This window comes from Pseudoalteromonas sp. NCIMB 1079 (genome assembly GCF_040567695.1).
In the GTDB taxonomy this organism is placed as follows: Bacteria; Pseudomonadota; Gammaproteobacteria; order Enterobacterales; family Alteromonadaceae; genus Pseudoalteromonas; species Pseudoalteromonas distincta.
The window spans coordinates 2,479,872-2,537,542 of sequence record NZ_JBEWZA010000001.1 but is presented as its reverse complement, the minus strand read 5'-3'; the positions used below and the strand labels follow the sequence as shown (position 1 = coordinate 2,537,542).

The following is a 57,671-nucleotide window of genomic DNA, read 5'->3' as shown; positions in this document are numbered from 1 at the left end:
GTTCTGGTGCGCTGGCGTAGGCAGACTTATCGGTTTTACAAATCTCAAGAAATTCAGCGATACTGTATTCTTCTTCCTGTGCCGCTTCGTATCGTGCTTGGTAATGCTCAAAAATCGTCATAATAACCTCCGAAACCCGCTGTAAAAAGGTGCTTACCTTTTAAAGTCTAGTCACGAATGTGTATTTTTGTGCAATAAAATTAAAAATTTAAGTGAAAAAAGATCATGTTACTAAAAGCGTTTTATTAAATGATGAGACGCTTAGGTGTGATAAACAAGAAACAAAAAAAGACGCCTAAGCGTCTTTTTTACATTAGCGTTTAAAGGCTAATTAAGCGAAGTTAGCGTTCGCGAATTCCCAGTTAACAAGCGACCAAAAACCTTTAAGGTAATCTGGACGAACGTTACGGTAATCGATGTAGTAAGCGTGTTCCCATAAATCCACTGTAAGGATTGGAGTAACGCCATCATCAGTTAATGGTGTAGCAGCGTTAGATGTATTAACGATGTCTAGTGAACCATCAGCAAGCTTAACTAACCACGTCCAGCTTGAACCAAAGTTATTTACTGCTTTGTCATTTAATGCATCTTTAAACGCATCAAAAGAACCCCATTTAGCGTTGATTGCATCAGCAACTGCGCCAGTAGGCTCGCCGCCGCCGTTTGGAGATAAGCTGTTCCAGTAAAAAGTATGGTTCCAGATTTGTGCTGCGTTGTTAAATACGCCGCCTTCTGATGAACATACGATCTCTTCTAGAGATTTGTTTTCAAACTCAGTACCAGGGATTAAACCATTAAGCTTAACCACGTATGTGTTGTGGTGTTTGCCATGGTGAAACTCTAGCGTTTCTTTTGAAATATGTGGCTCAAGTGCGTCGATTGCATATGGTAGTGACGGTAGTTCAAATGCCATTTTTTTATCTCCATCTTCTTTGGTTGATAGTCCATTTGGTAATACGTAATGCCTGTTGAAACAGAGCAGTTACCTATACCAAGCGGTAATATAGTGTTACTATAATTGTTGAGTATTTTACTCAAGTTTAAGCAAACAGCAATGCTATTGCGAAAGACTATTTCAATTGCGGCTTTATTTGCCCATTTTAAGTTATATATTTGTGGTCACGATGAGTTATTTTCAAGACCTAAATATATTTAGCTATCGTTACTTTGAGGTTGTAGATGGAAACCATTGATAAAATTAAACAGCAAATTTCAGAAAATCCAATAATCCTTTTCATGAAAGGGTCACCAAAATTACCAAATTGTGGTTTTTCTTCACAAGCATCGCAAGCGTTAATGTCATGTGGTGAACCATTTGCATACGTTGATATTTTACTTAATCCAGACATTCGTGCTGAGCTTCCAGCATACGCAAATTGGCCAACATTCCCACAACTTTGGGTAGATGGCGAATTAGTTGGTGGTTGTGACATTATTATCGAAATGTTTCAACGCGGTGAATTACAACCACTGATTGCAGAAACAGCTGCAAAGCATAAACCTGCAGACGCTGAATAAGTGTTTAGGCTAAAAAAAGCTGCAATTTGCAGCTTTTTTATGTCTATAAATAATTTACGGTTGTTGCTTATACGCTAAAAGTAAGGAGTGATAAGGCAGCTTTACTAGGCTTTTACTTAGCTTTCAAGGCCACAAACTTCAGAGCGCGATTGAATCGCCCCTAAATTGGATAGGCTTTCAGCCTTAAAGTTAAACAACTCTCAAGGTAAACTTACAAAAACACTGATCCCGCCGACGTCCCGATTGTGTAGACTAATTTGCCCATGATGAGCTTCAACAATTTCTCGACACAGTGCCAACCCTAATCCACTTCCTGCCACCTTGGTAGAATAAAAAGGGATAAGCGCACTGGCCATAACCGTTTCACTCATACCTTTTCCTTGATCGCTCACATTAATATGAGTGCCGAGGCTATCTTGTGTTATTTTTAAACTAATATGCTCTGCTAGCGACTCTGATTCATGTGCGTTTTTCAACAGATTAATGAGTAATTGCTCTATTTGGGTTTGATCGGCTCGTGTGGTGATTTCTTTTTGAAGGTCGCAATTAAATTGCCATTGGCTTTGTAATTGATCGAGTAATGAATGCCAATCAACCGTTGTTATTTTAGGTGGTGGTAGTTTAGCAAACTTACCATAGCCTTGAACGAACTCGTTTAAATGCTTTATCCGCTCTTCAATGGTAGTGAAAACGCGTTGTAAACGAGGTTCATCCACTTTCTGCGTTAACAGCTGTGCACTATGTAACATGGATGACATAGGACCTAGTGAGTTATTGAGTTCATGGCTAATGATCCGAATAACCTTTTTCCAAACTTCAACTTCTTGGCGGCTCAATTCGCGGGTCAATTGTTTAAATACAAACAACCTGTGGTGCTGGTTGTTAAGCAATAAGCGACCCATTGAAAGATGCCATGTTTGCGGTTCTTGTTCTGCTTTATCGAGAATAAATAAACCATCTACGCCTTTATTAACGGCATTAATTATTTGCTGTGGAGCTTTAGATAATAATAATGAGATTTTTTCGCCTTCAAGGGCTGTACTTGCATTAAAAAAATCCCTCGCACTATGATTACTATAAACAATAAAATCATTATCATTCACCAATAATACAGCTTGAGGGGAATTTTGTAATACCTTATCAAGCATCAACTCTCGTTGGTAAACCCATTGTTTTTCTTGTCTTAATTGCTTTGCAGTTTGGTTATAAAGCTGGCACAAATGACCTAATTCATCATTATGGCTATAGGCCAGTAACGCAGCAACAATTTTACCACTGGCGGCAATGTCTCGAATGAGCGCTTTAACATGTACTTTTGCAATCTGTACTTTTGAGCGGCTAATAGAGCTTTTAGCGCTATGACTCGTTAAAAAAATATAAGCAACTGTAGAGACCACAATGAAAACAATCGCAGTGATTATCGCGTATTTTTTATAGCTTATAGGTGCCTTTACTTGTACGTCTTGTGCGCAGGTATCTTTAATCATTTAATTCCCCCTACATTGCTTTTATGTATTTTTCGCACAGCAGTAATAAAGTTGCTGTGCAAATGGCGGCAATAGGAGAGAGTAAAAATAAGCTTAGAGTAAACATGGTAATTCCAATTAGCGATTATATGTAAAGCTATACGATTAATATGCCAACTATTATCGCATTGATATTAAAGTGCTTTTTATTTTTTTTCTTGAAAATGATGTCCGCATCGGACACCGCTTTAAATAAAAATTCACTATTAATGTACAAAAAAGGACATGAACTTTCATAACTATACTAATGAGCAGCAATAATCGGGAGTGTTAAGCCATTAAAGTAATGAAATAGCATAAAACTATCTAAATGTTAACTGAATAGCCCTTCATGTGTTGAATACTTATTCACTTTTGCTTGCCTTTACGTTTACGTAAGCTGCATCTTTAGGTGCTTGTGTTTTTTACAATATGTTAAACTTGACACTAGTGTCATGAAAAAATAGTGGTTAAAATAACGCTAAATGTTAAAAATAATGATAAAAAGAAATCTTGCTATGAAGTGAGAAATATTCAAGAATGTGAATATGTATTCAAAGTGATATTGACTCTATTTAAGATAGAGGCTAGTTTTGTCCGTCTGTTAGCAAATCGTCGAGCAGTTCATCCACGCTAACAGTGCAGCAAGGGGAGGGGTCTATGTTATACGACTCAAAGTTAGAAAAAGAAAATTGTGGCTTTGGCTTAATAGCCCAAGTTAATGGTCAAGCTAGTCATAGGCTTATTCGTACTGCTATTACGGGGCTTGATCGCATGCAGCACCGTGGCGGTATATCTGCCGATGGTAAAACAGGTGATGGCTGTGGTTTATTATTACAAAAACCAGATAGCTTTTTCCGTGCAATTGCCAGTGAACATAATTGGCACTTAGGCAAAAACTACGCAGTGGGTATGATATTTTTAAATTCAGACCCTGTTTTAGCACAAGCTGCAAAACAAATACTTAGCGAAGAATTAGAAAAAGAAACGCTAAATATTTTAGGTTGGCGTGTTGTACCAACCGACCCATCTATGTTGGGTCCTATTGCTGTACAGCAATTACCAGGTTTTGAACAAATTTTTGTTAGCGCGCCAGAAGGTTGGCGTTCTAAAGACTTAGAGCGTCGCTTATATGTAGCACGCCGCCGCGCTGAAAAGCGCATTGTTGATGATGAAGCTTTCTATATCGCAAGTCTATCTGGTTTGGTAACTATCTATAAAGGCTTAATGATGCCTGCGGATTTACCTAATTTTTACCTAGATTTAGCTGATATTCGTATGACGAGTGCGATTTGTGTTTTCCATCAGCGCTTTTCTACTAATACTCAGCCGCGTTGGCCTTTAGCTCAACCTTTCCGCTATTTAGCACACAATGGTGAAATTAATACTATTGAAGGTAACCGCCAGTGGGCACGCGCACGTTCTTATAAGTTTGCGTCACCGCTTATTCCTGACTTACAAAGCGCAGCGCCGTTTGTAAACGAAACCGGTTCTGATTCATCAAGCCTAGATAATATGCTTGAGCTATTTTTAGCTGGCGGCATGGATTTATTCCGCGCTATGCGTATGCTCGTTCCGCCTGCATGGCAGAAAAACCGTGCAATGGACGACGATTTACGTGCATTTTACGACTTTAACTCTATGCATATGGAACCATGGGATGGCCCGGCAGGTATTGTTATGTCGGATGGTCGTTTTGCGGCGTGTAACCTTGACCGTAATGGACTTCGCCCAGCACGTTATGTAATTACACAAGATGGTTTTATTACGCTTGCATCAGAAGTGGGTATTTGGGATTACACTGCCGATGAAGTGGTTGAAAAAGGCCGTGTTGGTCCAGGTGAATTATTAGTTATTGATACTAAACTTGGCAAAATCTGGCACTCGGATGAAATCGATCAGGATTTAAAATCTCGCCATCCTTACAAGTCATGGCTTGAAGAAAACGTTAAACGTTTAGTTCCATTTGAAGATCTTACTGAGCAAGACGCTGGTAATCGCTCATTTGATGACGAAACGCTAGCTAAATATCAAAAAATGTTTGGTTATACCAACGAAGAGCTTGATAGCGTTATTCGTGTAATGGGTGAAAACGGCCAAGAAGCGACAGGCTCAATGGGTGATGACACGCCATTTGCTGTGCTTAGTGAAGGGCATCGTTCACTTTATGATTACTTCCGCCAAAAATTTGCGCAAGTAACAAACCCACCTATCGATCCACTACGTGAAAACCATGTAATGTCGCTTGCAACCTGTATTGGTAGTGAGCAAAACGTATTTAACGAAACAACAGGCCACGCTAAGCGCCTACAGTTTGATACACCAATTTTAATGTACGCAGATATGCAGCAGCTATTAAATGCTGATGAAGCGCACTACAGCTACTGTAAAATTGATATTACCTACACAGTTGAAGAGGGTTTAGAAAACGCGGTTACGCGTATCTGTGACCAAGCACAAGAAAAAGCAGCTGCGGGCTGTATCATGCTTATTTTAACTGACCGTAACTTTGATGAAATAAATTTACCAATTCCAGCTGCTATGGCTGTAGGTGCGGTACAAAAACGCTTAGTTGATAACAACTTGCGCTGTGAATCAAACATTATCATTGAAACTGGCAGCGTGCGAGATGCGCACCAGTTTGCTGTGCTATTAGGTTTTGGTGCTACGGCAATTTATCCATACCTTGCATATGAATCGTTAGTTGCGATGAGCGACAGCAAAATTATTGATAAGTCGTATTGCGAAGTGACCCTTGCTTATCGTAAAGCCATTAATAAAGGCTTATACAAAATTATGTCTAAAATGGGCATAAGTACGGTTGCGTCTTATCGTTGTTCAATGTTGTTTGAAGCGGTGGGATTATCTGATGCGATTATTGAAATGTGCTTTAAAGGCGTTGCAAGTCGTATACAAGGTGCATGCTTTACCGACTTTGATGACGATCAGCAAAGTTTGCACAAACTTGCTTTAAGTAAGCGTAAATTATTAAGCCACGGTGGTTTATTTAAGTACGTTCACGGTGGTGAGTATCATGCTTATAATCCAGATGTTATTCAAACACTGCAAAAAGCGGTTCGCTCAGGTGATTATAAAGACTACAGTGCATACGCTGATTTAGTAAATAATCGTCCTATTGCGACTTTGCGCGATATGTTAGCGCTTAAATTACCAGAGCAAGGTATAAGCATTGATGAAGTAGAGTCTGCAGAAAACCTATACAAGCGTTTTGACTCAGCAGCAATGAGTATTGGTGCGCTATCACCAGAAGCGCATGAAGCGCTAGCAATTGCAATGAACCGCTTAGGTGGCTGTTCAAACTCTGGTGAAGGCGGTGAAGATAAACTGCGTTATGGTACAGAGAAAAACTCGCGTATTAAGCAAGTCGCTTCAGGTCGATTTGGTGTAACGCCTCATTACTTACGTAGTGCTGACGTTATTCAAATTAAAGTAGCGCAAGGTGCAAAACCAGGGGAAGGCGGGCAATTGCCGGGTGAAAAAGTAACGCCGTATATTGCTAAGCTTCGTTATTCGGTACCGGGTGTTACATTAATTTCGCCACCACCGCATCACGATATTTACTCAATTGAAGATTTAGCACAGCTAATTTTCGATTTAAAACAAGTAAACCCTAAAGCACTTATTTCTGTAAAACTTGTTTCAGAGCCAGGTGTGGGAACCATTGCAACAGGTGTTGCTAAAGCATATGCCGATTTAATTACTATTTCTGGCTACGATGGCGGTACAGGCGCAAGCCCACTTACTTCTGTTAAATATGCGGGTAGCCCATGGGAGCTTGGACTTGCTGAAACACAGCAAGCACTAGTTGAAAATGGCCTTCGTCATCGCATTCGCCTGCAAACAGATGGTGGCTTAAAAACAGGTTTAGATATTATTAAAGCGGCAATTTTAGGTGCTGAAAGCTTTGGCTTTGGTACTGGTCCAATGGTTGCCCTTGGGTGTAAATACTTACGTATTTGTCACTTAAATAACTGTGCGACCGGTGTTGCAACACAAGACGAAACACTTCGTCAAAAGCATTATCACGGCTTACCAGAAATGGCGATGAACTACTTTAAGTTTATAGCGCAAGAAGCGCGTGAAATTATGGCTAGCCTAGGCGTTGCAAATTTAACTGACTTAATTGGCCGTTTAGATTTATTAGAAGAAATTGAAGGCAAAACTGCAAAGCAGAAGAAAATTGATTTATCGTCTGTTATTGCTCAGCCGAACAACCCAACTGGCGAAACGCTTTATTGTAGTGCGCCTAACAGTTCGCATTACCTAGGTAAGTTAAACGAAAGTTTATTAGCTAAAGCGCAAGAGGCAATCGATACGTCAAGCGGTATCTCGCTTGTGAGTCGTATTTGTAATACTGACCGCTCTGTAGGTGCAATGCTTTCGGGTTATATTGCTGATAAACACGGTAATCAAGGTATGGCGGCAGACCCTGTAGCAATTGAATTACACGGTACGGCGGGTCAATCGTTTGGTGTTTGGAATGCCGGTGGTCTTGAAATGACATTGGTTGGCGATGCTAACGATTACGTAGGTAAAGGCATGGCTGGTGGTAAGTTAGTGATTCGTCCACCTCTTGGCTCATCTTTTGAAAGCCATAAAGCAACCATTGCCGGAAACACATGTTTGTACGGCGCTACAGGCGGAAAACTGTTTGCAGCGGGTTGTGCCGGTGAGCGCTTTGCAGTTCGTAACTCAGGTGTGCAAGCGGTTGTTGAAGGTGTAGGTGACAACGGTTGTGAATACATGACCGGTGGCGTTGTGTGTGTACTTGGTAATGTAGGTGTTAACTTTGGCGCGGGTATGACCGGTGGTTTTGCTTATATTTTAGATGAGCGAAATGATTTTGAAAAACGCATTAATCCAGAGCTTGTAGAAATAGTAACACTAGACGAATTAACGTCGCATCAAGAACATTTACGCGGCTTAATTGCTGAGCATTTAGAGCTTACGGGTTCGTGCAGAGCAGAAAGCATTTTAGCTAACTTTGAACTGTACTTACCGATGTTCAAATTAGTAAAACCAAAATCAAGCGACGTAAAAAGTTTACTCGGGCATCGCGCTCGCAGTAGTGCCGAACTACGTGTTCAGGCGCAATAAGGGGGCAGTATGAGCGAAAATGTATATCAATTTATAGACGTGCAGCGTGTAGACCCACGCAAAAAACCAATCTCGTCACGTAAAAAATCTTTCGTAGAAATTTACGAACCCTTTTCAGAGAATCAGGTTAACTCACAAGCTGATCGTTGTTTAGATTGTGGTAACCCGTATTGTGAGTGGAAGTGCCCAGTACATAACTACATTCCACAATGGTTAAAGTTAATACGCACAGGTCGTATTATAGAGGCAGCAGAGCTTTCTCATCGTACAAATAGCTTACCAGAGGTTTGTGGGCGTGTTTGCCCACAAGACCGTTTGTGTGAAGGTTCGTGTACATTAGATGAAGAGTTTGGTGCGGTTACAATTGGTAATATTGAAAAATACATTACCGATGAGGCATTTAAAATGGGCTGGAAGCCTGATATGTCTTATGTAACTTGGACCGACAAAAAAGTAGCTATTATAGGTGCAGGCCCAGCTGGTTTAGGGTGTGCTGATATTTTAGTTCGTAACGGCGTAAAACCAGTAGTGTTTGATCGTCACCCAGAAATTGGCGGACTACTCACGTTTGGTATTCCTTCTTTTAAACTTGAAAAAGAAGTGATGCAAAAGCGCCGTGAAATTTTCACTGAAATGGGCGTGGAGTTTAAGTTAAATGTTGAAGTAGGTGTTGATATTACGCTTGATCAAATTTTAGCTGATTACGACGCCGTATTTTTAGGAGTTGGTACGTATCAAAGTATGCGTGCAGGTCTTGAAAATGAAGATGCACCAGGTGTTCACGATGCACTCCCGTTTTTGATTGGTAACACTAACCGTGTAATGGGCTATGACGAGACTAAGCAGCCGTGTATTGATATGGCTAACCAAAAAGTCGTTGTACTTGGTGGTGGTGATACAGCGATGGACTGTGTGCGTACGTCTATTCGTCAAAATGCTGCAAAAGTAACGTGTGCTTATCGTCGTGATAAAGAAAATATGCCTGGTTCTAAACGTGAAGTTAAAAACGCCAAAGAAGAAGGCGTTATATTTACCTATAACGTTCAGCCTAAAGGCATTGTATTGAACGATAAAGGTAAAGTAACTGGCGTTAGAATGGTTAAAACTAAATTAGGCGAACCTGACGCAAATGGCAGAAGTCGTGCTGAAGAAGTACCTGGTTCAGAGCATGTGATAGAAGCTGACCAAGTTATTATGGCATTTGGTTTCCAGCCTCACAAAATGGATTGGTTAGAAAAATACGATGTAGAAACAAACCACTGGGGCGGCATTAATGCACCAGAACAGGGGGAATTTACACATCAAACAACGAACCCTAAAATATTTGCTGGTGGCGATATTGTGCGTGGTTCAGATTTAGTGGTAACCGCTATTTTTGAAGGACGTAATGCTGCAGAAGGTATTATGGATTACTTAAAAGTTTAGTTGTTCGTATTAATAAAATAAATAAGAAGCAAGCCAACTGGCTAATGCCGATCATTTAAGAATTAGTTAATAGCACTTGAACGATCTTCTGGGTATGTAAGAATCCGAATTCTTTTGTAGAATTCGGATTTTTTTATGCAACTTTCTAATGCTCTCGATATTATTAACAACATCAAACCTAATGACGTTGAAACACTCGCAGACTTACTCCCTTTATCTCTTATTGAAGAAGCCTATGCACTGACCGAAACCGTTACACTACGAAAAAGAAAGCTAACCCTAGAATCGATGGCTTGGTTGTTGATCGGGATGGTTATTTATAATGACAAATCGATGGCCGATGTCGTTAATATGCTCGACATTGTTGACCGCGATGGTAAGCCATTTGTTGCGCCAAGTGCTTTAACTCAGCGTCGTAAAAACCTAGGTGAAGCCGCCATGAAAGCCTTATTTGAATGCACCCAAAGGCATTGGAATAATGACGCTAATCATCCTCATTGGAATGGGCTTACCTTGCTTGGTGTCGATGGTGTCGATGGTGTCGTTTGGCGTACGGATGACTCACCCCAAAACAATGAAGCCTTTACAAAACCGACTAATACACAATACCCACAGGTCAGAATGGTGTGTCAAATGGAGCTAAGCAGCCACCTAATCACGGGGAGTGCTTTTGATGATTACAAGGTCAATGAAATGGTGCTGGCTGAAAAGCTTATAGAAACCACACCCGATAACAGTCTCACTTTATTCGACAAAGGTTTCTATTCTTTAGGGCTTTTACATAAATGGCAAACAACTGGCAGTGAACGCCATTGGCTAATCTCCCTGAAAAAAAATGTGCAATATGAAGTTATTCAAACATTAGGGCGTAATGATAAATTAGTCCAACTTAGCAGCAACCCAAGAGCAAGAAAGATGTGGCCAACGCTGCCTAACACCTTAATCGCGAGGTTAGTGACTCGAAAAATAAAGGGGAAATCATATAGTGTGATGACATCTATGACAGATCCGATGCGATATCTATCAGCCGATATAGGTGATTTGTACAGTCAACGCTGGGAGATAGAGCTTGGTTATCGGGAACAAAAGCAATATATGCTGGGCAATCGATTAACATTAAGAAGTCGCTTACCAGCGCTTGTAAAGCAAGAGCTGTGGGGAGTGTTGCTTACTTATAATATGGTGCGATATCAGATGGTAAAAATGTGCCACACATTAAAAGGTGATTATTTACCGTACCAACTGAGTTTCAATGGTAGTTTAGCTCAAATAATGAGGTTGCTTGTTGGATTACCTTATTCAACACCTGGAGCCATACCACGTCAATTAAAATACTTTTATGCGATGGCAGAAAGCCTAATTCTAGAGCCTCGAAGGGATCGAGGTTTTCCTCGTGCAGTCAAGCCAAGACCACAGCGGTACGCTAGAAATAAAAAAGCCGCTCACCTTAAGTGAACGGCATTAAAGCCAACTGGCTTGCTTTTTTTATTGTTTTATTCGAATGTAATGTCAACGTAGTTAGCCACAAACGGTATTATATTAATATCACCTGTAGCGTCAAAGACTTCGGCACTTTTACCAAATTGTTTTTGTTGCGCTAGGCGGAATTGTTCCTCTAGATACCGGTTTCTTGCAGTCGCTTGCGCTAATTTTTCAGCGTGCTCTGCCAGCAGCTTTTTAAGCAAAGCCGGATCGTCTGGAAGGCAGTTAACATCAATATTCATCCTTCTATTTTATAATGCTTTTTACCGTAAACTAGCTTAATGCGATGGTTAATATTGATCCCGCGACGATCTAAATAATGCTAGCGTTTTCGATGTTGATTTGTTGATGCCCTATGACATCATACCCAGATAATAACCAGTGTAATTGTTGCTCGGTTAAGTTTAGGGTGTCGGCGCTGAGGTTTTTCGGCCATTTAAATTTGTGCTTATCGAGGCGTTTATACCACAGGGCAAAGCCTGTGTTATCCCAATACAATATCTTCAGCTTATCTCGGCTTTTATTACAAAAAACAAACACGGCACCGGATAGCACTGACAGTTCGAGTTCACTTTCAACAATGGCCGCTAAGCCATTAATGGATTTTCTGAAGTCGACAAACTGATTGCAAAGGTACACGTCGGGCACATCAATAAACATGTTCATGCTTGCAGCGCCTTTATTAAATTAGCCACCCATGTAGGCTCAGATGAGGTTGGTATAGTTAAATGAGTTTCACCATGAGATAACGTGATTGAGGCATTCACTTTATGGGAAATGGCTTTGTTTTGCACTTTCACCAATTTAGGTGCTTTTGCAGCGTCTTGTAACTTAGACCGATATTTATAAAAATTTGAAGTGGGTAACATGTTTTCTTTACAAAATGCGACAATAGATAAGCCGCTGGTTTGTTGCTGCTCAATCAATTTTTGCCAGTCATTAAGGGTTCTTTTTTGCATAATACCTCCAGTAGAAACTGACGGTATTTTCAATTAATTAAATCCACTCTGCTAGGTGTCGTTGCTCGGACGCTCACGAAATAGTCGGGCTTTTTTACGTCTGCAGAAAAGTGAAATGCGCGCAATTAACACACACTCACATCAACCCCCATCACGTAGGTCGACGAGCGTAGCGGCTCCCGACACAAAGATAGTGTAGCATTTCACTGTGGCTCTCCACAGTTGTGGGCATTACGACATTCTACTGCGTAGCGCGCAGGCTACAAATTGTAGAGAGCCCGAGTAAAAATAGTCGGGCTTTTTTTACGTCTGTAGAAAAATGAAATATGCGCAATTAATGTATACCTACAGCAATGCCCATCTCGTAGGTCGGGCGAGCGCAGTGACTCCGGACGTTAATTTAATCTTTTTTACTTTCTATAAAAGCTAATTACTCTCATTTCCTTAGATAACAAATTTAATTTTGCTTTGTTACTGTCTTTGATTTAGGATCAAATCAGTTTAAAACCAAGAACTAACAGCCTGTGTATAGATTATTAATTAGCGCCATATCCATTTTATTTTGTTTTTCTGTGTCGGCAGTTGAAGTAACTGATCTATATCAAGATATTTTAAAAGTAGATGACAAAACACGAGATACTCGCTTAACTGCGAGTCGTAAAGCTTTGCTTAATGTTTTAGTTAAAGTAAGCGGTGATGAAACTGCGGATCAAAATAAATTAGCACAGCAACGTACTAAAGATATTTCTGATTATATGCTTAAGTTTGAATATGACGAGAGAGCAAATGGACAATTGAAACTCGTTGTTAAATTTGAAGCTCGAAAGATCAACGCGCTAATCAAAGAGTTAAACTTACCTTTATGGGGAGTACAACGTCCATTAGTCGCAATATGGTTAGGTATTGAAGACAATTGGCGCAGAGAATTGGTAACACAAGAAAGTTACCCGCAGTTAGAGCAGTTAATTTATGACAAAGCAGGGCGTCGTGGTTTACCTGTCGTTGTTCCATTACTTGATTTACAAGATCGACGTCTAGTAGGTGTTCCTGAGGTGTGGGGTAACTTTTCAGAACCAGTAGAAGAGGCCTCTAGACGCTACAGCGCTGAGCGAAGTATTACAGCTAGAATGTATAAAGAAGCAGATAGCGAAAATTGGATTTTAGATTGGCGTTTTACTAATGATGATCAATTTGATTCAAATCGATTAACTGGTGATAAACAGCAAATAGTGAGCCAGATGATTGACACCTTAGCGCGAGGCCTTGCAAGCGAGTATGCAATTGATCCAAATGCTTATTATGAACAAGCAACTGCTACGCTCACGCTAAAGGGTACACAAAGTTTTGTTGATATAGAATTAGCGAAACGAAGGTTATTGAGCCTGAGTGTTGTTACGCAAGTCAAAATTGTTCGTAAAACACCGGAATTTGTTGAATTTAAACTAAACCATACTGGTAACTTGAGTGATCTTAAAAAAGGGTTAGGGCTAGACTCTTCATTTAAAGATTATGAGGATCCACGCGCATTTTATCATGTTGTTGATAAAAATAGCTTAGAGTATCAATGGGTAACACCATAATGCTAATGTCTGAGCCGATGCAAATGGCACTACCGGTTACTTTACCGGATGACGAAACATTTGCATCGTATTTTGGGGGAGAAGACTCTTTGGAGGTTAATCACCTAAAAGATAGCTTTTCCAAATTAGCAAAAACGTTTCAGTATACATACCTATGTGGTTTAGGTGATTCGGGCAAGTCTCACCTTTTATATGCAACCTGCATAAAAGCACAAGAGCGTGGCTTATCTAATATGCTGCTGTCTATGCGCGAAGTAATTGACTTTGGACCTATGGTATTAGACGGTTTAGAGGCGCTTGATGTTCTATGTATTGATGATGTGCATTTAGTTGCAGGGAATGATGCGTGGGAAAAAGCACTATTTAACTTTTTTAACCGGTTTAACGAACCCGGTAAAATGCTAGTAGTAACTGCTGATTTACTTCCTAGCATGCTCAATATATCTCTGCCTGATTTAGAGTCTCGTTTAACGTGGGGAACAACCTTTCAAATTCGTTCTATGAGTGATGACGATAAAGCACAAGCACTTGTTAAGCGCGCTCACATGCGCGGCCTTGAATTAAGTGACGAGTGTGCACGCTTTTTATTAACTCGTTTAAGCCGTGATATGCGAGCTTTATTAGATGTACTCGACAAATTAGATCATGCATCTATGGCTGCACAGCGAAAATTAACTATTCCTTTTATAAAATCAACGTTAAAGCTGTAGTAGGTCTAGAATCTAGACCCTGCTTTCAGTTATCATAAGCTATTATCAGAGCGTGTTTACCTTTCCTGATTGGAATTTGTTTAACTTAAGGGTGCTTTAATCGCGTCGTGAGGACATTAGCATAGTTTTTATATGCAAAACCCGAACAACAAAGAGAGTAGCCACAAGATAAACACTTTGAACAACACGTGTTTGGTCTTTATTTAGCGTTATTGCATGACTTATGTAGAAACTACAGCCCAATGCCTAACCCTATTTATTTGCCAATCACACAGTTGAAAGCAATCTTGAAAGGCCAACACGCTCTTAAGCAATCACCTTCTGTGAAAGATCAGGTATCGAATGAACTTAGAAAACATATTAGCGCAAGCACTTGAGGCGGTAGCCAGTGCCAGTGAAATAGCGCAGTTAGAAGATATCAGGGTTAATTACCTTGGTAAAAAAGGCGAAATCACTAGCTTACTTAAAACGTTAGGTAAAATAGCACCTGAAGAACGTAAAGAAGCAGGCCAAGTTATAAACCAAGCCAAACAGGATGTACAAGCTGCTATTAACGAAAAGCGTGAATTGCTTGCAAGTAAAGCACTTGAAGAAAAGCTAGCTGCTGAAACTATAGATGTAACTCTACCAGGGCGTGTTATGCCTACTGGCGGTTTACACCCTGTTACGCGCACTATTGAGCGTATAGAAAGCTTTTTTGGTGAGTTAGGTTTCGAAGTTAAATCTGGTCCAGAAATCGAAGACGATTTTCATAACTTTGATGCGCTAAATATCCCTGAGCATCATCCAGCACGTGCTGATCACGATACCTTTTATTTCAATCCTAAATTAGTACTACGCACACAAACCAGTGGCGTGCAAATTCGTACTATGGAAACTGAGCAGCCACCACTGCGCATTATTTCACCTGGACGTGTATACCGTAATGATTACGACCAAACACATACACCAATGTTCCACCAGGTTGAAGGTTTAATGGTTGATACCGATGTTAGCTTTACTGAGTTAAAAGGTATTTTGCATGATTTTTTACGTAACTTCTTTGAAGAAGATATGGAAATTCGTTTCCGTCCTTCATTCTTCCCGTTTACAGAACCTTCGGCTGAAGTAGATGTTATGGGTAAAGACGGTAAGTGGTTAGAAGTACTAGGCTGCGGCATGGTACATCCAAATGTACTTAAGTCTGTGGGCATTGACCCAGAAAAATACACCGGCTTTGCCTTTGGCATGGGTGTAGAGCGTTTAACTATGTTGCGCTATGGCGTAAACGATTTGCGTGCATTTTTCGAAAATGACTTAAAATTCCTGAACCAGTTCCGTTAAGAGTGAAACAATAAAATGAAATTTAGTGAAAAGTGGTTAAGAGAGTGGGTTAATCCTGCTATTGATACGCAAGCTCTTTCGGAACAGCTTTCAATGGCTGGTCTAGAAGTTGATGGTGTTGAGCCTGCTGCTGCCAAATTTAATGGCGTAGTTGTTGGTGAAGTTGTTGAATGTGGGCAACACCCTGATGCAGATAAACTTCGTGTTACCAAAATTAACGTAGGTGGCGATGAGCTACTTGATATCGTGTGTGGTGCACCAAATTGTCGTTTAGGTATTAAAGTTGCTGTTGCAACTGTGGGCGCTGTACTTCCTGGTGACTTTAAAATTAAAAAAGCCAAACTACGCGGCCAACCTTCAAACGGAATGCTATGTGCTTTTGTTGAGCTAGGTATTAGCGAAGAAGGCGACGGCATTATGGAATTGCCAAGCGATGCACCAGTAGGCACTGATTTACGTGACTACCTAGGTCTTGATGACAATATTATTGATGTTGATTTAACACCAAACCGTGGTGACTGCTTAGGTATAAAAGGCCTTGCTCGTGAAGTAGGTGTTTTAAATAGCATTGACGTAAATGTATTAGATATCCCAGCGGTTACGCCAACAATTGATGACAAAGTATCAATTGAGCTAGTTAACGAAGATGCATGTCCTCGTTACCTTGGCCGTGTGATAAAAGGCATTAACCTTGATGCAGAAACACCGCTTTGGATGGTTGAAAAGCTACGTCGCAGTGGCGTGCGTTCAATCGACCCAGTAGTTGATGTTACTAATTATGTATTACTTGAACTTGGTCACCCAATGCACGCGTTTGATTTAAATGCGATTGAAGGTGGTATTAAAGTTCGTAGTGCAAACGCAGGTGAAGAACTTGTTTTATTAGATGGTAATACCGCTAAATTAAACGACACAACACTTGTGATAGCCGATCATAATAAAGCACTTGCAATTGCAGGTATTTTTGGTGGGGAGCAATCAGGTGTTACAGATAAAACATCTGATATATTACTTGAAAGCGCATTTTTTAATCCTGTAGCAATTGCAGGGCAAGCACGTAGCTACGGTTTACACACTGATGCTTCACACCGTTATGAACGCGGTGTTGATTTTGCTCTGCAACACGATGCAATGGAACGTGCGACAGCACTTCTTATTGAAATAGTAGGCGGTCAAGCAGGTCCTGTTGTCGAAGCTGTCGCAGCTGACAAACTACTAAAAGTGACTGAAGTACGTCTTCGTCGTGCACGTTTAGACCGTGTTATTGGCCATCATATTGAAGATGCTAAAGTAACCGATATTCTTACGCGTTTAGGACTTGATGTAAAAGTAGAAAATGATAGCTGGAGTGCTGATGTACCAAGCTACCGTTTTGATATTCGCATTGAAGAAGACTTAATTGAAGAAGTAGCACGTGTTTACGGTTACAACAGCATTCCTAATGTTGCGCCAACAGCAAAACTTAAAATGACGACACATAACGAAGCAATGATTGCGCTTAGCAAGTTCCGCAATGCGTTAGTGACTCGTGGTTACCAAGAAGCAATTACATACAGTTTTGTAGACCCTAAGGCACAAGCTATTTTGCATCCAGAATGTAAAGCAATGGTATTACCGCACCCTATTTCAATTGAAATGTCGGCAATGCGCGTAAGTTTAATGCCGGGTTTATTAGCGTCTGTAGCGTATAACCAAAATCGCCAACAACCTCGTATTCGTTTATTCGAACATGGTCTTAAATTTATAAGCGACGAAAGTGCAGAAAACGGTGTTTACCAAGTACCGGTTATTGGCGGTGTTATAACAGGCCTTGTAAATGGCGAACATTGGGTTGAAGAAAAACGCAATGTTGATTTTTACGACCTAAAAGGTGATGTTGAAGCCTTACTTGCAATTACCAATGACATCACTCGCTTTGAAATTAAAGCCGAGCAATCAGATGGACTCCATCCTGGTCAATCAGCAGTAATATACGTTGATGGCAAAAAGGTTGGTTTTTTTGGTGCTTTACATCCTCAAGCTCAAAAGTCGTTAGATATCAACAACGCAACTTTTGTTTTTGAAATTGAAATGTCAGCAATAGAAAAAAGAAATTTACCGCAAGCCGAAGGGGTGTCTAAATTCCCTTCAAATCGCCGCGACATCGCGATTTTAGTGGCAGACAGCGTTAAATCTGGCGACATTTTAAGCGTGATCGAAAAAGTTGGCGGAAATCAATTGGTTGACCTAAACTTATTCGATGTGTATAAGGGCAAAGGTATTGAGCCAAATTATAAGAGTTTGGCGATTGCTCTAACACTGCAAGCGGTTGATAGAACACTCGAAGAGAAAGATATCAATCTAGTAGTTGATAACGTGGTGGCCGAATTGGCCGAACAGTTTAATGCATCGTTGAGGGACTAGATATGGCGCTTACTAAAGCCGACATAGCTGAACACCTATTTGAAAAGCTCGGGATCAATAAAAAAGATGCCAAAGATTTAGTTGAAGCGTTTTTTGAAGAAATCCGCTCAGCGCTAGAAAAAGGCGAGCAGGTTAAGCTCTCTGGATTTGGTAACTTTGATCTTCGAGACAAAAAAGAAAGACCAGGCCGCAACCCGAAAACAGGCGAAGATATTCCTATTTCGGCACGTCGCGTGGTGACTTTTCGACCAGGTCAAAAGCTTAAAACCCGCGTAGAAGTGGGCACAAGCAAAGCAAAATAAAAAAAGGCAGCGTAAGCTGCCTTTTTATTTGTCTGAATAACCTAGTTATTAAATTATACCAACCTGCATAAATCTTTGATCAATTTGACGAATTAAATTGCACTGTTACGTCGTTAAAAATTTTTATTTAGAACAACTAGATACAAAAATTTTGCCTAGTTCTAGCGTAATTTCCTTAACATTAAATAGACCCCATACATAAGCCGATTGGTATTAGGTTATTTTTGCGGTTATAAATTAAAACTCTCGAGGAGATACAAAATCACCTGCCATTATTTGCTGAAATGTTTGCTCTGCAAGTACATCTAGGCTATCTAAGCTTTTACCATTTGCGACTAATTTCTGCTCAATTTCAAACACATCAATATTTTCAATCCCCGACATTTGCGCTACTTTAGAAAATATATATGCGTGCTTAAACTTATCATGTTTATAAAAAAGACTAATAAGCGATGTATACACTTCTGGATTCGGTATGTTGTCTTTTTTATTGAGCTCTAGAGTTTTATAAAGTAAATCAATGGTTTTTTCATCATCAAATTTAATATAGTACGATGCTAAAAAAAATTGCATTTCGGCACTTTGCGTTACACTTTTATCATTTTCTATAGCCAATAATTTAGTCAACGCACTTTGGTTGTTATTTCGTGACCATTGGTAGTAGAGCAAACCTGGATGGTTTGTATTTTGGGTATCTTGATATAACCGAGTCATTTCTTTAATACTCGTTAATTGACCATCAATACGTGACGTTTTTTTAGCTTTTAACTTAATATGTTCAATTTTAGCGGCCAAAGTTATGCATTGGTTATAAGATTCAAAGTCCTTGAGTAATTGGTATTTATTTTCATCAGTAGGGTCTTTGTATTCTATGTAGCGTTTGATAATTACATCAGAACGCTCATCCTTGCAGTGACTGTCTTTGTTTAAGTCGCTACAAAAGCCAGGTGTTTCTTTGCACACTTGTGCGAGTGTTAACGGCTCTTCACACCCTGCCAATGTTAGCAAACCCAATAGTACACTTGCTTTTTTAAGCATTCCTTAACCCCAAATGAATATTTACTTTGTTATTCTAACGCAATCATTTAACGCCTAACAGTAGAGAATAACTTCAGTTTAAATTAGAATAGCCCTGCCTGAAGTGCATTACTCTCAAAATATAGTGCATTTTTAAAGGCTATCCGTTCAAAATGATAAACTTAGGTAAATAAAATGACCTCATCTCACGAGTTAGAATACACAAATAGTTGGCAAGAGCGCCAAGATTACGCAGAAAGCATGCAACCAATTATTGGTAAGCTTTACCGTAATCGTGGTATCGAAATCGCTGTATATGGCCGTCCTCTCGTAAATGCCAGTACTATCGATATTATCAAATCTCACAAAACCGTTGCTCAGTTTGAAGGCACTAAATTACGTTTGCGCGAAAGCTTCCCATTTTTAGAAGCTATCAGCAAAATGGAATTAAACTCAGCACGTATTGATATTGGTAAGCTTGCATATAGTTATTTGTTCACTGAAGCCCCAAAAGGTCGTTCAGTAGAAGAGTTTGTAAAAGATGAACTTGCAGAAATAACAGACTCACCAGCGAAAGAGCCACGCGATGTAGTATTGTATGGTTTTGGTCGTATTGGTCGTTTATTAGCGCGTTTATTAATTGAAAAATCAGGTCCATATTCAGATTTACGTTTGCGCGCTATTGTTGTGCGTGGTGGTAAAGATGGGGATCTTGAAAAGCGTGCAAGCTTACTGCGTCGTGATTCAATTCACGGTCCATTCAATGGCTCAATCACGATTGATAAAGAACGCAATGCAATTAAAGCTAACGGTAGCTACATTCAAGTTATTTACGCTAACTCTCCTAGCGAAATTGATTACAGTCAATACGGTATCGACAATGCATTAATTGTTGATAACACAGGTATTTGGAAAGACGAAGCGGGCCTTGGCCAGCATCTAGAGTGTAAGGGAGCTGCAAAAGTATTATTAACAGCTCCTGCAAAAGGCAATATCAAAAACATCGTATATGGTGTTAATAACAAAGATATATTACCTGAAGATAAAATTGTTTGTGCAGCAAGCTGTACAACTAATGCAATTACACCAACGCTTAAAGCATTAAACGATAAGTTTGGTATCAATAATGGCCATGTTGAAACTGTACACTCGTACACGAACGATCAAAACCTTATTGATAACTACCACAAAGCAGAGCGCCGTGGCCGTGCCGCAGCACTTAATATGGTAATTACTGAAACAGGTGCTGCAAAAGCGGTTTCAAAAGCATTACCAGAGCTTGAAGGCAAGTTAACAGGTAACGCAATCCGCGTACCTACACCTAATGTGTCGCTAGCTATTTTAAATCTTAACTTAGCAACAAGCACATCAGTTGAAGAGCTAAACGCATTTTTACGCGATACAGCACTTCATTCAGACTTACGTGATCAAATTGATTACACTGCATCAACGGAAATTGTATCTACCGATTTAGTAGGTAGCCGTTACGCAGGTGTTGTTGATTCACAAGCAACAATTGTTGAAGATAACCGTATTGTTTTATATGTATGGTACGACAATGAGTTTGGTTACAGCTGCCAAGTAGTACGTTGTATGCGCGATATGGCCGAAGTGTCATTCCCAAGCTTACCTCGCTAATTTATTTGCAGTGACTTAAAAGCCAGCATGTTGCTGGCTTTTTTGGTCGTGTTTTATTTTTAAAGCGTATGCCTTGTGATAGGCTTTAATTAAGAAAGTGCACATTCGTTTTACTATTTATAAAATAATGTCAGTTCTGTGAATTAATAAGCAGATAAACTTATTCAACCTAAAGGTTTTTTCATGAAAATCAGCAGCAATTTCGACAGTGGTAATATCAAAGTTATTGAAGCCACCGATCCTTTAAATATTCAATTAGAAATTAATAAAGATCACCAGTCTGAATTTTATCAGTGGTTTCACTTTCGTCTTGAAACAACACCTTACCAATTGCATAAGTTAAATATTAATGAGCTTGATAAATCAGCTTACCCAGATGGTTGGGAAGGGTATCAAGCCGTTGCATCATATGACCGCCAAACATGGTTTCGTGTACCATCAAGCTATGAAAATGGCACATTAAGCTTTGAAATTGAACCAGAGTGCGGCAGCGTATATTTTGCTTACTTTGCGCCATACAGTTACGACCGCCATTTAGATTTATTATCTTGGGCACAAAGCCAAGGCGCTTGCCAATTAATAACGCTTGGTGAAACACTCGATGGCCGCGATATGAGTGTGCTTAAAATTGGTGAGCCAAGTGAAGACAAGAAAACCATTTGGATCACAGCACGTCAACACCCAGGTGAAACAATGGCGCAGTGGTATGTTGAAGGTCTACTGCACAAACTTCTTGATGACGAAGACCCACATGCAGCTGCGCTCTTATCAAAAGCAGTATTTTACGTTGTGCCAAATATGAATCCAGACGGCAGCGCACGCGGACATCTTCGTACTAACGCTAAAGGTGTTAACTTAAACCGTGAATGGCAAACACCAAGCATGGAAAATAGCCCTGAGGTTTACTTAGTGCTTAATAAAATGCGCGAAGCTGGCTTAGATATGCACCTAGACATACACGGCGATGAAGCTATCCCATATAACTTTGTGGCAGGCAGTGAAGGTATTCCAAGTTACGATGAACGCTTAAAAGGCTTAGAAGATAGCTTTAAAGCTGCGCTTTTAACTATTACACCAGAGTTTCAAGATGAGCATGGCTATCCAAAAGATGAGCCAGGTCAAGCTAACCTTACGGTAGGTTCATCAGCTACGGCTGAAGAATTCAAAGCATTAACGTACACAATTGAAATGCCATTTAAAGACAACAACGATTTACCTGATCCAGATTATGGCTGGTCAGATCGTCGTTCGTATCAATTTGGTCAAGATACATTAGCGGCTATTGTTAATGTTGTTGATGATTTAAGATAAAACGCTTATCTAAATGGGTATCAATAGTTTTGATACCCTTTTTGCTTTTAATAAAACCCTTTGTATAAAAAATAATCATGTAGCAGCTTTATTCTTAAAACGTTTTCAACGCTTCTTCGCTGCGTATCATCACCGTATCGGTACAAATCAATCTACTTTCATTTAAATACTACGGATGTAGTGCCTTTCGCCAAGTGTGTAATTATATATTTTGAAAATTAAGTGTTAACAAAGTTAGGTTACTTAAGTTAAGATTAATTAAATCATGAGTCGGGACGGGTGAGGTAAAACCTTATTTCGTAAAGCTTATGTAGCGAAGTAGCTAAAGCAGAGTCTCGTAATTAAAAATAATAAATATAACTATAGAGGATATCCATGGAAGCTTTTGTAAGTGCTGTTAATGATGTTGTTTGGAGTAATGCACTCATCTATTTATGCCTAGGCGCAGGCTTGTTTTATTCAGTATTAACTCGATTTGCTCAAGTTAGACATTTTAAAGAAATGTGTAAGTTATTATTTAGCCCTAACACGTCTGATAAAGGTATCTCATCTTTTCAAGCCCTTGCAGTCTCGTTATCTGGACGAGTAGGTGTTGGTAATATCGCAGGCGTTGCAGCGGCTATTGGTTTTGGCGGGCCAGGCGCAATTTTTTGGATGTGGGTTGTTGCTTTTTTAGGCGCAAGTACCGCATTCGCAGAGTCTACTTTAGGCCAAATTTATAAAACAGAAGAAAACGGGCAATATCGTGGTGGCCCAGCGTATTATTTTGACCGTTGTTTAGGGCAAAAATGGCTAGCTGTTTTATTTGCTGTTTCGGCAATTATTGCCTGTGGTGTTTTTCTACCCGGTGTACAAGCAAATGCGGTAGGTAATGCGTTTACCCAAGTGTTTGGCAATGGCAACATGGTTTCTACTAGCTTTGGTGATGTAGGTAGCTTTAAATTAGTCGCTTTAGCAATCATCCTTATTGTTTTAGCGTTTATTATTTTCGGCGGTATAAAACGTATTGCGAACTTTACGCAAATAGTAGTGCCATTTATGGCACTGGGTTACATCGTACTCGCACTAATCGTGGTATTTTTAAATTTAGATAAAGTGGGCGATATATTTTATTTAATTATTAATGATGCATTTACTGCGCAGGCAGGTTTTGGTGCTGCTATTGGTTGGGGCGTTAAACGTGGTATATATTCAAATGAAGCTGGCCAAGGTACTGGGCCTCATGCAGCAGCTGCAGCAGAAGTTGATCATCCAGCTCAACAGGGTTTAGTCCAGGCTTTTTCTGTTTATGTTGATACCCTCTTTGTATGTACTGCAACAGCATTAATGATTTTAATAACGCAGCAATACAACATTGTGGGTGAACTACCAGCAGGGCAATTTATTGTACAAAATGTAGATGCAGCGACTGAAGTAGGATCAGCAGCCTTTACTCAAATGGCTTTATTTAGTGTATTTGGCAGCTTCGGACAAGCATTTGTCGGCATTGCATTATTCTTCTTTGCCTTTACCACAATACTTGCTTATTACTTTATTGCAGAGACAAACATTGCTTACTTAAATCGTTACTTTAAAGGCAATATCCCGCTTGTCCTTGTGAAATTTGTGATTATGTTCATGGTTGCATACGGTATGGTTAATAATTCAGGTTATATCTGGACTATTGGAGATATTGGCGTTGGCTTAATGGCTTGGATTAACATATTGGGTATTTTAGCTATTTTCTTTGTAGCTAAGCCAGCTTTGTTATGTTTGAGCGATTATGAGGAACAGAAGAAAAAAGGCGGAAAAATCACATTTGATCCAGTTAAATTAGGGATTAAAAACGCCTCGTTTTGGGAAAAGCGTCTAGAGAAACAGTCAAAAGACGCTGAGTAACTAAACTTAGTGGGCAACTTATAAAATTATAGCCCCTAAATCAGTTGTTGGTTTGAATTCAAAAAAGACAACGAGAAATAAAACAAGTACAATAAAGGCGCCGAAAGGCGCTTTTTTTATGCGTAGTATGGAGAGAAGTATGGCGATTATTCGTTGCCCAAAATGTGCAAAATCAATTTCAGATAAACATAAGCAATGTCCTCATTGCGAAAGCAACATTGCAGAGCTAAACGACGAGCAAGTTTTACAGCTTCAGCGCGAACAGCGAATTAAAAAAAAGCAGATGTTTATAAATCACTCCTTTTTGGCGCTTATCTTATTTTTAGGTGGTTTTTTCTGTTTGTACTTTTTACAACCGCAAGAAGAAACACTTCAGTGGTATGCTTACACTGCTGCAATAGGCATAGGCTGTATCTGGTACCTTATAAATCGTATTATTTTAGTGACTCTAAAAAAGAAAAAATGACATGAATATTGACAATCTTGTACAAAATATTACTCCCGAATTATTCGAACGCTTACAATACGGTGCTTCTACTGGCAAGTGGCCAGACGGTACCGTTTTATCAGATGAACAAAAGCAACAAACAGTGCAGTTGGTTATGTTGTATCAAGCAAAGGTGGCTCAATCAAACGAGCAATTTACGATTGGTGCTAATGGTGAAATGATCCAAAAGACAAAAGCTCAACTACAAAAAGAATTCAAATCAGACAACGAAATAGCTAGGTTTAGTGAACATGATCTTTAAGCACCTTTTTACACCTAAGTGGAAACACCCAAAGCAACAAGTACGTCTTGATGCTATCGAAAAATTAGACATTGAACGTGATGCAACCATATTAAACACGTTAGCACTTGAAGATAGCTCAGCTGAAATTCGCCGTAAAGCGCTGCAAAAGGTAAATAATTTGCCGCTATGGTGGAAAGCGTATAAACAAGATCAAGCATTAAAAGATATAGCAGAGCTGCAAATATCTAATGCTGTTTTAAATAGCGAAAGTACACTAACAGCGCAAATCAAAAGTGAATACATAGAGCGTTTTGCACCTGTTAAAACACTCGAAAAGTTAGCATTTGCAGAAAAAGAACTGCAAGTACGCGTTAAATTATTAAAACGTTTAGCAAATCCAAAATTAGTAGAAAAAGCATTTAAAGAAGGTGGCGAAGAGCTACAAACTCAGTTAGTTGAACTTGTTATTACCCATCAACTAATTAAGCCATTAGTAAAACATGCCAAAGGTGATGCAAAAACAGCACTTGAAACGCATATTGAAAATGAGCGTTTAGCAATTGAAATGCCACTTCAGGTTGAAAGTGCAACACGTGTTATTTTAGCTAAGTTAAATGCTTTACGTGAAAAAACAGATTTTGGTGTTGTAAATTCACAAGCCGGCGAATTAATGGCCCAGTGGCAAGCACTTGAGCTTAAATGGTTAAGTGATGAACGTGTAAAGCTTCTTGATGAAAAATACACTTCGATTACCACTAAGTTAGATGCACACATTGAACAGCTAAAAGCGGTACATGACAAAGAGCAGCAGCAATTAGCGCAACAACAGCGTCAATTATTAGCACTTGCAACACTTGAAGCTTTAGGTGAAGAAATTGAAAATGCTTTACAGCTTGGTCTTGAAACTCCAGAGCAAATTCAACAAGATTGGCTTGATGCAAAAGTAGCGCAAGCTAAGCAAGCTATTAGCGAAACAGAACTTGCTAATAATGCACAATCAAAACTCGCTGTAAGCAAGTTAGAAAAACTATTTACTCAAGTTGCTAAATTACCCGAGCTAACAACGGCTATTAAAGAGTACAAACTCGCTTTTGCAGCATTATGCGAAATTAAGCCAGCAGAAGATTTAGCACAATACGATGCAACTCTAACTGAATTTAATAATGGCTTTAAAGCAGCGCGTAATCATTTGAATATTTTAGATGGCGCACTGCAAAGTACCTTTAAAACACAGTTAAATGGGCATAAAAAGCAATTTTTAGCACCAATGAATGAGCTAGTTAAGCCACTTGAAAAAAACCAAAGCCAAGCAAAGCGCAAAGCTCGTGATGTTAAGCGCCTAATTGAAGAAGGTCGTTTTAATGTTGCTTTTGGCGTGTTTAAAGGCTTTGAAGAGTTATTTAATACACTTACTGAGCAATATCAGCAGCCACTTGTGAACATAAAAGCAGACCTTGAAGCGCAACTTGCAGATGCGAAAGATTGGCAAAAATACGCAGCAGCACCAAAGCGTAAAGCTTTATTAGAAGAAGTAAGTGCATTAGTAAGCGAAGAGTGTACAGACCCACAACAACGCGCAGAGCAAGTAAAAGCGCTACGTAAACGCTGGAATGAGTTAGGTCGTTTAGATACAGATGAAGAAAAGCTACAAGGTGTGCAGTTTGATGAACAAATCGAGTTGTTATTTGCGCCTTGCCGTAGTTACTTCGCAGAGCAAGAAGTGCAACGCGAAGCATCAAAAGCACAACGTGAAAGTATTATTAACGACATGCATGCGCTCCATTTTCAGCCTACTGCTGAGGATGACTTTGATTGGAAGCAATATGAAAGCCAATACAATCGTTTAAATAAAGCGTGGCGCAGTGTGGGTAAAGTTGACCCTAAAACATACCGTACACTAAACGATCGTTATAAAAATGAGCAACAACAAGTACTGGCTTTATTAAACGCATTTCATAAAAGTAATGCAGCACTTAAAAATGAACTAGTAGAAAAAGCGCAGCAATTATCACAAAGCGATGATTTAGCCGCTGCTTGCCAAGAGTTGAAGCAAATGCAGCAGCAATGGCAAACCATTGGCTTTGCTGGTTTAAAAGCTGAAAATGCGTTATGGCAAAAGTTTCGTCAGTATAACGATGAAACATTTACTAAGCGTAGTAGTGAGTTTGAGCAGCAAAAACTCGAGCAAAACGAGTCAGATAAACAAGCAATTGCAGAACTTGCTGAGCTTGAAGCAGCACTTAGTGATGTTAATCAAAGAGCGCAGTTGCACGACCTAGAAACAAAAGTGAAAGGGTACACGCAATTTAGATCGTTAGCGCCAAAGGTTACTAAGCTACTAGCTGCTATTGAAGATAAACTTGCATTGCTTACAAGTAAATCTGAGCAAGCTAATTTAGATGCATTAATTACTGCACTTGAAAACAATGAAGCGTTACCAAGTCAGTATCAAGCACCGCTTAAAACAACATTAAGTAAAGAGCAACTTATTACTCGCATGGAAATACTAGCGAACGTAAGTTCAACCGATAAGTCACTTAGAATGGCAGAACAAGTAGCCATGCTAGATGACAAACATCGTGGCGATCATGCTGATTTAAACTATTATTTAAAACAGTTATTAGCGCTCAGTGACGGTTCAGTTGAACCTGACACACTAACGCGACTTAAAGCGACACTTGCAGCTTAATAAAACCAGCATAATATGTGCTGGTTACTATTTTACTAAGCCGCTTTAATAGCGGCTTTTTTATGTATCACTAATTCATAAACAAAAGGGTTCTCATGAGAATTTTAGTTATTATTGCAGCGTTATTTTTAACTGCCTGTAATACCACGCAAGGCATATCAGTATATTCATTTACCAACTCTGAGGTTGAATCTGTACTGGGTAAGCAATTACCAAAGTTAAGTGAAAAAGTAAGCTTAATGGGTTTACCCGTTCAGTTTGATGTAAACGACTTAAGTGTCAACATTGGACCTGATAACCGCGATGTTGTTGTGCTTGGTGCCGATTCTAGCGCTGAAATTAATGCATTCGCACTTAAATACCCTGTGCGTTTAAAGCTGCAAATTGAAGGTAGCCCATTTTACGACAGTGAGAAAAAAGCAGTGTTTTTACGTAATATTAAATTACTTGATTCGAGTGTAGATGCCGGCGGTTTTAAAGGTAATTTAGGTGCGCTTGATAGCCAAGCAATGGATGTTATTAATGCTTTTTTAGCGGTAAACCCAGTTTATACATTAAACATGGATGACCCTAAAATGATGCTACTTAGTAAACTTCCACTTGATATGAAAGTGGTTGAAGGCGCAATTAAGCTAGTACCTCGTCTATAAGTAGATCTACCTACTTACAATATACGTATTGATTAGCCTGACTTTCAGGCTAATTAGGTTTTAATATTATGGCGGCTCCTCGAACTGTTCCCACTTCTCGGCTTTCCCGTTTTGCAAAATTAGGCTCACTTGCCACAGGTGTTGCTACCAATATGTTAGTTGATGGTGCTAAGAGCGCGCTAACCGGTAAAGGTTGGGACAATAAAAGTTTGCTACTACAACCTAAAAATATTGAAAAGCTAGCCACACAGCTATCTCATTTACGTGGTGCGGCAATGAAGCTTGGGCAATTACTTTCAATGGATGCCGGTGATTTACTTAGTCCTGAATTGGCTCAGTTACTTGCTTTACTGCGCTCGGACGCGAATCCAATGCCTCATAAGCAGCTTGTTGAGGTGTTAAAAGAGCAATGGGGGGATGAGTGGCTAGCGCGCTTTTCTCATATTGAGTTAAGGCCTTTTGCAGCGGCTTCTATAGGGCAAGTTCATTTAGCTTATAGAGAAAATGGCGATCAGCTTGCTGTTAAAATTCAATATCCTGGTATTGCAAAAAGTGTAGTAAGTGATGTAGATAACGTTATTTCTTTATTAACGATTTCTCGGTTATTGCCAAAAGATCTTAATATTAAACCACTTATTAGTGAGGCTAAAGCGCAGTTATTAGCCGAGGCTGATTATAAGCGGGAGGCTCAGTACTTAATACGTTATAAAAACGCACTAGCAAGTAATCCCCACTTTAAAGTGCCTAACGTATATCCAGAGCACAGTACACAACAAGTACTTACTATGGAATATATAAAAGCAGAGCCCATTGAGAGCATTACAGAGCTACCTGATAGTCAAAAAAGCTTTGTTGCAGAGCAACTTATTGATTTGTTTTTTAAAGAAATGTTTGAATTTAAATTAATTCAAACCGACCCTAACTTTGCCAACTTTCATTATCAGCTTGATACACAAAAAATTGTCTTATTTGATTTTGGTGCAACGCGAGAAATATCAACCGAGCTTAGCCGCACTTATTTAGCTTTATTTAAAGCGGGTAGTGAAAACAACAGAGAAGGTGTGCTTAGAGCGGCTTCACACATTGGTTATTTTAAAAATGACTTAGTTGATGAGTATAAAAATAACGTCATTGATTTATTCTTAATGGCGTGCGAGCCACTGAGAGCAGAGGGAGAATTTGATTTTAAAAATAGCGAACTAGCGCTCAAAATTAAAAATGCAGGGCTTGCTCTTAGTGCGCAATCTCAGCAATGGCATACACCGCCCGTTGATGCGCTATTTATTCACCGAAAACTTGCAGGACTTTACTTAATAGCCGCAAGGCTAGGTGCAAAAATAGATGTAAAAACGCTATTTCAGCACTATTTATAGCGTTTTAATTTACACGTAAGTGCATTTTAAGTAATGAGTGCACTTAATGTATAAAATTGCCATAATGCTCGCGATATTTCGCGAGGTGCATTTATGATAAAACAATTTTTAAACGATCCTAAATTATTGTTAAACGCAGTAGGTGAGGGCATATACGGTTTTGACCTGTCGGGTAATGCGGTGTTTGTTAATCCTGCCGCTGAGCGCATGACAGGCTGGCGAGCAGACGAGTTATTAGGTAAAAAAATACACCAATATCATCACCATACTCATGCTGATGGCACACCTTATCCCGCTGATGAATGCCAAATATATTGCACCATGTTTGACGGAAAACGTCGTGAAGTTAAAAATGAAGTTTTTTGGCGTAAAGACGGTAGCTCATTTGCAGTGGAATACACCTCAACACCTGTTTATAAAAATGATGAGTTAATTGGTGCTGTAGCGGTATTTCGCGATATATCACTGCAACAACAAACACAAAATGCTTTGCAAGAGGCACTTGAGCAAGTAAATCATTTAAGTGAGCAGCTCAAAGATGAAAACAACTACTTAATTGCAGAACTTAACGAAGATTGGCAAGACTCAGGGCTAGTTGGACAAAGTCATATATTTCAAACCATGTTAGATCAAATAAAACTGGTAAGTGAAACCGACAGCACAGTGCTTATACTTGGCGAAAATGGCACGGGTAAAGAATTAGTAGCTCGTAATTTGTATCGACTAAGCAAGCGTAGCGAACAAGCCTTTATAAAAGTAAATTGCGCCGCATTTACCCCAAGTTTGCTAGAATCGGAACTTTTTGGCCATGAAAAAGGCGCGTTTACAGGTGCCAATGAACGCCGTAAAGGGCGTTTTGAACTTGCTGATAAAGGCACCTTGTTTTTAGATGAAATAGCAGAGCTTCCACTTGAGGCGCAAAGTAAATTACTGAGAGTCCTGCAAGAACAAGAGTTTGAACGTGTGGGTGGCAGCAATACGCTAAAAGTAAATATTAGAGTGATTGCAGCGACTAACCGCGACCTGTGGGAAATGGTACAAAAAGGCACGTTTAGAATTGATTTGTATTATCGGCTTAATGTATTTCCTATAAAAGTACCCGCCCTTAAAGATCGAAAAGAAGATATTCCTTATTTATGCGCTAATTTAATTGCGCAGATAAATAAACGACTGGGTAAACACTTAAAAGGGCTAAGTAAAAAAGCAATTACACAGCTGCAAGCCTACAATTGGCCAGGCAATATTAGAGAGCTGCAAAATGTACTTGAACGCGAAGCTATTTTATCTAATCAGGCTGTACTTCAGCTAAGTCAGCCTTTACAAGCGGGTGGTGAAGTAGTTATTAACCCTTCACTTACGCTTGATGAGGCCCAAAAGCAGCATATAACCTCTGTTCTCGCGTTATCGCACTGGCAAATATCGGGTGATAAAGGGGCAGCAGTTAAATTGGGCTTACCTGAGAGTACACTACGCTCAAAAATGCGAAAGTTAGGGATTGCTAAAAATTCGTGATATATCGCGCAGCGCGTTTAATATCGCGAATTTTATTTTACTTCGTTGAAATAAAATGTTTAATATCAATGATGTAAGTAAAGTTTCAGCTTGGTCTGAAAGTTGCAAATACTTGCATAATACCCGTCATTATGAAGCAAGTACTATGAAGTTTGATATTAAAGAAGAAGACATGATCATTAAGCCCTATAACACCGAAGGGCCAATTTATATCCGCGAGCAAAAAGGATTTTTTCAGCGCATACGCCGTAATTTAGGTTGGCTGTTAATGCTAACTTTTATTGCAATACCGTGGATCCAATATAACGGACAACAAGCTGTGCTGCTTGATGTGGCAACGCAAACTTTTACTATTTTTGGTCTAACACTCCTTCCTCAAGATTTTATGATTTTAGCCCTACTATTTATGGTGGGGGCTTTTGCATTATTTTTTGTAACTAACTGGCTTGGTCGGGTTTGGTGTGGTTATACGTGCCCGCAAACTATATGGATGCTCATGTTTTCGTGGGTAGAGCAACGCATAGAAGGCACTCGAAATCAGCGAATTAAATTAGATAAATCACAGTGGACGCTAAGCACTTGGCGTAAAAAAATAACTAAGCACAGTGCATGGATTGTTATTTCAGTTTTAACCGCCACCTCGTTTATGGCGTATTTTATTCCAGCAAAAAGTTTGTATATGGAAATGCTTACGTTTGAGTGGTCAGGTATAACGAGCTTTTGGGTGTTTTTATTTGCTTTTTGCACCTACGGTAATGCTGGGTTTTTACGCGAGAAAATGTGCACAATTGCTTGCCCTTATTCTCGTTTTCAGGCTGTTATGTTTGATAAAGATACGTTGCTTGTTACATATGATAACGAGCGAGGTGAAAGCCGAGGACCACGTAAACGCAAAGCTGATCCAAAAGAGCTTAACTTAGGTGACTGTGTAGACTGTAACTTGTGTGTAGAGGTATGCCCTGCAGGAATAGACATTCGAAATGGATTGCAATATGAATGTATAAACTGTGGCTTATGTATTGATGCCTGCGACGATACCATGGAAAAATTTGGTTACGAAAAAGGCTTAATTAAATACGCGAGTGAAAAACAAATGGAAGGTAAAAAAACCAATCCATTTAGGTTAAAACTAGTAGGATACGGCGCATTAACGGCTTTGTTAATCATTTCTATGTTTGCATGGATGCTGCAACGTACACCAATAGAAGCCTCAGTACTACGCGATAGGAATGCGCTTTATAGAGTGAACTACGAGGGCCTTGTAGAAAACCCTTATACACTTACAATTATTAATAAAACGCAGCAAGCACTGCATTACAGTATTGCCATAGAGGGCTTGCCAGAAGCAACACTCTCAAGTCCAAGTTCTACACTTATACAGCCAGGAGCAATGAAAAGAGTCCCCGTTACTGTAACAGCCGATGGTTACAATATTGCGCACAAAGTGAGTAAGTTACAATTTATAGTATCAGCGCAAGAAGATGCCAGCATTACTATAACCAAAGACAGCCAATTTTATAAAAATTAGTACAGTATATAAGCTCTATATAAACAACGACTTGAGCTTTACTTAGCTCAAGTCGTTGTTTAATTCATTTGAAATAAAATTCTTTGCCGATTCTAGATTATCAAAAAGACAATCTTTGAAAGAAACGTCTCTTTTGGCGTTTTGCATTATTCGTTGCATTTGGCTTATAGCAATAGGTGATGTAAGCACAAACGCGCTAATTAAACAGTTATTCTGCTGCATGCTGTGGCTTATGGCTATCTTGCTCGGCCTGTGGGGTTGCTGCTACAACGTTTGATGAGTCACTTATATAACCCCATTTCTCGCCTTTAAATGATTGAATGGTTTCAAAAAGCGCTGTTTTAAAATTACTTAAAAGCTCAAGTTCTAGGTTTCCGCTAAATTGTGCAATAACTATATTATTTTCAAGCGATAAATTAACGTGTCCGTTTTTATTTTTGTATTCCATTAATACCTCCTAAATTAGCTTTTTATCTAAATTTAGTTTAGCAGCCAAGAGGGTAGAAGCGGCTGCAAACTTATTAAAGTGCTTTAATATAGTTAAGGGCGCTTTTAATAACGGCTACTTGTGCCAAAATACATTCTTCATCGGTGGCTGTTGGGCTATCTGGGTACACTTCTGTAGTAGTTACATAGGGTGCATCAGTAAAGCCCATACATAAACCTAAATCGCGTGCTGCATAGTTAATCACGCCAAATTGCTCTTGAGGTACGCCTATTAGCTGGTTATTTTCATCGCTCGGTGCAATATGAGTTACCTTTGCAACGCTTTCTATAATGACTTTTTGAAACTCCGGCTCAGGCTTTTTGGTATCTGCAACTAAATAAAACCCGTCAGGTATGTTCCAGTTAGTATTTGTAGTGCCTTCACGCGCAGCGAGTGCGGGTCTAAATTCACTGTTATCGCTATCTGTTGTTTCGTGTAAATCAATATGAGCGATTAAGTCAGTACCTAATGATTTTACAAACGCCATAATAGCGGCTGATTCTTGAGCTGGGCTGCCTTCGTAAAATGAGCGATTAGGATCAATAGCGTCTGGGTTCCAGCGGTTTATAGTCTCATATCCCCAAGGGCTAATGCAGGGGGCAACAATAATATTAAACTGTTCGCAATATTGCATAGCCGATGTTTTAGCAAACCTAAGTGCGCCATGTACGCCACTGGTTTCGTAGCCATGTACACCACCGGTGATTAAAACAGTTGGTTTATTAGCATTAAAGTTAGGCGTTTTTAATATATATAATGGGTAAGTGCCAGCGGTGTAATTAAGCTCGCCGTATTGCTCTATATCTAAGGTGCTTTTAAGGTCATTAATTAGCGTTACGACTTCGTTTTGGTAACTGCGTTTAATGTTTTGGCGTGCTAACCACTGGGCTTTATCGTTGTTATTCCATTTTTTGCCTGGTGTGCCAATAGGGTATGTGCTGTTAGTCATAATAAACCTTTATATCAATTGTTATTAGCTTTCCTATAAATAAGGAGGGCAATTACAATTGGTAGAGTTACTTAATAAAGGCGTAGCTTAACGCTGAGTAAATTAGCGTGCAAATTAAAACGTTAAAGTCATATTTTTAATAGCGCGTGATTGCTGGGCTTTAATATAACTTTGGTTTGCGAACTCACCCGAAATACTACCTAGTCGTTCACGCTTTACACTAACGGTTAAACTACACGTTTTACTTTGATCTACTTGCGAGCTGCTAAACATATCTAAGCTTTGCAAATCTATTTCAAGGCGCGAAGTACTAAGCTCACAAAGCATTGATTGTAAAAGTGTTTCATTATTATTGTTAGTGCAGCTACTGCTAAGTTCTACTTGGCTAGTACTATTGGGATCAGTGCCATCTAACTGAACTGTAAGGGGACTATTAATACTAAAAGTTTGGTTGTTACTCGGGGTTAAAATAATAAAATTTAAAGGTAGCTCCACACTTGAATTCGCATTTATGCCATCGTCTCGTTTAAATTTTATATCAAACTGTTGATTATCGTCAGTGGCATTTATATACGCTTGGTAATCAACGTCTAAAAAGTCGGTATCTTTTGTAAGTACAATAGCAGTGTTATTAACAACAGCTTGTAATGAGTCGCTATCGCTTAAAACAATGTTTGAGCCATTAGCATCTCCCGCATTTAGCTCTGCGTTAACACGCGTGCGGTTACCGTCAGAAACCAGCTCAAAGCCTGCCCAAATTCCTTTTGTTTTTACTAAATTCGATTCTGTTTCTGTTGTACAGGCGCATAATAATAAAATTAAAGCAGTTGTGGTAATGCACTTTTTAAGCATGTTAGCTCCTTTTAACCACTGAATTAGCTATAAGTAATTGTTTAATTGCGGATATACCTAGTAAATATATTAAGTGTATTTGTGCATTGTTACACAACACGCTATTTGTAAATGTTTAAAATTGTTAATGGTTGTGAGTAAAATGATAATATTAAGTTTTAAAAGTCAGCCTGCTAAGAGGTTGCTTTATAAATGACTACTATTTAGCGTTAAATGTAATATAAAAGAGTATGTTACAATCAAGTCAAAGCATATCTTCATATTGAGTATTATGGCGCAGTATAATGCTACTCCAAGTTGGCTAGGCCGTTTTTTTACCCGTATTAAACACGTAACTTTTGAACAAGAGCACCTTGTTGTGCATTTTAGACGTGCTCCTGCACGAACATTTTTAATTAAAGACTTTTATAATTACTCAACACTTAAAAACCGTTTATTTAGTGCCAAAATTAATTTGTGCGACAGCAGCAATACATCAATTAGCTTTTTAAACAAAGCACAAGCTAATACTTTAAATACTGCCATTAATACGCAGTTTTCGGCCATGCTTGAGCAAAAGGTAAATAACGCCAAAACTTTGCTAAAGCGTTATGCTTTAGATGAGTTTTTACGTGATAGTTCCATGAATACACTTAATAACGAGGTATTTTTACTTGCTAAACAGTACGCTAAAAGTGCAAATACATGGCAACAACACTTATCGTCAAGTAGTCTTAAATTTTTAAATATACTGAGCACCACACCCAATTCCCTTGATGCTATTGCACAGTTGCGCCATAAATATGAAAAAAAACAACTAATACTTAAAAATGATTTTTTTAATCAAGTAGAGTCAAATCCATTAACAACAGAACAGCGTTTAGCAGTAATACGCGATAACGACAAAAACTTAGTATTAGCGGCAGCAGGCACAGGTAAAACATCTGTGATGGTAGCAAAGTCGCTAGATTTAATAGCGTGTGATATTGCAAAGCCCGAGCAAATTTTGGTGCTGGCCTATAATAAAACAGCAGCTAATGAGCTTAAAGAGCGCTTTATTAAACGCGCAACACATGCAAAATTACATACCAAAGCACCCACTATTTTAACGTTTCATGCGCTTGGGCTTAAACTATTACAAAGCGCTAAAAAGCCAATCGAATTGTCAAAATTTGCAACAGACCCAGTTCAATTAAATAGTTGGTTAACTGGATGGGTAAGTAAAAAAATACAAACTGAACCACAGTTTTTAAAAGCATTTATAGATTTACTCCATGAGCCGATTGATATATTTAGCTTTAAAGATAAGACACAGTACGAGCGATACGTACGCGATAACGAATACCGTAGTCTTGCGGGTCATAAGGTAAAAAGTTACCAGGAAGTGTTAATTTCAAACTGGCTACATTTGAATTGCGTACCGCACAGTTATGAGGTGAATTATCACTTTAATCAAGGCGCAGAGCTAAGTGGGCAATATAAGCCAGACTTTTATATACCTCAATACGATATTTACTTAGAGCACTTTGGTATTGATAGGCAAGGGAATACACGTGCCGATATTGATAAAAAACACTATAACGAGCAAATTGCATTTAAGCGTAAATTACATAAACAAAATGGCACCACCTTACTCGAAACCTTCCATTACAATTGGGTAGAAGGAAAGCTTGAGCAAACTCTCGCAAAGCAATTAAAGCAGCATAATGTTGAATTAACACCTTTAAGTAACGACGAAATATTTCATACTTTAAACAACTCAGGGCAGTTACAGCAAGGGATTGATAAGTACATAAAATGCTTACAAGCTATTCGAGTGGAGCAGCTAAGTAATAAGCAAATAGCACAGCGCATTAAGCAAAGTGGTATTAAAAACTATCAACAATATGCAAACTTGTTAGTGCAAATTCATGACGCTTATATAAATGAACTAAACACGCAAAATGCCATTGATTTTGACGACATGATTATTCAAGCAACAAAGGCAGTAGTAAGCGGAGATTTTAATATTGTGTGGAGCCACATTTTAGTTGATGAATTTCAAGATATATCAAGCGCGCGTATGGCTTTTTTAAATGCCATATTAAAACATGGTAACGGAATACGCTTTACAGCCGTAGGTGACGACTGGCAGGCAATTTACCGGTTTTCGGGTGGTAATTTAGCGCTTACCACACGCTTTAATGAATTAGTGGGCAGCCACTCACTTACCATGTTGCAAAAAACATTTAGATATAACAATAGTATTAGTGATGTAGCAGGGCGTTTTGTAATGCAAAACCCTGAGCAATATAAAAAGCAGATCAGCACACATACACAAGTAACTACACCACAAGTCATTTTATTAGACGATTTATACCAAGGTACTAAATCGGTAGAAATAAAAGTACAGCAGAGCATAAGCACTATTAAAAAAAACGATGCATCAGCGAGCATTGCCATCCTTAGTCGATATAGGTACATGTTAAATAGCGTGCAGCGGCATTTAAAAGGGAAAAAGCATACAAACCCTCTTTATTTTTGGACATTGCATAGCGCTAAGGGGCTTGAAGCCGATTACTGTATTATTATTGGTTTTGAACAAGGTAAATTAGGGTTTCCTAGCGATAATCAAAATAACGTGCTGGTGGAGTCGTTATTACCAGAGCAAGATGAATTCACTCACTCAGAAGAAAGGCGTTTGCTTTATGTAGGTATTACGCGCGCAAAACATAAAGCGTATTTAATTGCAGACCCTTATGCATGCTCAGCGTTTGTAAAAGAACTAGTAAATGACGATTATCCTATTCAAATCGGCTCCACGTTGTTTAATAAGTCGCAACTAAAGCAAAGAGAGTGTAATACGTGCAGCGACGGATTAATTGTGCCAAAAACGGGTCAGTATGGTGATTATTATAGCTGTACTAATACGCAGATTTGCGAAACTAAACTACGAGTGTGTAAAAGCTGTAGTAGCCCATCAGTTGATAAAAGCACGTATTCACAATGTGTGAATACAGAGTGTAAAACGCAGCATCCAATTTGTGAAAAGTGTGGTCGCGAAATGCGTAAACGTAAATCTAAGCACGGTGAATTTTTAGGATGCAGTGGTTTCGCGCTTAAAGAGGATAACTGTAAAAACACTCGAAAAATGAATGTTTAACGGCTAACGAGCAGGTATACACCTGTCTATTTTATAGAACAATGTAAATAGAAATTATATTCATTTGATTGATTTTAACAAGTTATCAATGTCTAATAGAAGAATGAGCTTTAACTGTTGTTTATTATGCATTTTTTCAATAGGTTCTTTTTATTAAACGATCACTATTCAGCCCCTGATCAGGTTGCTAATTGGCGAGTAAGTGCACTGCGCATTATTCTATCATTAGTAATGGTGTTATGTTTTGCTGTGGTGTGCCACACGTACGCAAGCGCTATTGAGTTTAACTTAATTTATATTGTTGTATTAACAAGCAGTTTTTTTGCGACTGTATGCGGTTTGCTTATAGCAAGTAAGCGTTTTTATCACTTCAGCGCTCATGTACTTTTAATAGCCATTGTAGCTGCTAGCGTGTCAATGAACTTATTTTTAACAGACCTAGAGCTTGCTAAAGTGGGCTCTATGTATATGTATTCCTGCCCAATAATCGCACTTATGCTCCTTGGTTATAGAACAGCCCTTGCTTATGGCGTATTAAATATTGTACCGTTTTATATGATTATCAATAACGTTGATGTATCGGGCTTAACTGGCATTGCTCAACAACTTCCCGATGCCAGCTTATACATTACAGGGCTTATATTCTTATTTTTTAACATTTGTATTCCCCTTGCTGTGGCACGCACAATTGTGGCTGCTAAGCGTTTAAACAAAACAATGATAAGCGCTAATACACACCTTAAAGATAAAAATGAGCTTTATCGAAGCTTGTTCACCGAATCAAATAAAGCCAAAATTATTGTTGACGAAAACCTTGTCATTACTGATTTTAATCAACACGCTATTGATATGTTTGGTATAAAAAAAGAATTAAAAGAAGAATGCGTTAACCTTTCTCATTTATTTCCTACTTTAGTTTTTGACGCCCCTAATGCTCAAAATAAAATTGTGAAGTACAAAAAAAGCTATTTTAAAGCCTGCTACCAGCAAATAACAATGAGTACAAACTACCGTGTATACGACTTTTACGATTGCACGCAAGAGCAGCTCATTAAACAAAACTTATCGATGATGGAACAAGAAAATAAACGTTTACGCTTTAGAGACTCGCAAACAAAACTCCCCAATAGAGAATGGTTTGAGCTGCAATGCAACAGATTAACAAGCAAATACCAAAAAGGTTTTTTTATCGTTGTTACCCAAAGTGCAAATAGTGAATACTTAAATTTAAAGCTCACTAAAGCCGACTCTCAAGCATTACTTATTAACGCGTATAAGCGTTTAAAGGCGATGGCAGATGGGCCGTTGTTGTGTGCCCATATAGGAGTAGGAAAGCTTGCTTTTATAATTGGCGCAAACTCGCAAAACGAGCTTGAAGATAAGCTATTAATGCAAATAAAAAATACATTAGATAAAACTTATAATGTGTTTGGCACTAAGTGTCAGCAATCATTTTTATTTGGTTTTGCAAAGTATCCTGATCACGGAAAAAACAGCACAACAGTACTTAGTAATGCGTGCGAAGCACTTAAAGTTGCAAACTGTAATATGCCTCTAAGTGGTTATAACGAAAAGCAATCACAAGCTTTTATCGAAAAATACGAAATTTCGATGTTATTAGACGAAGCGCTTCAGCAGGGCGATTTGTCGGTACACTATCAACCTAAAGTAGATGCAACGGGTAAATGTATAGGGCTTGAAGCTTTAGCGCGTTGGAACAGTCCTATACTAGGTAATGTGTCGCCAGTGGTATTTATTCCTATTGCTGAAGAATACAGAATGGTCAGTAGGTTAACCGATCTGATTATTCAAAAAGTCTGCGCTCAAATTGCCAATTGGACTAAGGCGGGTTTACCGAGTGTGCCGGTGGCAATAAATATATCTCTAATTGATTTTAGCCAAACCGATTTTATGTCAAAACTGGTTAAATACCTTGCCGACTTCAACGTAAAGCCACCTCAAATAGAGTTAGAACTGACTGAAACCTCTCTTGAGGCAAACCAAGCGCATTCGCTAAAGCTTATGCAAACACTGCAATCGTGGGGTTTTACTATTTCGGTTGATGATTTTGGAGTGGGGTATTCTAATATTGCACGCCTTGCCGATTACCCTATTAACAAACTTAAGTTAGATCGCTCATTAATCAGTCAAGTAACAAGTTCTACGCGTCAAAAAAGTTTAGTTAAAGCGGTGCACGTTATGTGTGAAGAGCTTGATATTAAGTGTATAGCCGAAGGAGTAGAAACCCAAGAGCAAGTAGCAATAATGGCGCAAATGGGGTGTAAAGAATTTCAGGGCTTTTACTTTGCGAAACCAATGTCAGCCGAAAATTTTGCAGAGCATGTTAGCCGCCATGGCTTAGTGTTTAACCCCAAAGAGATGACGGCTCAACTTTAAATGTATAGCAGGTATTTTATTACCTAGTTACAGAGCTGTTGGGCGTTTATAGTTATTTCGCACTGATGAATAACTCCTGCTCCCCAATGCTGTATATCTGATTGAGCAGTACAGCCTGCATCTTCAATTAAAGCCGTATTGGCATCACATAAAAGTAGCACTGCGTTATCATCTTGTACGTTTACAATAAGCGTGTATTCCCCAAAAGGTGCAAGTTTGCTTAAATCGTTATTAACAGCGGCTTTTAATAACTCATCAGTTGTTGAATAGGATGTTTCACTAAATTTTAGTGTGCCATCAACGGCTGTAGCAATATCTTTTAATTGTGAGGCTAAGTCGGCCATCACTTCTGGATTGTTTTTTTTAGGAGTGTAGCAACCGCTAAGTAATACTATGAGGCTTATATAAAGTAAGTGTTTCATTTTATTTGCTCCATACCGTCATCGTGTTGTGTTCATCGTAGCCTGTATCTAGGTTCCAATTTTTAATTGCACTGTAATCAGTATCTAAAAATACGGCATTGGCAATAATGGTTATGTAGTGCTGAATGTTACTAACGGCAAAGTCAAAAATATCGTTGTAATGCATAGGCTCGTGCGGCGTTTTTAGATGTTCAATAAAAGTGGGGTCTACTTCGTTTGGGCGAGGATAAAACAAGCCTAAATCAGCAGCAACATGGCGTGCACAGGCAAATAATCGATAGCTTTCTTCAACATTATTTACTACAAGCTGAAAACCGTTATGCCATGAATTAAAGTTAGGAGCGTGTTGTGCTGCGTAGCTTGGGTGAACCGTTAATAAAGCATGTCGCCAAATTTTTGCAATATCGGTATCAAAATTATCGTCTTTGTTAGTACAAGATCCAATATTTTGTTGCACGCGGTCAGCATAACCTAACTCACCTAAGTTTAAACGTTGCCAAATAAACGCGTCTTGATTCATTTCGCAGGTACGGTGCGCCGTTTGGTTTTGCGCGTAAGGGCCTACTTTTAATTCAACAACCGGATGCACTGTTATATCTGCAGCAACATGGCCATATAACCGCATAACCAGGCAAAACACTTTTCAAATGCTTCACCTTCAAGTGTTTTACAGTATTCAATCATTGCTTTAAGTAAATCGCCTGTGTGCTCATAGTGCATTAGGTCGGCCCACGCATTTTGGCTAGGCTGCGCTACAGCTAAGTAAGGATAATCGGGGGCTACACAGCCTAGTTCAAGGTATGCTTGGCGTTGGCTTAAAATAAGCTTTGCTTTTTTAGGCATATCCATTTTAGCGAGTGACTTGGTTTGCGTTGCAATATTAACGGCAGTGATGTGCGCAAAAGCACCTGGCATTGTCATATCCTTATGATTTATTAATAAGGGTACAGATTAACATTGAGAGGGGGCTAAATAAAGCCAACTAAATGCAAGTATAGCGGGGTAAACACCTATTAAATTAGCTGCTCAACTAATTGGCCATTCTCGTATAATTTAGCATGTTGACGCTTATGTTCTTCAAATAGGTAAGCTCTTAGTTGCTCTTGACCGCTATGGATTTGCGTTATTTTAGCGGCTATACCTTGCGTGCTTTGCCTTACGGGTTCTATTTCCATCGAAATACATTGTTTGTTAGGCAAAATAAATTCCATGTGCTGCGATTTATTTAAATGGTTACCTTTTCTGAGGGGTTTTAAAAACATCCCCGTGTTTGATATTGATTCAATTTTAAACCCTTGGCTTTTAATATTTAGCTCACTCCAGCGCCAACTACGCAGTGTGCCTTGTGTGTCTATTACTTCGGGGGCGTTTAAAATAGGTTTGATTATACCGGCGCTATCAATTTTTAAGTCCAACGGAAACCATAACTGATAGTGTGCAACTTCTGCGAGCAGGGTTAAATTAGCGCTACTAAGTAAGTGAGCAATATTGGCTGGTACTGAACTTTGTAACGTTAAAACGTGACTGTTGTAGGCATGTGACTTTTTATTAGGCTTAAATAACTCAGCAAAAAAATTTATCTCTTCATTAGAAAAGTCCATATTTCACCCCAGTTACATAAAATAATTCACGACCGTAATTTAAACAATGAGATTGGTCAATAAATGCCCCGTTTAAATTTGTTTAGATAATATTTACAAAGATAGAGGGGTAAACTAAACAATGTATTTAAATGCAGTGTTTAATCCTATCGTTTTTCAGAGAATTGAATTATTTAACATTTATAAAAATATATTTAGGCGCAAGTGGCTAGCTGTTAAACTACAGCACATTAGTTTTATTATTTATATTAGAGTTTACATTATGATATGTGCATTTTTACGTGATCAACAGCCGAAGTTACTGGGTATGGTAGTGGCATTGGTCGGTGCAGGATTTTCAATAAATGCAGTGGCTCAAGAGCAAAGCCAAACTTTAATTTTAGTGGGATCAGAGCTTACTACCTGTACTAGCGCCAAGCTTAATAATTGCCAAAAAGAGGCTGTTATTGATGGTAAGTCACATAATTTATATACACTTAGCAGCTCTCAAATAAAAAATATCGCGCAGCATTGGCCTACTAATAATGTTGAGGCAAAAACGGCTGTATTAAAAACACTTAAAACCATACAAAGTAAATCGTTAAATAGCTTATCAAAAACAGATTTACTCTGGCAGTGGCGCGATATAAATAATCAGCAATTAGAAAGTCTAACTCAGCAAGAGTACAACTTTGTATTTGATATGCTAGAAGTACCGCTACTTAATAAAAACGGTGAGCGTTTAAAAGAGCAAGTAAATACCGATTTTAATAATGAGGTTGCGACTAATAATATTTTACAATTTGTGTCGGGCAGTTTAAAAGTTAATAACGCAAAACCAACCATGCTTGCTATTACGGCTTCGAGCCGCGACCCTTATGAGTCGGCAGATGTAGCGCAAAGTCTTTTGGCACAATTAAATATAAACACTCAATGGTTAGCACTAACGCCAGCGCTTGCTAAAGCAATTACGAGTAACTCGTGCGATGAATTACCAGCGCTTAGAAATACATTAATGAATGTGTATAACCGTGAAGTGATTTATCCCGATCGCACAAAGGCCGAATACGCTTTATGTAAAAATGGCACTAATGCACTTGTATCACTTATTAAAAATAATACCGGTGTGATGTTTAATAGCGGTAATGCAGCATTAACTCATAAGGTATTATTTGATCAAAACAATAACCCATACCCGTGGACGCAAGCATTGCAAACTCGCCCAGTAATTGTAGGTGAAGGAGCGGGCGCAGCAATCCAAAGTAAAGTGACGAGCATGCTTACAAATACGACAAGCCTTGAGGCACTTCGTAAAAGTGGAAATAACACTAATGCTGGTGGGCTGGGCAGTTTTAACTTTGGTGTACTAGATACTCAATTTAGCGAACAAAACCGTACATTTAGGCTTGCAGCAGCGCTAAATAAAAACGAAGTGAAAAATACTAAAACAGAGATTCAACATGGTTTTGGTATTGATGAAAATACAGCCTTAGTTGTTATTAAATCGCCAGAAGGTAGCTTAATAACCGTAATAGGCAAAAGTGGTGTAGTGCATTTGGCTAACCAAGGTAAAGCCCAACCTGAGAGTAAGAGCTATAGCTATTCGTACTGGCCTACAAGCAGTGTAATTGAAATTACCAATAACACGTTTACCTTAAGTGCACGCACAATAGATGAAGCGTTACCCGCTATAAAAATACCTCCACTGCCAGTGCAGCGTTTTGGCTCAATCTTAACAAATTCAAAACTGCGTTCACTTACTCAAGCTATGTGTTTAAGCCAAGAGCAAAGTGCGGTAGCCCAACAAGACGAGTTTATAATTAGCCTTACAGCAACGAGTGACACACAGTATCATCGCATCAATGCAAAAGAGTTTGGTTGTGCGCTAAGCAATTTAGAGTTAGCTATAAAGTCGATTTAGTGACTAACCTGAGCCAAGGGTTTAAGTTTTTGGCTCTTCTCTATAAAATAGCCACCATAATGATTTAAAAGCCTTACTAAAAGAGTGTTAAAATGAATAAAGAAAATGATGTAATTTCTAGTCTAGCCGAATTAGAAAGCTTTTTATTAAATGTAGAAAACGGCGGTCTTGGCCTTAAAGGTGTTTCGGGCGTTGGTATGGCAACAAACAATAGTGATGGTAGTCGTTTTGTAGCCGTGTTTGACGACCAACAAAAGCTGCTTTTAGCGCGCAGTATTACAGAAGATGTATTCCAAACAGGGCAAGATATGGTACGTAATGGTGTAGGGCGCAAGCACTAGTACTTTAATAAAAAAGCGCTTAGAGCGCTTTTTTATTTTAATTTCAATAAATTGAAATCAAATGCCTTCATATAGATTCCACAAAGGCCACTTCAAGTTAATAACAATTAAATACAACCCCCCTCAAAAACCACAAAACTAGCCAGCTAAACTCAGTTTTATTAAGTGCGCTTAGATAAATAAGATAGTGCTACGGATAAATTGTAGAATCAAAACAGATGAATTTTGGCTATATTTTGAAGAGAAGTTTAACTTATTGATATAGGTTTAGTTAATTGGTCGGTATGGAGAGATTCGAACTCTCGACCCCTGCCACCCCATGACAGTGCGCTACCAAGCTGCGCCACATACCGACGTTGTATGCAATAGTACGTGTATTTTTTTAAAAATCAATAAGCGATTGTTTGTTTGGGTGTTTATTATGCAAGAGACCTAAAAAGGCACTCTTGCGGTGTATTAATTGGCTAGTCTTTATATAACCACTTTTTGATCGAGTCATACATCTCATCGCGTATTAATAACTGAGCTTTTTTGTTAGGGTGTAAACTATCGTTTTGCATTAATTCAGGTTGGCCGGCAATGTTTAGCATAAAAAAGTTCATTAAATGCGCATTTGTCTCTTCGCTAACGCGCGAAAAAGTGTCAGTAAACATTTTACTGTAACGCGGGCCGTAATTAGGGGGAATGTAAACCTCCATTAAGGCGGTCATCGCATTAGCTGCTTGGCTTTTTTGAATAAGAGACGTTAAGTTAGTTTGCATTTTTTTAACTGGGAAACCACGTAAACCGTCATTAGCACCTAGCTCAATAAGTACATGAGTGGGTTCGTATTGCTCAAGCAATGCATCTAAACGGCGTAGGGCTCCACCAGATGTTTCGCCACTAATACTGGCGTTGATAAGTTCAATGTCGGCTTGTTCGTCATCGTATTTATCTTGTAACAATTTTACCCAGCCTTCTTCTTGTTGAAGTCCGTAGGCTGCGCTTAAACTGTCACCGAGTATTAAAATCGTGTTGTCGGCTGCTGCGCTCAGCGGTTTGATAACTAAAAATAAAATGAATACTAAACGAAGGATTGAATGAGTCATATGTCAGCGCTTTCTCAATTAAATATAATTCAGGTTAATGGTTTGTCTAAAGTAGTCTCTACCTTTGAAGGTGAGCTGCCCATCCTCAGCGACATCAGCTTTAATGTCAAGCATGGCGAGTCTGTTGCTATAGTTGGCACGTCGGGCTCTGGTAAATCAACGTTACTCAGTTTATTAGCGGGGCTGGATACCGCCAGCAGCGGAGAAGTGTTTTTAGATGGCGAGCCATTACACAATTTAGATGAAGAAGAGCGTGCTGCACTGCGCGCGGCTAAAATTGGATTTGTGTTTCAATCGTTTATGTTAGTACAAAGCTTAACTGCACTAGAAAACGTTATGCTACCAGCAGAGCTTGCTGGTGAAAGTGATGCGAAAGAGCAAGCAATTGCTTTGCTTGAAAAAGTAGGCTTGAGCCATCGAATTGATCATTATCCGTCGCAACTCTCTGGCGGTGAACAGCAACGTGTTGCTATTGCGCGAGCATTTATTGGTACACCTAAAATACTATTTGCTGATGAGCCTTCGGCTAATTTAGACAGCAAAAACGGTAAAATGATTGAATCCTTATTATTTGATTTAAACACGCAACACGGCACTACGCTTATTTTAGTGACTCATGATGAAGGGCTTGCACAAAAATGTGAGCACATTATTCAAATAGAAGCGGGTTTACTGGTAAAAAGCCAAGTAGAGGACGTTGCTAATGTGGGTTAAGTTAGCGCTTAAATTATTTTCACGAGAATTTCGCCGTGGTGAGCTCACGGTTATAAGCGCAGCTATCGCTCTTGCTGTGTTAACCGTGCTTACATTGTCGATGGTTACTGAGCGAATAGGGCAAAGTATTGCGCAAAAAAGCAGTGCTTTTATTGCAGCAGACCGTGTACTTGCCAGCGATCATGTTCTGGACACCGCTTTTATTACTCAAGCACAGAGCCAAAATTTAAAAACAGCGCAAATGGTGTATTTCGACACTATGTTGTTTGCCGATGATGAAATGCAGTTTAGCTCAGTAAAAGCGGCATCTAATGCGTACCCGCTAAAAGGGCAGTTAAAAGTTAAAGATACCCTAACCGGTGAAACTAAAGTTGCTAATAGCGGACCAACGCCGGGTAATGTGTGGCTAAGTGAATCGGTATTTTACAGTTTAAATATTGATATAGGCGCGCAAGTAGAGCTTGGCGCTGCATTATTTAATGTTTCAAAAGTTATTGTAGAAGAGCCAGACGCGCCATTTAATGTATTTTCAAGCAGCCGTCGTGTGCTTATTAATATTGACGATGTGGCAAAAACCGAAGTTGTGCAGCCAGGTAGTCGTGTTTATTACCGCCAACTTTATGCAGGTAGTGAGGCCGACATAAATAGCTTTTACGAGTGGCTTAAACCACAAATGAAAGAAAACCAACAATGGTATGGCGTTAAAGACCGCCAATCACCCATTTCAAACAGTTTAAACCGCGCAGAGAGCTTTTTATTACTTGCCGGCCTATTAGGTATTATTTTGGCTGCAGTGGCTATAGCTGTTTCAGCAAAACGTTATTGTGAACGCCAATACGACCCAGTAGCGATGATGAAAACGCTCGGCGGTAGCCGCTCAATGATCCGCAAAATATACATGCTTCATTTATTGCTTGTATGTGCAATGGCGGTAAGTATAGGGCTGTTAATTGGTTATGGTTTGCAAGAAATAGCAACAAGTTACTTATCAAAAAGTATGGGCACAGAGTTACCCTTAGGTGGCTTTAAACCTTGGCTGGTGGCTATAAGCACCGGCGTAATTTGTGCTGTTATGTTTTCTATTAAACCATTATTTGATTTATTTGATATTCCACCGCTTAGAGTTCTGCGCCGTAACTTAGGCGACAAGTTGGCAGTAAGTCGTGTGCATTTAGGTATGAGTGCGCTAACCGTGTTTTTATTAATGTGGTTATTTAGTAACAACATAAAAATAACGCTTATTTTGTTTATATCAACACTTGCGCTAATTGGTGTGCTGTTTTTAGTATCTAAATTAATATTTGGTGGTGGTCGAAAACTAGGATTAAAGCCAGGTAATAGTTGGTCGCTTGCAATTGCATCTATTCAAAAGCGTGCCAATGTGAACGCGGTACAGTTAATTAGTTTTTCGTTAGCGATTAAATTACTGCTGTTTTTAGTGGTACTTAAAAACGACATGATATCTGATTGGCAGTCGCAACTTCCAAGCGACGCGCCTAATGCGTTTTTAGTTAATATTACGCAAAATGAGCTTGAGCCAATTAATGAATATTTAGCTCAAAAAGACATTCAGGTATCAGAGTTTTATCCAACTATTCGTGGGCGCGTAAATGCGGTGAACGGCGAGTTGGTAGTCCGTTCTGTATCGCTGCAAGACAACGAGAAAAAAGACGAAGAAGCACGTGCAGGTATTGGTCGTGAGCTAAATCTAACATGGCTTAAAAATGTGCCTGATCAAAATGAAGTAACACAAGGCACGTGGTTTGGTGAAAATGCGATGGCTGAAGCCTCAGTAGAAGAGTCGATGCTTGAGCGTTTAGATGTTGAGATAGGCGATACGCTTACATTTTTAATTGGTTCGCAGTCGTTCGACGCTAAAATCACCAGTGTGCGCAAAGTAAATTGGGCCACGCTTAAACCTAACTTTTTTATTATTTTAAGTCCTGATGTACTTGCAGATTTTCCGGCGACGTATATTTCGTCGGTACGTATAAATCCAGATCAAAAACGTGACTTTAGCCAGTTATTACGTACTTACCCTACTATTACAGCGATTGATATTGATAACTTTGTTAAGCAAATACAAACAACTATTTCGCAAGTATCGCTCGCCATTGGCTTTGTACTTGCAATTGTTGTGCTGTGTGGCGCGCTTGTACTTATATCGCAAGTGCAAGCTAGTTTAGGTGAGCGTATGCAAGAAATTGTAATACTTAGAACGCTTGGCGCTAAAAGCCGATTAATTAAAAACGCGACCCTGTATGAGTTTTTATTACTAGGCGGTTTAGCTGGCTTAGTTGCCGCATTTTTTAGTGATATAGCGCTTTTAATTGTGCAGCAACAAATGTTTGATTTAGCAGGTAAGTTACATCCGCATATATGGATTATTGGTCCGGTAGCTGGCGGTGTATTTGTGGCTGGTTTAGGCTATTTAATGATTGCCCGAACACTTAAACAAAATACCCAAGGATTAGTGCGTGCCCTAGGGTAAGCTTAAACTAACATGTTCCTGTAAATGCCCACCTAGTACGTGGGCATTTTTGTTTTTCTTTGTACTGGTAATTTATACAGTGCTCTGGCATTATTAGCGTAATTTAAAAATAATAACAATGGAGCGCTGTTTGGCCATCATTTTAGGGATCGATCCTGGTTCACGTTTGACCGGATATGGTGTTGTTGCCCATCAAGGTTCTAAATTTACATACTTAGGCAGTGGCTGTATTAAGTTAGCCGATCATCCTTTTCCGGTTAGGCTTAAAATGATCTACCAAGGCATTACACAGCTTATTGAGCAGTTTTCGCCAGAAACCTTTGCCATTGAAAAAGTATTTATGGCGCACAACCCCGATTCAGCTTTAAAACTAGGCCAAGCTAGAGGCGCTGCGATAGTTGGCGCTGCGATGGCCGACTTACCCGTATTTGAATACTCAGCTAGGCAAATTAAGCAAGCAGTAGTAGGCAACGGTGGCGCAGATAAAACACAAGTGCAACACATGGTAAAAAATATTTTAAAACTACCCGGTACGCCACAGGCCGATGCAGCTGATGCACTCGCTATTGCGATTTGCCACGCCCACTCAGAACAAAATTTAATTAAACTAGCGGGCAGCGCAAGCAAAACCGTTAGAGGACGTTTAAGGAAATAATTATGATAGGCCGCTTAAATGGTATTTTAGTCGAAAAACAGCCACCAGAAATATTACTCGAAGTAAGTGGTGTAGGTTACGAAGTACAAATGCCGATGACCTGTTTTTACGATTTACCAAAAATTGGTGAAAATGCGATTGTTTACACTCACTTTGTAGTGCGTGAAGATGCTCAACTATTATTTGGTTTTAATAATAAAGTTGAACGTGCCTTGTTTAGAGAGCTATTAAAAGCAAATGGCGTAGGGCCAAAACTTGGCTTAGCTATTTTATCGGGCATGTCGGCAAAACAATTTGTAAGTTGTGTAAATAACGAAGACTCAACATCGCTTGTTAAATTACCCGGTGTAGGTAAAAAAACAGCCGAGCGTTTAGTACTCGAAATGAAAGACAGACTAAAAGATTGGGGTAATGATTTATTTACGCCATTTAGCGACAGCGCAGTAATAGAGCCAATGAGCGATGCGACAATTGCTAATAATGCAGCGGATGATGCCGTATCGGCACTGCTTGCATTAGGTTATAAATTGCCACAAGCTCAAAAAGCAGTAAAATCGATAAGTAAACCCGATATGTCTACTGAGGTTCTTATTAGAGAATCTTTAAAATCTATGTTGTGAGTAACCCATGATTGAAGCGGATCGCTTAATTGATGCGACTGAAAAAACAAATGAAGACTCTATAGATCGTGCAATAAGACCAAAACTTTTAGCCGACTACAGAGGCCAGCCTCATGTTAAGCAGCAAATGGAAATTTTTATTGAAGCTGCCCGAACCCGTGGTGAAGCGCTTGATCATTTATTAATATTTGGCCCACCTGGGCTTGGTAAAACCACGCTTGCAAATATTGTAGCCAATGAGTTACACGTAAGTATTAAAACAACATCAGGCCCTGTACTTGAAAAAGCAGGCGATTTAGCTGCTCTACTTACTAATTTAGAAGAGGGCGATGTACTGTTTATCGATGAAATACACAGGCTAAGCCCGCAAGTTGAAGAAATACTGTATCCCGCAATGGAAGACTACCAGCTTGATATAATGATTGGTGAAGGCCCAGCTGCGCGTTCTATTAAATTAGACTTACCTGCATTTACACTCATTGGTGCAACCACACGAGCAGGCTCGCTTACATCGCCACTGCGTGACCGTTTTGGAATTGTGCAGCGATTAGAGTTTTATTCTGTAGAAGATTTATCGCACATAGTAGGGCGTTCAGCACATTATCTTGGTTTAGAAATGTGTGACGATGGTGCTACCGAAATCGCGCAGCGCTCGCGCGGCACACCACGTATTGCAAACCGCTTATTGCGCCGTGTACGCGATTACTCTCAAGTAAAATCTGACGGCACAGTAAACGCCGATGTAGCTAAGCAAGCCCTTGATATGATTGACGTAGATAAAAGTGGTTTTGATTATATGGACCGCAAATATTTACTCGCCATAATCGAAAAATTTATGGGCGGACCAGTAGGGCTCGACAATGTAGCGGCTGCTATTGGTGAAGAGCGCGAAACAATAGAAGATGTAATAGAGCCATTTTTAATCCAGCAAGGATTTATTCAGCGTACACCACGTGGGCGCATAGTGTCTGACAGTGCATACCATCACTTTGGTTTACTTCCTAAAAAAGACTAGCCTATATACTTTACTTGCTGCGTTTTATTGCGCAGCAGGTAATTGTCTCAGTATCCCTTTGTTTCAAATTATTATACTCAAAACCTCAACACTCTGTTGCAAATGTTATTTCAAAATACTAATACGCTTTATAGTTAACTGTTAATTCACAGGGCGTTAAGACTCGCGAAGCTATCCTGCGTACCATTCAAACTAGTAAGCGAATTACTTATTGTAAATTAGGTAGGGCAATTATTAGTTTATAAATAAAATATGTAGCGCACTAAATTGCAGGCAAAAAAAAGCCCGCAAAAAATGCGGGCAAACAACAAGTTGAAGGAAGTAATCCAGGGGAACTACGTTTTACTAAATTTGGTTTTATCCAGAAAGAGTAAAACAATGTAATACGATAAAATACCCTATTACTAAGAACTTGGCTTAATGAAACTATCTCATTCAGTGCGCTAGCTCGGTATGGGAGAATAATACGTAAGTTTACTTTTTTGTTCAAACTAGAAAATTTGTATTTTCAGATTAGAAAAACTAATTTAGTGAATTTTATTGTTGTTTGAATCTTGTGCGTTAATTAATCGTTAAATTTATAAGTTTATGAAATTTATAACTTAAGTAATTTATTTCGTTATAGCTCGGTATTAGTTTTACTATTACGTACAGGTGAGGCTTATAGGTTTTGAGTGTTTATGCTCTTATTTTGAATAAACGGCGCATTTTATGACGTTTCATGTATATATTTACGCATATTTATAGTTAGCGAGTTTGTTTAAAAGTTTAAATAAAATACTGAGGCAAAGGGAAATGCCAACTAAAGCTGTTTTTTAACGTTTTTTGTTGCCTATTCATAGCAATACCGTTGTCAGCTTGAAATGGACTAGATACACTAGATGCAACTTTTGGCCGTGTAAGCGGTCATATTTACACAAATTAACCAATTTGCCGTATTTTGAAATTATTTAGGAGTTTAACGTGGGATCAGGGCTTAATTTTTTAGATCTAATTTTAGAAGCAAGTTTGCTTGTTCAATTAGTAATGTTAGGGCTAGTTGCCATGTCTGTAATGTCGTGGACAATTATATTTCAACGTAAAAAAGCAATATCGGATGCGCTAATAAATGCTAAGAAATTTGAGCAAAAGTTTTGGTCGGGTATTGATTTAAGCAAATTATATAACGAGATATCGTCACGCAGCGGTCAGTCTCAAGGCATTGAAGCTTTGTTTACTTCGGGCTTTAAAGAGTTTGCTCGTCATAAAAAGAATACATTTCAAAGTGCGAGTATTGTTATGGAAGGAACGCACCGCTCTATGCGTGTTGCGCTTTCTCGTGAAATTGAAAAAATGGAATCGAGTCTATCGTTTTTAGCAACAGTAGGTTCTATAAGTCCGTACATCGGTTTGTTTGGTACAGTGTGGGGTATAATGAATGCCTTTATTGCACTAGGTGAAGTTAAGCAAGCTACATTACAAATGGTAGCACCTGGTATTGCAGAGGCACTTATTGCCACTGCTATGGGTTTATTTGCGGCGATCCCTGCTGTTATTGCTTATAACCGTTTTTCAAACAGTGTTGAAAAGCTTGAGTCTCACTATATTAACTTTATGGAAGAGTTTGCTAATATTTTACACCGTCAAGCAGCTACACAAATAGAGGCACAAGCGAATGTATCAGCGTAAAAAGCGCCGTCCGGTCGCAGAGATTAATGTAGTACCTTACATTGATGTAATGTTGGTACTACTTATAATATTTATGGCTACAGCACCGCTTATTACGCATGGTGTAAAAGTTGATTTACCCAAAATGGAAGAGTCTGATTTAGTTGATACTAAAGATACTCCGCCTATTATTGCCTCAATAGATGCACAAGGTAAATATTACGTGAGTGTAGGTACTGATCCTGAAGAGCCTATGGAAGCACTTGATGTAGCTGCGGTTATAAAATTACAGTTAATGAAAAACCCTGACGTGCCAGTCATGATTAAAGGCTCGGGTAAGGTGTCGTATCAAGAAGTATTATTACTAATGGATTTTTTGAAAAATGCAGGCGTACCATCAGTAGGATTAATGACTGAATCCTTTGAGGGGAAGTAGCTGTATGAATAGTTCAGTAGTAAAATCAATAGTACTTCATTTAGGGATTGGTGGATTTTTGTATGCTTCTGCAAATATTCATCCGCCAACACCTAAAGTAATGGAAGTAACGCTTAATTCGGCTATACCTACGCCAGATAAAGCAGTATCAGCCGTTACAGTTGATCAAAAACAAGTTGAGCAAAAAATTGCTGAACTTCAAAAGAAAGAAAAAGATAAAAAAAGTGCTGAAGATAAACGCATCCGTGATTTAGAACGCAGAGCGGCCAATGCACGCAAACAACGCGAATCAGAAGCACGTAATATTAAAAAGTTAGAGCAACAGCGAAAGGCGAAAGAGAAAGAAAAAGCGCAAGCCGAAGCAGAAGCTAAAAAAGCACGTGCCATTGAGCAAAAAGAGCGTGCTAAAGCTAAGCAAGCCGAAAAGCAAAAGCAAGAAGCTGAAAACGCAGCAAAAGCAGCAGCTGACAAACGCAAAGCTGAAGAAGAAGCGCTTAAAAAAGCAGAGGCTGAGCGCAAAAAGCGTGAAGAGGAAGCAAAAGAGCGTGCTGCTGAGGCCGAACGTAAACGCCAGCAAGCAATGCAAGAGCAAATGTTACAAGAGCAACTTGCCAAAGAGCAGGCTGCCCGTAGTAAAATACGTCAGCAACAAGTGGTGAGCGAAGTGGATAAGTACCGTGCATTAATTATGGCGCGTATTCAGCAAAACTTACTGATTGATGAAAAAATGAAAAACCAACAGTGCCGAGTTAATATTCGTTTGGGCTTTAATGGTTTAGTAACGCAAGTTAAATCATTAGGTGGAGACAAGCTAGTATGTGAAGCTGCATTAAGAGCAGTGCGCATGGCTGACACATTACCGGTATCTAAAGATAAAGACGTATTCGAAAAACTTAAGAATATTAATTTAACAATCAAGCCAGAATTTTAAAGGAATGATATGTTCAACAAAATAAAAATAGCCTGTTTAGTTTTACTGTTTGGGTTTACGGGTGTTGCCAATGCAGCGCTTGAAATTGTAATAACAGAAGGTGTAGACGGTGCAAGGCCTATAGCCATTGTACCTTTTAAATACCAAGGTGTTGGTCCAATCCCTGAAAAGCTAAGTGGTGTTATTGCTGCCGATTTAATGCGCAGTGGTAAGTTTAAACCTGTTGATGTGGCGCAAATGCCGCAACAGCCAAGTAAAGATGGCGAAATTGATTATGCGTCTTGGGTTAATAAAGGTGTTGAAGCTGTTCTTGTTGGTGAGGTTGAACAACAAACTGATGGGCGTTATTTAGTCCGTTATGAATTAGTTGATGTGATTCGTGGCCAAATTACTGGTGGCAATACGCAAATGATGAGTAACGGTAAGTTAGTTAAAAGCCAAGATCATATTTTAGAAGCGCGTGAAAGTGTTATTGGCGAGAGTGGTTTTCGTCGTTATTCACACCGCATTAGTGATGTAATTTATGAAAAGCTAACGGGTGAAAAGGGCGCGTTTTTAACTAAAATTGCATATGTAATAGTACGTGATAACGATCTTAAACCTTATCAGTTAGTTGTTGCCGATTACGATGGTTTTAACGAACAGGTGTTACTTCGTTCAAAAGAACCATTAATGTCGCCAGCATGGTCACCAAATGGTACTAAATTAGCGTATGTAACGTTTGAAAACCGTCAAAGCCAAATTTACATTCAAGATATATACACAGGTAAGCGTGAAATAATAGCAAGCTACCGTGGTATTAATGGTGCACCGCAGTTTTCGCCAGATGGTAAAAAGCTATTATTAGTGCTTTCTAAGGATAAGACGGGTGCGACAGAAGTTTACATGCTTGACCTTGCTACACGTAAAGAAACACGCTTAACAAATCATCGTAGCATAGATACTGAGCCATCTTGGCACCCTAATGGCCAAGATATTGTGTTTACATCTGAAAGGGGTGGTAATGCTCAGATTTATAAGTTAAATTTAAAAACAGGTAGGTCACAACGACTCACCTTTGATGGTGATATGAACCTTGCTGGTTCTATAACACCAGATGGAAAAGAATTAGTGATGGTTAACCGTACCAACGGGCAGTACCATCTTGCTAAGAAAGAGCTGGCTACAGGCGCGTTTCAAGTATTAACGAGAACACGCCTAGATGAATCACCGAGCATAGCGCCAAATGGTTCGATGATTATATACAGCACGCTCCATAATAATAAACAGGTACTTGCGCTAGTATCGATGGACGGCCGCTTTAAAGCACGGTTACCTGTGCTAGACGGACAAGTAAAGGCGCCAGCTTGGTCGCCATACTTACAGTAATATTACTGGTTTACTCAAAATAGGAATCTACTCAATGCAACTTAACAAAATACTTAAAGGCCTGCTAATTGCTGTGCCAGTAATGACATTAGCAGCTTGTAGCTCATCTTCTGATATTGATGAAGGTGCTGCAAACCAATCAAATCAAGGCGTTGTTGAGCAATCAACTAACACTGATACAGTTGAAGTAGCTACAATCTCTCCTGAGCAACAAGCAGAAGAGCAACTTCGTCAAAAGTACGAAGCACTTCGTCAAGAGCAAGTAATTTACTTTGACTTTGATAAAGCTACTGTTGAAGGTAAGTACGCTGATTTACTTCGTGCACATGCTGAGTTTTTAGTTCAAAACCCATCAGTTAAAGTACTAATTGAAGGCCACGCAGATGAGCGCGGTACTCCAGAGTACAACATTGCACTAGGTGAGCACCGTGGCCAAGCAGTTGAAAAATACCTATTAAGCTTAGGTGTTTCAGCTAGCCAAATGTCAGTGGTAAGCTACGGTGAAGAGAAGCCAATGGTTAAATCTCGCACTGAATCAGCTTTCGCTAAAAACCGCCGTGCGGTACTAGTTTACTAAGATAAGAGATATTATGAAGCCGAAAATTATTTTGGCAGCCATGATATTGAGCGGGAGCACCCAGTTAATGGCTGCTCCCGCTCCTGTTTCAGAAGCTGCAAATTCACAATCAAGTATTGAGAAGCGATTAGCGTCGCTTGAGAATATGATGCAGTCGCGTAACTTTTTACAAGTAGAGTTACAGCAACAACTTAACTTGTTACAAGACGAAGTAAGTCAAATTCGCGGTGTAACTGAAGAGCAAAGCTACAAACTTGAAAAAGTACTGCAGCGTCAGCGTGAGTTGTATCAAGAAATTGAAAACCGCGTGAGCCAGGCTTATACACAGCCAACAGCAGCTCCAGTAGCCGAACAGGCGCAGCCAAACGATGCACAGAGCTACAGCAGTGACTTATCTGAAAATGAAGCGTACGAGCGTGCTGTTGCGTTAATAATGAAAGATAAACGTTATGATCAAGCGATTCCTGAATTTCAAACGTTTTTAACTACCTATCCAAACTCTGTATATGCGTCTAACGCGCATTATTGGTTAGGGCAGTTGCTTACTATTAAAAATGATGGCGTAAAAGCGGTAGAGCATTTTAAAGTGGTTGTTAACGAATTTCCAAATTCTAATAAACGCCCCGATGCAATGCTAAAGTTAGGCACACTTTTACAAGATCAAGGTTCAGCGGCGCAAGCACAAAAAATATTGAGCGATCTTATCAATCAATATCCAAGTACTACCGCTGCAAAACTAGCAACTGATCGTTTGGGAAACTAAAGTTCACTAGCGATTAAATTTCTAGTTAAGGCGAGCAAACTACATGGAAACTCCCGAAGAATCTTGGATTTGCATGTAGTTTGAGCACAAACGGTTTAATTTTGTGCATCTAGACATAAAAACTTAAAAAAAGAGACAATTTCGGTTGCACTCATTTTATAAATAAGTATTATAAGCGCCCGCAGCAAACGAATGGTTACCCCACTCGAAATGCGACAAAAAGAGAGGGTTATTAGCTCAGTTGGTAGAGCAGTTGACTTTTAATCAATTGGTCGATGGTTCAAATCCATCATAACCCACCATTCTTTGAATGGTCTTTTATCGGCGGATTTACGTACAATACTAAGTTGTTATAAAACGCAACGTCAGAGCGGGTCATTAGCTCAGTTGGTAGAGCAGTTGACTTTTAATCAATTGGTCGATGGTTCAAATCCATCATGACCCACCATTCTTTATTCCTCGTGAATACGGTTTGGCATCAATCGGCGGATTTACGTAAGCTTTAACTTAGTAATAAGTTAGCATCTGGAATGGGTTATTAGCTCAGTTGGTAGAGCAGTTGACTTTTAATCAATTGGTCGATGGTTCAAATCCATCATAACCCACCATTCTTTATTCCTTGTGAATAATGACTGGTTCCAATC

General features: G+C 39.2%; 49 protein-coding genes and 4 tRNA genes (1 of these 53 only partly in view). 37 read left to right on the top strand and 16 right to left on the bottom strand.

Annotation, left to right across the window (positions count from 1 at the left end; translation table 11 throughout):
- Both ABX891_RS11655 and ABX891_RS11650 read right to left on the bottom strand, forming a co-directional pair.
- A protein-coding gene (locus ABX891_RS11655; RefSeq protein ID WP_007375848.1) for a PrkA family serine protein kinase crosses the window boundary here: on the bottom strand, positions 1–121 show its beginning. Its footprint begins 1,802 nt before the window's first position; 121 of the gene's 1,923 nt are visible here — the first part of the coding sequence; it begins with the start codon at positions 119–121; its stop codon lies off the left edge, out of view.
- 210 nt (positions 122–331) lie between these two features.
- The gene (locus ABX891_RS11650; protein WP_002960323.1) at positions 332–913 is read right to left on the bottom strand and encodes a superoxide dismutase; all 582 of its coding nucleotides are present in this window, start codon (positions 911–913) and stop codon (positions 332–334) included.
- 266 nt (positions 914–1,179) lie between these two features.
- On the opposite strand from ABX891_RS11650, the gene ABX891_RS11645 reads away from it, so the two are divergent.
- Positions 1,180–1,518, top strand: a complete 339-nt coding sequence (locus tag ABX891_RS11645) for a Grx4 family monothiol glutaredoxin (RefSeq protein WP_165742777.1) — start codon at positions 1,180–1,182, stop codon at positions 1,516–1,518.
- A gap of 200 nt (positions 1,519–1,718) precedes the next feature.
- Here the strand turns inward: ABX891_RS11645 and ABX891_RS11640 are convergent, their stop codons facing one another.
- Entirely contained in the window at positions 1,719–3,005 is a 1,287-nt protein-coding gene (locus ABX891_RS11640; protein ID WP_354629551.1) for a sensor histidine kinase, read from the bottom strand.
- 678 nt (positions 3,006–3,683) lie between these two features.
- On the opposite strand from ABX891_RS11640, the gene gltB reads away from it, so the two are divergent.
- The 3 genes from gltB to ABX891_RS11625 all read left to right on the top strand — a co-directional run bounded on the left by gltB (position 3,684) and on the right by ABX891_RS11625 (position 11,021).
- Positions 3,684–8,141, top strand: coding sequence for a glutamate synthase large subunit (gene gltB / locus ABX891_RS11635; protein WP_354629550.1), 4,458 nt, complete (start codon positions 3,684–3,686; stop codon positions 8,139–8,141).
- A gap of 9 nt (positions 8,142–8,150) precedes the next feature.
- A complete protein-coding gene (locus ABX891_RS11630; protein ID WP_354629549.1) occupies positions 8,151–9,566 on the top strand; it encodes a glutamate synthase small subunit GltD family protein in 1,416 nt (471 codons plus the stop codon).
- A gap of 135 nt (positions 9,567–9,701) precedes the next feature.
- Positions 9,702–11,021, top strand: a complete 1,320-nt coding sequence (locus ABX891_RS11625) for an IS4 family transposase (protein WP_354629548.1) — start codon at positions 9,702–9,704, stop codon at positions 11,019–11,021.
- A gap of 38 nt (positions 11,022–11,059) precedes the next feature.
- Here the strand turns inward: ABX891_RS11625 and ABX891_RS11620 are convergent, their stop codons facing one another.
- The 3 genes from ABX891_RS11620 to tnpA all read right to left on the bottom strand — a co-directional run bounded on the left by ABX891_RS11620 (position 11,060) and on the right by tnpA (position 12,007).
- Positions 11,060–11,290: a transposase gene (locus ABX891_RS11620; protein ID WP_309166651.1), complete on the bottom strand. Its 231-nt coding sequence runs from the start codon at positions 11,288–11,290 to the stop codon at positions 11,060–11,062.
- A gap of 70 nt (positions 11,291–11,360) precedes the next feature.
- Positions 11,361–11,714 (bottom strand): IS66 family insertion sequence element accessory protein TnpB, encoded by a 354-nt coding sequence (gene tnpB / locus ABX891_RS11615; protein ID WP_024596033.1) that lies wholly within the window; start codon positions 11,712–11,714, stop codon positions 11,361–11,363.
- A complete protein-coding gene (tnpA, locus tag ABX891_RS11610) occupies positions 11,711–12,007 on the bottom strand; it encodes an IS66 family insertion sequence element accessory protein TnpA (RefSeq protein ID WP_179808287.1) in 297 nt (98 codons plus the stop codon). Before tnpA ends, tnpB begins: the two co-directional genes overlap by 4 nt.
- A gap of 524 nt (positions 12,008–12,531) precedes the next feature.
- On the opposite strand from tnpA, the gene ABX891_RS11605 reads away from it, so the two are divergent.
- The 5 genes from ABX891_RS11605 to ihfA all read left to right on the top strand — a co-directional run bounded on the left by ABX891_RS11605 (position 12,532) and on the right by ihfA (position 18,325).
- Complete coding sequence (locus ABX891_RS11605) at positions 12,532–13,587, top strand: DUF8605 domain-containing protein (protein WP_354629547.1); 1,056 nt, start codon at positions 12,532–12,534, stop codon at positions 13,585–13,587.
- Positions 13,587–14,297, top strand: a complete 711-nt coding sequence (hda, locus tag ABX891_RS11600) for a DnaA regulatory inactivator Hda (RefSeq protein ID WP_002960693.1) — start codon at positions 13,587–13,589, stop codon at positions 14,295–14,297. The genes ABX891_RS11605 and hda overlap by 1 nt, the downstream gene beginning before the upstream one ends.
- 342 nt (positions 14,298–14,639) lie before the next feature.
- On the top strand, positions 14,640–15,620 hold the full coding sequence (gene pheS / locus ABX891_RS11595; protein WP_002960692.1) for a phenylalanine--tRNA ligase subunit alpha: 981 nt from the start codon (positions 14,640–14,642) through the stop codon (positions 15,618–15,620).
- A 15-nt stretch (positions 15,621–15,635) separates the two neighbouring features.
- Entirely contained in the window at positions 15,636–18,023 is a 2,388-nt protein-coding gene (gene pheT, locus ABX891_RS11590) for a phenylalanine--tRNA ligase subunit beta (protein ID WP_354629546.1), read from the top strand.
- 2 nt (positions 18,024–18,025) lie between these two features.
- The gene (gene ihfA / locus ABX891_RS11585; RefSeq protein WP_002960690.1) at positions 18,026–18,325 is read left to right on the top strand and encodes an integration host factor subunit alpha; all 300 of its coding nucleotides are present in this window, start codon (positions 18,026–18,028) and stop codon (positions 18,323–18,325) included.
- 237 nt (positions 18,326–18,562) lie between these two features.
- Here the strand turns inward: ihfA and ABX891_RS11580 are convergent, their stop codons facing one another.
- A complete protein-coding gene (locus ABX891_RS11580; protein WP_024596170.1) occupies positions 18,563–19,363 on the bottom strand; it encodes a DUF2989 domain-containing protein in 801 nt (266 codons plus the stop codon).
- A gap of 174 nt (positions 19,364–19,537) precedes the next feature.
- Here ABX891_RS11580 and ABX891_RS11575 point away from each other — a divergent pair, with 174 nt between their 5' ends.
- The 10 genes from ABX891_RS11575 to ccoG all read left to right on the top strand — a co-directional run bounded on the left by ABX891_RS11575 (position 19,538) and on the right by ccoG (position 32,652).
- Positions 19,538–20,980, top strand: coding sequence for a glyceraldehyde-3-phosphate dehydrogenase (locus tag ABX891_RS11575; protein WP_354629545.1), 1,443 nt, complete (start codon positions 19,538–19,540; stop codon positions 20,978–20,980).
- Positions 20,981–21,163: 183 nt separating this feature from the next.
- On the top strand, positions 21,164–22,291 hold the full coding sequence (locus ABX891_RS11570) for a M14 family metallopeptidase (RefSeq protein WP_002960683.1): 1,128 nt from the start codon (positions 21,164–21,166) through the stop codon (positions 22,289–22,291).
- 375 nt (positions 22,292–22,666) lie between these two features.
- Positions 22,667–24,169 carry an alanine/glycine:cation symporter family protein gene (locus tag ABX891_RS11565; RefSeq protein ID WP_354629544.1) on the top strand — a complete coding sequence of 501 codons (1,503 nt, stop codon included), beginning with the start codon at positions 22,667–22,669 and terminating at the stop codon, positions 24,167–24,169.
- Positions 24,170–24,308: 139 nt separating this feature from the next.
- Positions 24,309–24,635, top strand: coding sequence for a hypothetical protein (locus tag ABX891_RS11560; protein ID WP_002960680.1), 327 nt, complete (start codon positions 24,309–24,311; stop codon positions 24,633–24,635).
- Between the two features lies 1 nt (position 24,636).
- Positions 24,637–24,918, top strand: coding sequence for a YeaC family protein (locus ABX891_RS11555; RefSeq protein WP_007378333.1), 282 nt, complete (start codon positions 24,637–24,639; stop codon positions 24,916–24,918).
- Positions 24,908–27,589 (top strand): DUF349 domain-containing protein, encoded by a 2,682-nt coding sequence (locus tag ABX891_RS11550; RefSeq protein WP_354629543.1) that lies wholly within the window; start codon positions 24,908–24,910, stop codon positions 27,587–27,589. Before ABX891_RS11555 ends, ABX891_RS11550 begins: the two co-directional genes overlap by 11 nt.
- Positions 27,590–27,684: 95 nt before the next feature.
- Positions 27,685–28,239, top strand: coding sequence for a YceB family lipoprotein (locus ABX891_RS11545; protein ID WP_002960677.1), 555 nt, complete (start codon positions 27,685–27,687; stop codon positions 28,237–28,239).
- A 68-nt stretch (positions 28,240–28,307) separates the two neighbouring features.
- Positions 28,308–29,612, top strand: a complete 1,305-nt coding sequence (locus ABX891_RS11540; protein WP_354629542.1) for an ABC1 kinase family protein — start codon at positions 28,308–28,310, stop codon at positions 29,610–29,612.
- A 93-nt stretch (positions 29,613–29,705) separates the two neighbouring features.
- On the top strand, positions 29,706–31,124 hold the full coding sequence (locus ABX891_RS11535; RefSeq protein WP_354629541.1) for a sigma-54 interaction domain-containing protein: 1,419 nt from the start codon (positions 29,706–29,708) through the stop codon (positions 31,122–31,124).
- 145 nt (positions 31,125–31,269) lie between these two features.
- Complete coding sequence (gene ccoG / locus ABX891_RS11530) at positions 31,270–32,652, top strand: cytochrome c oxidase accessory protein CcoG (RefSeq protein WP_354629540.1); 1,383 nt, start codon at positions 31,270–31,272, stop codon at positions 32,650–32,652.
- A 208-nt stretch (positions 32,653–32,860) separates the two neighbouring features.
- Here the strand turns inward: ccoG and ABX891_RS11525 are convergent, their stop codons facing one another.
- The 3 genes from ABX891_RS11525 to ABX891_RS11515 form a co-directional block, all read right to left on the bottom strand.
- Positions 32,861–33,100 (bottom strand): hypothetical protein, encoded by a 240-nt coding sequence (locus tag ABX891_RS11525; protein ID WP_354629539.1) that lies wholly within the window; start codon positions 33,098–33,100, stop codon positions 32,861–32,863.
- Between the two features lie 73 nt (positions 33,101–33,173).
- The gene (locus ABX891_RS11520; RefSeq protein ID WP_354629538.1) at positions 33,174–34,088 is read right to left on the bottom strand and encodes a M14 family metallopeptidase; all 915 of its coding nucleotides are present in this window, start codon (positions 34,086–34,088) and stop codon (positions 33,174–33,176) included.
- A gap of 114 nt (positions 34,089–34,202) precedes the next feature.
- Positions 34,203–34,940, bottom strand: coding sequence for a hypothetical protein (locus ABX891_RS11515; protein ID WP_354629537.1), 738 nt, complete (start codon positions 34,938–34,940; stop codon positions 34,203–34,205).
- Between the two features lie 271 nt (positions 34,941–35,211).
- Here ABX891_RS11515 and ABX891_RS11510 point away from each other — a divergent pair, with 271 nt between their 5' ends.
- Together ABX891_RS11510 and ABX891_RS11505 are read left to right on the top strand one after the other, a co-directional pair.
- On the top strand, positions 35,212–38,061 hold the full coding sequence (locus ABX891_RS11510; protein WP_354629536.1) for a UvrD-helicase domain-containing protein: 2,850 nt from the start codon (positions 35,212–35,214) through the stop codon (positions 38,059–38,061).
- A 126-nt stretch (positions 38,062–38,187) separates the two neighbouring features.
- The gene (locus tag ABX891_RS11505) at positions 38,188–40,458 is read left to right on the top strand and encodes a sensor domain-containing protein (protein WP_354629535.1); all 2,271 of its coding nucleotides are present in this window, start codon (positions 38,188–38,190) and stop codon (positions 40,456–40,458) included.
- Positions 40,459–40,481: 23 nt separating this feature from the next.
- Here the strand turns inward: ABX891_RS11505 and ABX891_RS11500 are convergent, their stop codons facing one another.
- The 4 genes from ABX891_RS11500 to ABX891_RS11485 all read right to left on the bottom strand — a co-directional run bounded on the left by ABX891_RS11500 (position 40,482) and on the right by ABX891_RS11485 (position 42,481).
- On the bottom strand, positions 40,482–40,880 hold the full coding sequence (locus tag ABX891_RS11500; protein ID WP_002960664.1) for a hypothetical protein: 399 nt from the start codon (positions 40,878–40,880) through the stop codon (positions 40,482–40,484).
- Position 40,881: 1 nt separating this feature from the next.
- Positions 40,882–41,505, bottom strand: coding sequence for a zinc dependent phospholipase C family protein (locus ABX891_RS11495; protein WP_354629534.1), 624 nt, complete (start codon positions 41,503–41,505; stop codon positions 40,882–40,884).
- The gene (locus ABX891_RS11490) at positions 41,472–41,795 is read right to left on the bottom strand and encodes a zinc dependent phospholipase C family protein (protein WP_354629533.1); all 324 of its coding nucleotides are present in this window, start codon (positions 41,793–41,795) and stop codon (positions 41,472–41,474) included. The genes ABX891_RS11495 and ABX891_RS11490 overlap by 34 nt, the downstream gene beginning before the upstream one ends.
- A gap of 98 nt (positions 41,796–41,893) precedes the next feature.
- A complete protein-coding gene (locus ABX891_RS11485; RefSeq protein ID WP_354629532.1) occupies positions 41,894–42,481 on the bottom strand; it encodes a hypothetical protein in 588 nt (195 codons plus the stop codon).
- A gap of 262 nt (positions 42,482–42,743) precedes the next feature.
- Between ABX891_RS11485 and ABX891_RS11480 the strand changes: the two genes are divergently transcribed.
- Both ABX891_RS11480 and ABX891_RS11475 read left to right on the top strand, forming a co-directional pair.
- Positions 42,744–44,381, top strand: coding sequence for a cyanophycinase (locus ABX891_RS11480; RefSeq protein ID WP_354629531.1), 1,638 nt, complete (start codon positions 42,744–42,746; stop codon positions 44,379–44,381).
- 92 nt (positions 44,382–44,473) lie between these two features.
- Positions 44,474–44,722 carry a hypothetical protein gene (locus tag ABX891_RS11475; protein WP_002960658.1) on the top strand — a complete coding sequence of 83 codons (249 nt, stop codon included), beginning with the start codon at positions 44,474–44,476 and terminating at the stop codon, positions 44,720–44,722.
- A gap of 276 nt (positions 44,723–44,998) precedes the next feature.
- Here ABX891_RS11475 and ABX891_RS11470 read toward each other — a convergent pair.
- Positions 44,999–45,075, bottom strand: a tRNA-Pro gene (locus ABX891_RS11470).
- Positions 45,076–45,186: 111 nt separating this feature from the next.
- Positions 45,187–45,810 (bottom strand): arylesterase, encoded by a 624-nt coding sequence (locus ABX891_RS11465; protein ID WP_354629530.1) that lies wholly within the window; start codon positions 45,808–45,810, stop codon positions 45,187–45,189.
- On the opposite strand from ABX891_RS11465, the gene ABX891_RS11460 reads away from it, so the two are divergent.
- The 14 genes from ABX891_RS11460 to ABX891_RS11395 all read left to right on the top strand — a co-directional run bounded on the left by ABX891_RS11460 (position 45,811) and on the right by ABX891_RS11395 (position 57,635).
- Positions 45,811–46,524 (top strand): ABC transporter ATP-binding protein, encoded by a 714-nt coding sequence (locus ABX891_RS11460; protein ID WP_354630136.1) that lies wholly within the window; start codon positions 45,811–45,813, stop codon positions 46,522–46,524. It begins immediately after the preceding gene.
- The gene (locus tag ABX891_RS11455) at positions 46,514–49,015 is read left to right on the top strand and encodes an ABC transporter permease (protein ID WP_354629529.1); all 2,502 of its coding nucleotides are present in this window, start codon (positions 46,514–46,516) and stop codon (positions 49,013–49,015) included. Before ABX891_RS11460 ends, ABX891_RS11455 begins: the two co-directional genes overlap by 11 nt.
- Before the next feature lie 130 nt (positions 49,016–49,145).
- Entirely contained in the window at positions 49,146–49,670 is a 525-nt protein-coding gene (ruvC, locus tag ABX891_RS11450) for a crossover junction endodeoxyribonuclease RuvC (protein WP_002960649.1), read from the top strand.
- Positions 49,671–49,672: 2 nt separating this feature from the next.
- Complete coding sequence (gene ruvA / locus ABX891_RS11445; RefSeq protein WP_002960647.1) at positions 49,673–50,290, top strand: Holliday junction branch migration protein RuvA; 618 nt, start codon at positions 49,673–49,675, stop codon at positions 50,288–50,290.
- A 7-nt stretch (positions 50,291–50,297) separates the two neighbouring features.
- A complete protein-coding gene (ruvB, locus tag ABX891_RS11440; RefSeq protein WP_354629528.1) occupies positions 50,298–51,305 on the top strand; it encodes a Holliday junction branch migration DNA helicase RuvB in 1,008 nt (335 codons plus the stop codon).
- A gap of 963 nt (positions 51,306–52,268) precedes the next feature.
- Positions 52,269–52,973 (top strand): protein TolQ, encoded by a 705-nt coding sequence (gene tolQ / locus ABX891_RS11435; RefSeq protein ID WP_002960643.1) that lies wholly within the window; start codon positions 52,269–52,271, stop codon positions 52,971–52,973.
- Positions 52,960–53,388, top strand: coding sequence for a protein TolR (gene tolR, locus ABX891_RS11430; protein ID WP_002960641.1), 429 nt, complete (start codon positions 52,960–52,962; stop codon positions 53,386–53,388). Before tolQ ends, tolR begins: the two co-directional genes overlap by 14 nt.
- Positions 53,389–53,392: 4 nt before the next feature.
- A complete protein-coding gene (gene tolA / locus ABX891_RS11425) occupies positions 53,393–54,319 on the top strand; it encodes a cell envelope integrity protein TolA (protein WP_182195910.1) in 927 nt (308 codons plus the stop codon).
- Between the two features lie 9 nt (positions 54,320–54,328).
- Positions 54,329–55,687 carry a Tol-Pal system beta propeller repeat protein TolB gene (gene tolB, locus ABX891_RS11420; protein ID WP_182195913.1) on the top strand — a complete coding sequence of 453 codons (1,359 nt, stop codon included), beginning with the start codon at positions 54,329–54,331 and terminating at the stop codon, positions 55,685–55,687.
- 34 nt (positions 55,688–55,721) lie between these two features.
- Positions 55,722–56,264, top strand: a complete 543-nt coding sequence (gene pal / locus ABX891_RS11415) for a peptidoglycan-associated lipoprotein Pal (RefSeq protein ID WP_002960636.1) — start codon at positions 55,722–55,724, stop codon at positions 56,262–56,264.
- A 13-nt stretch (positions 56,265–56,277) separates the two neighbouring features.
- On the top strand, positions 56,278–57,027 hold the full coding sequence (ybgF, locus tag ABX891_RS11410) for a tol-pal system protein YbgF (RefSeq protein ID WP_354629527.1): 750 nt from the start codon (positions 56,278–56,280) through the stop codon (positions 57,025–57,027).
- Between the two features lie 226 nt (positions 57,028–57,253).
- A tRNA-Lys gene (locus ABX891_RS11405) sits at positions 57,254–57,329 on the top strand.
- Positions 57,330–57,399: 70 nt separating this feature from the next.
- Positions 57,400–57,475, top strand: a tRNA-Lys gene (locus ABX891_RS11400).
- A gap of 84 nt (positions 57,476–57,559) precedes the next feature.
- Positions 57,560–57,635 (top strand) — tRNA-Lys (locus ABX891_RS11395).
- The last annotated feature ends 36 nt before the right edge of the window (positions 57,636–57,671 follow it).

Excerpts from the sequence above, each read along its gene's own strand:
- ABX891_RS11515 (WP_354629537.1), bottom strand. The coding sequence starts at position 34,940 with ATGCTTAAAAAGTGCATTACCACAACTGCTTTAATTTTATTATTATGC.
- tolA (WP_182195910.1), top strand. The coding sequence starts at position 53,393 with ATGAATAGTTCAGTAGTAAAATCAATAGTACTTCATTTAGGGATTGGT.
- ABX891_RS11485 (WP_354629532.1), bottom strand. The coding sequence starts at position 42,481 with ATGGACTTTTCTAATGAAGAGATAAATTTTTTTGCTGAGTTATTTAAG.
- ABX891_RS11625 (WP_354629548.1), top strand. The coding sequence starts at position 9,702 with ATGCAACTTTCTAATGCTCTCGATATTATTAACAACATCAAACCTAAT.
- ABX891_RS11630 (WP_354629549.1), top strand. The coding sequence starts at position 8,151 with ATGAGCGAAAATGTATATCAATTTATAGACGTGCAGCGTGTAGACCCA.
- ABX891_RS11640 (WP_354629551.1), bottom strand. The coding sequence starts at position 3,005 with ATGATTAAAGATACCTGCGCACAAGACGTACAAGTAAAGGCACCTATA.
- ruvA (WP_002960647.1), top strand. The coding sequence starts at position 49,673 with ATGATAGGCCGCTTAAATGGTATTTTAGTCGAAAAACAGCCACCAGAA.
- ABX891_RS11480 (WP_354629531.1), top strand. The coding sequence starts at position 42,744 with ATGATATGTGCATTTTTACGTGATCAACAGCCGAAGTTACTGGGTATG.
- pheS (WP_002960692.1), top strand. The coding sequence starts at position 14,640 with ATGAACTTAGAAAACATATTAGCGCAAGCACTTGAGGCGGTAGCCAGT.
- ABX891_RS11535 (WP_354629541.1), top strand. The coding sequence starts at position 29,706 with ATGATAAAACAATTTTTAAACGATCCTAAATTATTGTTAAACGCAGTA.
- ybgF (WP_354629527.1), top strand. The coding sequence starts at position 56,278 with ATGAAGCCGAAAATTATTTTGGCAGCCATGATATTGAGCGGGAGCACC.
- ABX891_RS11460 (WP_354630136.1), top strand. The coding sequence starts at position 45,811 with ATGTCAGCGCTTTCTCAATTAAATATAATTCAGGTTAATGGTTTGTCT.
- ccoG (WP_354629540.1), top strand. The coding sequence starts at position 31,270 with ATGAAGTTTGATATTAAAGAAGAAGACATGATCATTAAGCCCTATAAC.
- pal (WP_002960636.1), top strand. The coding sequence starts at position 55,722 with ATGCAACTTAACAAAATACTTAAAGGCCTGCTAATTGCTGTGCCAGTA.
- ABX891_RS11580 (WP_024596170.1), bottom strand. The coding sequence starts at position 19,363 with ATGCTTAAAAAAGCAAGTGTACTATTGGGTTTGCTAACATTGGCAGGG.
- ABX891_RS11525 (WP_354629539.1), bottom strand. The coding sequence starts at position 33,100 with ATGGAATACAAAAATAAAAACGGACACGTTAATTTATCGCTTGAAAAT.
- pheT (WP_354629546.1), top strand. The coding sequence starts at position 15,636 with ATGAAATTTAGTGAAAAGTGGTTAAGAGAGTGGGTTAATCCTGCTATT.
- tnpA (WP_179808287.1), bottom strand. The coding sequence starts at position 12,007 with ATGCAAAAAAGAACCCTTAATGACTGGCAAAAATTGATTGAGCAGCAA.
- ABX891_RS11465 (WP_354629530.1), bottom strand. The coding sequence starts at position 45,810 with ATGACTCATTCAATCCTTCGTTTAGTATTCATTTTATTTTTAGTTATC.
- ABX891_RS11475 (WP_002960658.1), top strand. The coding sequence starts at position 44,474 with ATGAATAAAGAAAATGATGTAATTTCTAGTCTAGCCGAATTAGAAAGC.
- ABX891_RS11510 (WP_354629536.1), top strand. The coding sequence starts at position 35,212 with ATGGCGCAGTATAATGCTACTCCAAGTTGGCTAGGCCGTTTTTTTACC.
- ABX891_RS11550 (WP_354629543.1), top strand. The coding sequence starts at position 24,908 with ATGATCTTTAAGCACCTTTTTACACCTAAGTGGAAACACCCAAAGCAA.
- ruvB (WP_354629528.1), top strand. The coding sequence starts at position 50,298 with ATGATTGAAGCGGATCGCTTAATTGATGCGACTGAAAAAACAAATGAA.
- ABX891_RS11545 (WP_002960677.1), top strand. The coding sequence starts at position 27,685 with ATGAGAATTTTAGTTATTATTGCAGCGTTATTTTTAACTGCCTGTAAT.
- ABX891_RS11495 (WP_354629534.1), bottom strand. The coding sequence starts at position 41,505 with ATGCGGTTATATGGCCATGTTGCTGCAGATATAACAGTGCATCCGGTT.
- tolB (WP_182195913.1), top strand. The coding sequence starts at position 54,329 with ATGTTCAACAAAATAAAAATAGCCTGTTTAGTTTTACTGTTTGGGTTT.
- ABX891_RS11555 (WP_007378333.1), top strand. The coding sequence starts at position 24,637 with ATGAATATTGACAATCTTGTACAAAATATTACTCCCGAATTATTCGAA.
- ABX891_RS11505 (WP_354629535.1), top strand. The coding sequence starts at position 38,188 with ATGCATTTTTTCAATAGGTTCTTTTTATTAAACGATCACTATTCAGCC.
- ABX891_RS11645 (WP_165742777.1), top strand. The coding sequence starts at position 1,180 with ATGGAAACCATTGATAAAATTAAACAGCAAATTTCAGAAAATCCAATA.
- ihfA (WP_002960690.1), top strand. The coding sequence starts at position 18,026 with ATGGCGCTTACTAAAGCCGACATAGCTGAACACCTATTTGAAAAGCTC.
- gltB (WP_354629550.1), top strand. The coding sequence starts at position 3,684 with ATGTTATACGACTCAAAGTTAGAAAAAGAAAATTGTGGCTTTGGCTTA.
- ABX891_RS11540 (WP_354629542.1), top strand. The coding sequence starts at position 28,308 with ATGGCGGCTCCTCGAACTGTTCCCACTTCTCGGCTTTCCCGTTTTGCA.
- ABX891_RS11570 (WP_002960683.1), top strand. The coding sequence starts at position 21,164 with ATGAAAATCAGCAGCAATTTCGACAGTGGTAATATCAAAGTTATTGAA.
- ABX891_RS11620 (WP_309166651.1), bottom strand. The coding sequence starts at position 11,290 with ATGAATATTGATGTTAACTGCCTTCCAGACGATCCGGCTTTGCTTAAA.
- ABX891_RS11575 (WP_354629545.1), top strand. The coding sequence starts at position 19,538 with ATGACCTCATCTCACGAGTTAGAATACACAAATAGTTGGCAAGAGCGC.
- ABX891_RS11455 (WP_354629529.1), top strand. The coding sequence starts at position 46,514 with ATGTGGGTTAAGTTAGCGCTTAAATTATTTTCACGAGAATTTCGCCGT.
- ABX891_RS11500 (WP_002960664.1), bottom strand. The coding sequence starts at position 40,880 with ATGAAACACTTACTTTATATAAGCCTCATAGTATTACTTAGCGGTTGC.
- ABX891_RS11565 (WP_354629544.1), top strand. The coding sequence starts at position 22,667 with ATGGAAGCTTTTGTAAGTGCTGTTAATGATGTTGTTTGGAGTAATGCA.
- ABX891_RS11520 (WP_354629538.1), bottom strand. The coding sequence starts at position 34,088 with ATGACTAACAGCACATACCCTATTGGCACACCAGGCAAAAAATGGAAT.
- ABX891_RS11650 (WP_002960323.1), bottom strand. The coding sequence starts at position 913 with ATGGCATTTGAACTACCGTCACTACCATATGCAATCGACGCACTTGAG.
- hda (WP_002960693.1), top strand. The coding sequence starts at position 13,587 with ATGCTAATGTCTGAGCCGATGCAAATGGCACTACCGGTTACTTTACCG.
- tnpB (WP_024596033.1), bottom strand. The coding sequence starts at position 11,714 with ATGAACATGTTTATTGATGTGCCCGACGTGTACCTTTGCAATCAGTTT.
- ABX891_RS11560 (WP_002960680.1), top strand. The coding sequence starts at position 24,309 with ATGGCGATTATTCGTTGCCCAAAATGTGCAAAATCAATTTCAGATAAA.
- tolR (WP_002960641.1), top strand. The coding sequence starts at position 52,960 with ATGTATCAGCGTAAAAAGCGCCGTCCGGTCGCAGAGATTAATGTAGTA.
- ABX891_RS11490 (WP_354629533.1), bottom strand. The coding sequence starts at position 41,795 with ATGCCAGGTGCTTTTGCGCACATCACTGCCGTTAATATTGCAACGCAA.